This is a genomic window from Kribbella sp. NPDC050820, assembly GCF_040653975.1.
GTDB lineage: Bacteria > Actinomycetota > Actinomycetes > Propionibacteriales > Kribbellaceae > Kribbella.
On the sequence record NZ_JBFAHB010000015.1, the window covers coordinates 54,415 to 109,542 of the forward strand.

At 69.4% G+C, this 55,128-nt stretch carries 54 protein-coding genes and 1 riboswitch (1 of these 55 only partly in view); of the genes, 24 read left to right on the forward strand and 30 right to left on the reverse strand.

Annotated elements, in window-relative coordinates; translation table 11 throughout:
• The 5 genes in view from AB0H36_RS16080 to AB0H36_RS16100 are tightly spaced (each overlapping or abutting the next) and all read right to left on the reverse strand, a layout consistent with a single transcriptional unit that may run on beyond the window.
• A protein-coding gene (locus AB0H36_RS16080; protein ID WP_360522727.1) for an LLM class flavin-dependent oxidoreductase crosses the window boundary here: on the reverse strand, positions 1-996 show its 5' portion. 348 nt of this gene lie to the left of the window's left edge; only the first 996 of its 1,344 coding nucleotides appear in the window; its start codon is at positions 994-996; its stop codon lies beyond the left edge, outside the window.
• Positions 993-1,709, reverse strand: coding sequence for an ABC transporter ATP-binding protein (locus AB0H36_RS16085; protein ID WP_360522730.1), 717 nt, complete (start codon positions 1,707-1,709; stop codon positions 993-995). The genes AB0H36_RS16080 and AB0H36_RS16085 overlap by 4 nt, the downstream gene beginning before the upstream one ends.
• Positions 1,685-2,524 (reverse strand): ABC transporter permease, encoded by an 840-nt coding sequence (locus AB0H36_RS16090; protein WP_360522733.1) that lies wholly within the window; start codon positions 2,522-2,524, stop codon positions 1,685-1,687. The genes AB0H36_RS16085 and AB0H36_RS16090 overlap by 25 nt, the downstream gene beginning before the upstream one ends.
• Positions 2,521-3,579, reverse strand: coding sequence for an ABC transporter substrate-binding protein (locus AB0H36_RS16095; RefSeq protein WP_360522736.1), 1,059 nt, complete (start codon positions 3,577-3,579; stop codon positions 2,521-2,523). The genes AB0H36_RS16090 and AB0H36_RS16095 overlap by 4 nt, the downstream gene beginning before the upstream one ends.
• Entirely contained in the window at positions 3,572-4,132 is a 561-nt protein-coding gene (locus AB0H36_RS16100; protein WP_360522739.1) for a flavin reductase family protein, read from the reverse strand. The genes AB0H36_RS16095 and AB0H36_RS16100 overlap by 8 nt, the downstream gene beginning before the upstream one ends.
• 291 nt (positions 4,133-4,423) lie before the next feature.
• On the opposite strand from AB0H36_RS16100, the gene AB0H36_RS16105 reads away from it, so the two are divergent.
• Together AB0H36_RS16105 and AB0H36_RS16110 are read left to right on the forward strand one after the other, a co-directional pair.
• Entirely contained in the window at positions 4,424-4,918 is a 495-nt protein-coding gene (locus AB0H36_RS16105; protein WP_360522742.1) for a sigma-70 family RNA polymerase sigma factor, read from the forward strand.
• Positions 4,911-5,477 (forward strand): methylated-DNA--[protein]-cysteine S-methyltransferase, encoded by a 567-nt coding sequence (locus AB0H36_RS16110; RefSeq protein ID WP_360522745.1) that lies wholly within the window; start codon positions 4,911-4,913, stop codon positions 5,475-5,477. Before AB0H36_RS16105 ends, AB0H36_RS16110 begins: the two co-directional genes overlap by 8 nt.
• A 135-nt stretch (positions 5,478-5,612) precedes the next feature.
• Here the strand turns inward: AB0H36_RS16110 and AB0H36_RS16115 are convergent, their stop codons facing one another.
• The 6 genes from AB0H36_RS16115 to AB0H36_RS16140 form a co-directional block, all read right to left on the reverse strand.
• Positions 5,613-6,293 carry a methyltransferase domain-containing protein gene (locus tag AB0H36_RS16115; protein WP_360522748.1) on the reverse strand — a complete coding sequence of 227 codons (681 nt, stop codon included), beginning with the start codon at positions 6,291-6,293 and terminating at the stop codon, positions 5,613-5,615.
• Between the two features lie 26 nt (positions 6,294-6,319).
• On the reverse strand, positions 6,320-7,648 hold the full coding sequence (locus AB0H36_RS16120) for a cytosine permease (protein ID WP_360522751.1): 1,329 nt from the start codon (positions 7,646-7,648) through the stop codon (positions 6,320-6,322).
• Positions 7,642-7,753: riboswitch (TPP riboswitch) on the reverse strand. It overlaps the preceding gene by 7 nt.
• 22 nt (positions 7,754-7,775) lie before the next feature.
• Positions 7,776-8,438 (reverse strand): alpha/beta hydrolase, encoded by a 663-nt coding sequence (locus AB0H36_RS16125; protein WP_360522754.1) that lies wholly within the window; start codon positions 8,436-8,438, stop codon positions 7,776-7,778.
• Positions 8,435-9,274, reverse strand: a complete 840-nt coding sequence (locus AB0H36_RS16130) for a hypothetical protein (RefSeq protein WP_360522757.1) — start codon at positions 9,272-9,274, stop codon at positions 8,435-8,437. The genes AB0H36_RS16125 and AB0H36_RS16130 overlap by 4 nt, the downstream gene beginning before the upstream one ends.
• 63 nt (positions 9,275-9,337) lie before the next feature.
• Positions 9,338-10,195 (reverse strand): DUF3152 domain-containing protein, encoded by an 858-nt coding sequence (locus AB0H36_RS16135; RefSeq protein WP_360522760.1) that lies wholly within the window; start codon positions 10,193-10,195, stop codon positions 9,338-9,340.
• A 105-nt stretch (positions 10,196-10,300) separates the two neighbouring features.
• Positions 10,301-11,068, reverse strand: a complete 768-nt coding sequence (locus AB0H36_RS16140) for a dihydrofolate reductase family protein (protein WP_360522763.1) — start codon at positions 11,066-11,068, stop codon at positions 10,301-10,303.
• A gap of 325 nt (positions 11,069-11,393) precedes the next feature.
• Here AB0H36_RS16140 and AB0H36_RS16145 point away from each other — a divergent pair, with 325 nt between their 5' ends.
• Together AB0H36_RS16145 and AB0H36_RS16150 are read left to right on the forward strand one after the other, a co-directional pair.
• On the forward strand, positions 11,394-11,846 hold the full coding sequence (locus AB0H36_RS16145) for a radical SAM protein (RefSeq protein WP_360522980.1): 453 nt from the start codon (positions 11,394-11,396) through the stop codon (positions 11,844-11,846).
• Positions 11,847-11,967: 121 nt separating this feature from the next.
• Entirely contained in the window at positions 11,968-12,900 is a 933-nt protein-coding gene (locus AB0H36_RS16150; protein WP_360522983.1) for an SPASM domain-containing protein, read from the forward strand.
• Here AB0H36_RS16150 and AB0H36_RS16155 read toward each other — a convergent pair.
• Together AB0H36_RS16155 and AB0H36_RS16160 are read right to left on the reverse strand one after the other, a co-directional pair.
• Complete coding sequence (locus tag AB0H36_RS16155; RefSeq protein ID WP_360522766.1) at positions 12,854-13,666, reverse strand: AAA family ATPase; 813 nt, start codon at positions 13,664-13,666, stop codon at positions 12,854-12,856. The genes AB0H36_RS16150 and AB0H36_RS16155 overlap by 47 nt on opposite strands.
• 465 nt (positions 13,667-14,131) lie before the next feature.
• A complete protein-coding gene (locus AB0H36_RS16160) occupies positions 14,132-15,325 on the reverse strand; it encodes an ATP-binding protein (RefSeq protein ID WP_360522769.1) in 1,194 nt (397 codons plus the stop codon).
• 152 nt (positions 15,326-15,477) lie between these two features.
• On the opposite strand from AB0H36_RS16160, the gene AB0H36_RS16165 reads away from it, so the two are divergent.
• The gene (locus AB0H36_RS16165; protein ID WP_360522772.1) at positions 15,478-16,494 is read left to right on the forward strand and encodes a (p)ppGpp synthetase; all 1,017 of its coding nucleotides are present in this window, start codon (positions 15,478-15,480) and stop codon (positions 16,492-16,494) included.
• Here the strand turns inward: AB0H36_RS16165 and AB0H36_RS16170 are convergent.
• Entirely contained in the window at positions 16,481-17,902 is a 1,422-nt protein-coding gene (locus AB0H36_RS16170; protein WP_360522775.1) for an MFS transporter, read from the reverse strand. The genes AB0H36_RS16165 and AB0H36_RS16170 overlap by 14 nt on opposite strands.
• A gap of 146 nt (positions 17,903-18,048) precedes the next feature.
• On the opposite strand from AB0H36_RS16170, the gene AB0H36_RS16175 reads away from it, so the two are divergent.
• Genes AB0H36_RS16175 through AB0H36_RS16185 form a run of 3 tightly spaced genes read left to right on the forward strand, consistent with a single transcriptional unit; the run spans position 18,049 to position 23,427 of the window.
• A complete protein-coding gene (locus tag AB0H36_RS16175; protein ID WP_360522778.1) occupies positions 18,049-19,812 on the forward strand; it encodes an ABC transporter ATP-binding protein in 1,764 nt (587 codons plus the stop codon).
• Positions 19,809-21,587 carry an ABC transporter ATP-binding protein gene (locus AB0H36_RS16180; RefSeq protein WP_360522781.1) on the forward strand — a complete coding sequence of 593 codons (1,779 nt, stop codon included), beginning with the start codon at positions 19,809-19,811 and terminating at the stop codon, positions 21,585-21,587. The genes AB0H36_RS16175 and AB0H36_RS16180 overlap by 4 nt, the downstream gene beginning before the upstream one ends.
• 58 nt (positions 21,588-21,645) lie before the next feature.
• Positions 21,646-23,427 (forward strand): alpha/beta fold hydrolase, encoded by a 1,782-nt coding sequence (locus AB0H36_RS16185; protein ID WP_360522784.1) that lies wholly within the window; start codon positions 21,646-21,648, stop codon positions 23,425-23,427.
• Here AB0H36_RS16185 and AB0H36_RS16190 read toward each other — a convergent pair.
• From AB0H36_RS16190 to AB0H36_RS16210, 5 genes are all read right to left on the reverse strand, one after another.
• Complete coding sequence (locus AB0H36_RS16190; protein ID WP_360522787.1) at positions 23,420-24,325, reverse strand: LD-carboxypeptidase; 906 nt, start codon at positions 24,323-24,325, stop codon at positions 23,420-23,422. The genes AB0H36_RS16185 and AB0H36_RS16190 overlap by 8 nt on opposite strands.
• Positions 24,326-24,334: 9 nt before the next feature.
• A complete protein-coding gene (locus tag AB0H36_RS16195; RefSeq protein ID WP_360522790.1) occupies positions 24,335-27,703 on the reverse strand; it encodes a phosphodiester glycosidase family protein in 3,369 nt (1,122 codons plus the stop codon).
• Between the two features lie 182 nt (positions 27,704-27,885).
• Positions 27,886-28,209: a rhodanese-like domain-containing protein gene (locus AB0H36_RS16200; protein ID WP_360522793.1), complete on the reverse strand. Its 324-nt coding sequence runs from the start codon at positions 28,207-28,209 to the stop codon at positions 27,886-27,888.
• A 45-nt stretch (positions 28,210-28,254) separates the two neighbouring features.
• Entirely contained in the window at positions 28,255-29,130 is an 876-nt protein-coding gene (locus AB0H36_RS16205) for an SDR family oxidoreductase (RefSeq protein WP_360522796.1), read from the reverse strand.
• 24 nt (positions 29,131-29,154) lie between these two features.
• Positions 29,155-30,012, reverse strand: a complete 858-nt coding sequence (locus tag AB0H36_RS16210; protein ID WP_360522799.1) for a DNA-formamidopyrimidine glycosylase family protein — start codon at positions 30,010-30,012, stop codon at positions 29,155-29,157.
• Between the two features lie 133 nt (positions 30,013-30,145).
• Between AB0H36_RS16210 and AB0H36_RS16215 the strand changes: the two genes are divergently transcribed.
• Positions 30,146-30,292 carry a hypothetical protein gene (locus AB0H36_RS16215; protein ID WP_360522802.1) on the forward strand — a complete coding sequence of 49 codons (147 nt, stop codon included), beginning with the start codon at positions 30,146-30,148 and terminating at the stop codon, positions 30,290-30,292.
• A gap of 65 nt (positions 30,293-30,357) precedes the next feature.
• Here the strand turns inward: AB0H36_RS16215 and AB0H36_RS16220 are convergent, their stop codons facing one another.
• Positions 30,358-31,185: a class I SAM-dependent methyltransferase gene (locus tag AB0H36_RS16220; protein WP_360522805.1), complete on the reverse strand. Its 828-nt coding sequence runs from the start codon at positions 31,183-31,185 to the stop codon at positions 30,358-30,360.
• Between the two features lie 118 nt (positions 31,186-31,303).
• Between AB0H36_RS16220 and AB0H36_RS16225 the strand changes: the two genes are divergently transcribed.
• Positions 31,304-32,476: a DUF418 domain-containing protein gene (locus tag AB0H36_RS16225; protein ID WP_360522808.1), complete on the forward strand. Its 1,173-nt coding sequence runs from the start codon at positions 31,304-31,306 to the stop codon at positions 32,474-32,476.
• 23 nt (positions 32,477-32,499) lie between these two features.
• Here the strand turns inward: AB0H36_RS16225 and AB0H36_RS16230 are convergent, their stop codons facing one another.
• Positions 32,500-32,769, reverse strand: coding sequence for a hypothetical protein (locus AB0H36_RS16230; RefSeq protein WP_360522811.1), 270 nt, complete (start codon positions 32,767-32,769; stop codon positions 32,500-32,502).
• 82 nt (positions 32,770-32,851) lie between these two features.
• Here AB0H36_RS16230 and AB0H36_RS16235 point away from each other — a divergent pair, with 82 nt between their 5' ends.
• The 7 genes from AB0H36_RS16235 to AB0H36_RS16265 all read left to right on the forward strand — a co-directional run bounded on the left by AB0H36_RS16235 (position 32,852) and on the right by AB0H36_RS16265 (position 38,489).
• Positions 32,852-33,805 (forward strand): helix-turn-helix domain-containing protein, encoded by a 954-nt coding sequence (locus AB0H36_RS16235; protein WP_360522814.1) that lies wholly within the window; start codon positions 32,852-32,854, stop codon positions 33,803-33,805.
• Positions 33,806-33,990: 185 nt separating this feature from the next.
• Positions 33,991-35,079, forward strand: coding sequence for an acyltransferase (locus AB0H36_RS16240; protein ID WP_360522817.1), 1,089 nt, complete (start codon positions 33,991-33,993; stop codon positions 35,077-35,079).
• A 57-nt stretch (positions 35,080-35,136) separates the two neighbouring features.
• Positions 35,137-35,832 carry a PadR family transcriptional regulator gene (locus AB0H36_RS16245; protein WP_360522820.1) on the forward strand — a complete coding sequence of 232 codons (696 nt, stop codon included), beginning with the start codon at positions 35,137-35,139 and terminating at the stop codon, positions 35,830-35,832.
• Positions 35,833-35,983: 151 nt separating this feature from the next.
• Complete coding sequence (locus AB0H36_RS16250; protein WP_360522823.1) at positions 35,984-36,967, forward strand: ATP-binding cassette domain-containing protein; 984 nt, start codon at positions 35,984-35,986, stop codon at positions 36,965-36,967.
• Positions 36,967-37,749 carry an ABC transporter permease gene (locus tag AB0H36_RS16255; RefSeq protein ID WP_360522826.1) on the forward strand — a complete coding sequence of 261 codons (783 nt, stop codon included), beginning with the start codon at positions 36,967-36,969 and terminating at the stop codon, positions 37,747-37,749. Before AB0H36_RS16250 ends, AB0H36_RS16255 begins: the two co-directional genes overlap by 1 nt.
• Before the next feature lie 66 nt (positions 37,750-37,815).
• Positions 37,816-38,052, forward strand: a complete 237-nt coding sequence (locus AB0H36_RS16260; RefSeq protein WP_360522829.1) for a hypothetical protein — start codon at positions 37,816-37,818, stop codon at positions 38,050-38,052.
• Positions 38,049-38,489 carry a MarR family transcriptional regulator gene (locus AB0H36_RS16265; RefSeq protein ID WP_360522832.1) on the forward strand — a complete coding sequence of 147 codons (441 nt, stop codon included), beginning with the start codon at positions 38,049-38,051 and terminating at the stop codon, positions 38,487-38,489. Before AB0H36_RS16260 ends, AB0H36_RS16265 begins: the two co-directional genes overlap by 4 nt.
• Here the strand turns inward: AB0H36_RS16265 and AB0H36_RS16270 are convergent.
• Complete coding sequence (locus AB0H36_RS16270; RefSeq protein ID WP_360522835.1) at positions 38,478-39,551, reverse strand: adenosine deaminase; 1,074 nt, start codon at positions 39,549-39,551, stop codon at positions 38,478-38,480. The genes AB0H36_RS16265 and AB0H36_RS16270 overlap by 12 nt on opposite strands.
• 34 nt (positions 39,552-39,585) lie before the next feature.
• On the opposite strand from AB0H36_RS16270, the gene AB0H36_RS16275 reads away from it, so the two are divergent.
• Together AB0H36_RS16275 and AB0H36_RS16280 are read left to right on the forward strand one after the other, a co-directional pair.
• Positions 39,586-41,424, forward strand: a complete 1,839-nt coding sequence (locus tag AB0H36_RS16275) for an ABC transporter ATP-binding protein (RefSeq protein ID WP_360522838.1) — start codon at positions 39,586-39,588, stop codon at positions 41,422-41,424.
• Entirely contained in the window at positions 41,411-43,204 is a 1,794-nt protein-coding gene (locus AB0H36_RS16280) for an ABC transporter ATP-binding protein (RefSeq protein WP_360522841.1), read from the forward strand. The genes AB0H36_RS16275 and AB0H36_RS16280 overlap by 14 nt, the downstream gene beginning before the upstream one ends.
• On the opposite strand, the gene AB0H36_RS16285 is transcribed toward AB0H36_RS16280, so the two are convergent.
• On the reverse strand, positions 43,198-43,671 hold the full coding sequence (locus tag AB0H36_RS16285) for a nitroreductase/quinone reductase family protein (protein WP_360522844.1): 474 nt from the start codon (positions 43,669-43,671) through the stop codon (positions 43,198-43,200). The genes AB0H36_RS16280 and AB0H36_RS16285 overlap by 7 nt on opposite strands.
• Positions 43,672-43,783: 112 nt before the next feature.
• Here AB0H36_RS16285 and AB0H36_RS16290 point away from each other — a divergent pair, with 112 nt between their 5' ends.
• Complete coding sequence (locus AB0H36_RS16290; protein WP_360522847.1) at positions 43,784-44,476, forward strand: TetR/AcrR family transcriptional regulator; 693 nt, start codon at positions 43,784-43,786, stop codon at positions 44,474-44,476.
• On the opposite strand, the gene aat is transcribed toward AB0H36_RS16290, so the two are convergent.
• Positions 44,469-45,134, reverse strand: a complete 666-nt coding sequence (gene aat / locus AB0H36_RS16295) for a leucyl/phenylalanyl-tRNA--protein transferase (protein WP_360522850.1) — start codon at positions 45,132-45,134, stop codon at positions 44,469-44,471. The genes AB0H36_RS16290 and aat overlap by 8 nt on opposite strands.
• A 140-nt stretch (positions 45,135-45,274) precedes the next feature.
• Here aat and AB0H36_RS16300 point away from each other — a divergent pair, with 140 nt between their 5' ends.
• Positions 45,275-45,970, forward strand: a complete 696-nt coding sequence (locus AB0H36_RS16300; RefSeq protein WP_360522853.1) for an EcsC family protein — start codon at positions 45,275-45,277, stop codon at positions 45,968-45,970.
• 11 nt (positions 45,971-45,981) lie between these two features.
• Here the strand turns inward: AB0H36_RS16300 and AB0H36_RS16305 are convergent, their stop codons facing one another.
• The 3 genes from AB0H36_RS16305 to AB0H36_RS16315 all read right to left on the reverse strand — a co-directional run bounded on the left by AB0H36_RS16305 (position 45,982) and on the right by AB0H36_RS16315 (position 48,646).
• Positions 45,982-46,473 carry a DUF1269 domain-containing protein gene (locus tag AB0H36_RS16305; RefSeq protein WP_360522856.1) on the reverse strand — a complete coding sequence of 164 codons (492 nt, stop codon included), beginning with the start codon at positions 46,471-46,473 and terminating at the stop codon, positions 45,982-45,984.
• Positions 46,470-47,585 (reverse strand): hypothetical protein, encoded by a 1,116-nt coding sequence (locus AB0H36_RS16310; protein ID WP_360522859.1) that lies wholly within the window; start codon positions 47,583-47,585, stop codon positions 46,470-46,472. The genes AB0H36_RS16305 and AB0H36_RS16310 overlap by 4 nt, the downstream gene beginning before the upstream one ends.
• 110 nt (positions 47,586-47,695) lie before the next feature.
• Positions 47,696-48,646, reverse strand: coding sequence for a hydroxymethylglutaryl-CoA lyase (locus tag AB0H36_RS16315; protein ID WP_360522862.1), 951 nt, complete (start codon positions 48,644-48,646; stop codon positions 47,696-47,698).
• Between the two features lie 41 nt (positions 48,647-48,687).
• Between AB0H36_RS16315 and AB0H36_RS16320 the strand changes: the two genes are divergently transcribed.
• Positions 48,688-49,332 carry a GNAT family N-acetyltransferase gene (locus AB0H36_RS16320; protein ID WP_360522865.1) on the forward strand — a complete coding sequence of 215 codons (645 nt, stop codon included), beginning with the start codon at positions 48,688-48,690 and terminating at the stop codon, positions 49,330-49,332.
• A gap of 83 nt (positions 49,333-49,415) precedes the next feature.
• Here the strand turns inward: AB0H36_RS16320 and AB0H36_RS16325 are convergent, their stop codons facing one another.
• From AB0H36_RS16325 to AB0H36_RS16335, 3 genes are all read right to left on the reverse strand, one after another.
• On the reverse strand, positions 49,416-50,201 hold the full coding sequence (locus AB0H36_RS16325) for a metallophosphoesterase family protein (protein WP_360522868.1): 786 nt from the start codon (positions 50,199-50,201) through the stop codon (positions 49,416-49,418).
• Positions 50,202-50,357: 156 nt separating this feature from the next.
• Positions 50,358-51,647, reverse strand: coding sequence for a hypothetical protein (locus AB0H36_RS16330; protein ID WP_360522871.1), 1,290 nt, complete (start codon positions 51,645-51,647; stop codon positions 50,358-50,360).
• Complete coding sequence (locus AB0H36_RS16335) at positions 51,647-52,447, reverse strand: hypothetical protein (RefSeq protein WP_360522874.1); 801 nt, start codon at positions 52,445-52,447, stop codon at positions 51,647-51,649. Before AB0H36_RS16335 ends, AB0H36_RS16330 begins: the two co-directional genes overlap by 1 nt.
• Positions 52,448-52,630: 183 nt before the next feature.
• Here AB0H36_RS16335 and AB0H36_RS16340 point away from each other — a divergent pair, with 183 nt between their 5' ends.
• Positions 52,631-53,197, forward strand: a complete 567-nt coding sequence (locus AB0H36_RS16340) for a MarR family transcriptional regulator (protein WP_360522877.1) — start codon at positions 52,631-52,633, stop codon at positions 53,195-53,197.
• A 76-nt stretch (positions 53,198-53,273) separates the two neighbouring features.
• Positions 53,274-54,890, forward strand: a complete 1,617-nt coding sequence (locus tag AB0H36_RS16345) for a molybdopterin-dependent oxidoreductase (RefSeq protein ID WP_360522880.1) — start codon at positions 53,274-53,276, stop codon at positions 54,888-54,890.
• Positions 54,891-55,128 lie beyond the last annotated feature (238 nt).

Sequence of the window (55,128 nt, forward strand, 5' to 3'; positions counted from 1 at the left end):
GCTCTTCGCGCCCTCGATCTCGTCCTCGTCCGGCAGGTCGGCCGGCAGTTGCTGGTCGAACGGGAGGTCCTCCGGCTTGACCCGCAACGTCCGGGCCAGCTGCAGCCGCGCGTACTCGGGCCGGATCAGCTCGTCCAGCTCACGTTCGAGCCGCAACGCCTCCTCGACCGTCCCGCCGATCACCGGCACGATCCCCGGCAGGATCTTGATCGTGTCCGGGTCCCGCCCGAGCGCGGCCGTCCGCGCCTTCAGGTCGCGGTAGAAGTCCTGCGCGTCCGCCAGCGTCTGCTGGGCCGTGAAGACCGCCTCGGCGTACCGGGCGGCCAGGCCCTTCCCGTCCTCCGACGAGCCGGCCTGGACGATCAGCGGGTGCCCCTGCGGCGATCGCGGCAGGTTGAGCGGCCCGCGGACCTGGAAGTGCCGGCCGACGTGGTCGATCGGCACCACGCGGTCGTTCAGCGCCCAGACGCCGGCCTCCTTGTCGGCGATCGGAGCGTCGTCCTGCCACGAGTCCCACAGCTTGTAGGCGACCTCGAGGAACTCCGCGGCTCGGTCGTACCGCTCGGCGTGTGCCGGCTGGTCGGCCAGGTTGAAGTTCTTCGCGGCCTCCGGACCCGCCGTGGTGACCACGTTCCAGCCCGCACGCCCGCCACTCACGTGGTCTACGCTCGCGAACCGCCGGGCCAGGTTGAACGGCTCGTTGTACGTCGTCGACGCGGTGGCGATCAGCCCGATGCGTGAGGTGACAGCAGCGATCGTGGTGAGTAGGACCGTCGGCTCCAGCGAGCCCGCCGGACGACGGCCGACGTCCCCGAACAGCACCGGTGAGTCGGCGAAGAAGATCGAGTCGAGCTTCCCGCGCTCGGCGATCTGCGCCAGCTGCTGGTAGTGCGCCACCGACGTGTTCGCGAACGGGTTGCTCTCCGGCAGCCGCCAGGACGCCTCGTGGTGCCCAGTGCTCATGAGAAACGCGTTCAGGTGCAAGCGCTTGCTCACAACGAAACCCCCAATGCATCGAGAAGGCGAGTCCGGACAGCGGCGAACCCGGGGTCGGACGGGCTACGTGGGGTACTCAACGAAATCAGCTCCGAAGCGACGATCTTTCCCTCGTCGAGCACGATGACCCGGTCGGCCAGCACGATCGCTTCGTCGACGTCGTGCGTGACCAGCAGTACGGCGGGCTGGTGCGCGGCGCACAGCTTCCGCAGCAGGACGTGCATCTTCAACCGCGTCAGCGCGTCCAGTGCCCCGAACGGCTCGTCCGCGAGCAGCAGCTCCGGCTCGCGGACCAGCGACCGCGCCAACGCGACCCGCTGCTGCTCACCACCGGACAACTCGTTCGGCCACGCCTTCTCACGTCCGGCGAGCCCGACCTCCGCCAGGCTCTCCCGGCCGCGCTCGTCGGCGGTCCCCAGCCCGAGTACGACGTTGTCCAGCACCCGTGCCCACGGCAACAACCGCGAGTCCTGGAAGACGACGGACACGTTCGTCGGTACGACGAGCTCACCGGACCCGTCGACACCCGAGTCCAGCCCGGCCAGTGCCCGCAGCAGCGTGCTCTTGCCGGAGCCGCTCTTCCCGAGCAGGGCAACGAACTCGCCGGGCGCGATGTCCAGGTCGACACCGTCCAGGACGGCGCGGTCGTCGTACCGCCGTACCAGGTCCCGAACTTGGACGGCAGCGGTCAGGAGTCCAGTGTGCGGCGCCATGAGAGGGCCTTCCTTTGGATCAGGCGGACGGCGCCGTCGGACAGCAGGCCGAGGATGCCGTACAGGACCAGGCCGACGATGATGATGTCGGTCTGCCCGTACGTGCGGGCCAGCTCCATCATGTAGCCGATACCGCTGGTGGAGTTGATCTGCTCGACGACGACCAGCGACAGCCAGGCGCCGGTGACCGCGAACCGCAGGCCGAGCAGGAACCCGGGCAGCGCGCCCGGCAGGACCACCCGGCGGACGAAGTCCCACTGCGACAACCCGACGGTCTGGGCGAGCTCGACGTACCGGGCGTCGATCGTGCGCAGGCCGTTGTGGGTGTGGATGTAGATCGGCACGAAGACGCCGAGCAGGATGGTGACGATCTTCATCGACTCGCCGATGCCGAGCCACAGGATCAGCAGCGGCAGCAGGGCCAGTGACGGGATCGCCCGCTTGATCTGGATCGGCCCGTCCAGGACCGCCTCGCCGAGCCGGGACAGGCCGGAGATCAGCGCGAGTACGACGCCCAGCACGATGCCGAGACCGAGTCCGACGAAGGCCCGCTGGGTGGAGGTCCACAGGTTCGACTGCAGCCGGCCGTCGGCGATCAGGTCGCCGGCGGTGGTGACCACGGTCCAGGGCGCCGAGAGCACCCGTTCGTCGAGCCAGCCGGTCGCCGACCCGATGCTCCAGATCACCAGCAGCAGGACCGGCCCGAGAACAGCGCCGCCCTTGATCGGCTTCCCCGGTCCGAGCCGGCGACGGCCTACGACGGGAGCCCCGGTCACCTCCTTCGGGCGCAGGCCGGGCAGGGTGGTGGCACTCATTTGGCGGCTCCCTTGATCGCGTCGGCGGCGACGGTCTGGAAGCGCAGGTCGTACAGGTCCTTCGCCTGGATCACCGGGTTGCCGGTCTCCTTGGCGAGCAACTCGATCGTCTCCTGCTGACGCTGGATCGCGTCACTCCAGTCGGCGCTGATGTCCGGGTGACCGGCGTTCTCGACCAGCCACTGGCCGTCGGCCTCGGTCAGGCCCTGGTCCTTCACGTAGTACCCCGCGACCCATTCCTTGGGGTGCTTGTCGATCCACTCCTGGGCGGCACCCCAGGCAGCGACGTACGCGCGGATCGCGGCAGCCTTGCCCGAGTCCTCGAGCGACTCGGTAGCCACGTACAGGTGACCGGCGTCGTCGCGCAGCCCGTGCTGGATCGTGGTCGCGCCGTCCTTGCCGTACTTGGTCAGGTACCGCTTGATCTGCACACCGCCGATCGGGGCGACCTCGACCTGCTTGCCGGCCAGCGCCTGCGAGTACACGTCGCCGGTGCTGGGCAGCTCGACCAGCTTGACGTCCTCCTTGGTCAGCCCGGCCTTCTTCAGCACCTTGAGGATGAGCGCGCCCTGCGCTTGACCCGGGCTGTAGGCGATCTTCTTGCCGCGCAGGTCCGCCAGCGTCTTGACCGTGGTGCCCGGGGCGATGCCGAGCTGGTAGATCGGGTGGTCGAGCGCGTCCTGGCGGAACTTGGAGGCGACGATCTTGACGTGCAGACCGGTCCAGGTGGCGTGGATCGGCGGGATCTCCGCGACCGAGCCGACGTCGAGCGCCTTGGCCCGGAACGCCTCGGTGGTCTGCGGACCGCCGCTGAGGTTGGCGAACTGGACGAACTTCGACACCTTGCCGGTCTGGCCGGACAGCTCCAGCGCCTTCTGGGTGGTGGGATCGCCGACGACGATCTTGACGCCGTCCGGGACGGTGGTCGGCAGCGCGGCGTCGAGAGCGAGCTCGGCGCCGCCACCTCCGGCCTGAGCGTCTCCACCGCAGCCGGCGACCAGGGCGACGGTGGCGGCTGCTGCGGCGAGTACGGCGAACTTGCGGGACCTAGACATGGTGGGCCTTCGTGTGCGGAGTGGCGGTGGCGTAGCGGCCGTCGTGGTACAGCAACGGCTCGTGCTCACGCCGTTCGGAGTGAGTGGTCAGGCGGGCGACGACCAGGTAGTGGTCGCCGACGGCGAATCGATGCTCGACCTGGGCGCGCAGGAAGCTCGGCGCCTCGTCCAGCACCGGCTCACCGGTGCGCAGCCGGGACCAGCGGGTCGGCTCGGCGAACCGGTCGATGCCGCTGGTGGCGAACCGGCCGGCGATGGACTGCTGGTCGGCGGACAGGAAGTTGATCACCAGGCCGTCGACCTTGCTGACGGTCGGCCAGCTGGACGCGCTGGTGGCGATGGCGAACGAGACGAGCGGCGGCAGCAGGCTGACCGAGACCAGTGAGGTGGCGGTGAACCCGGCCGGCCCGTGGCCGGCGTCCGCGGTGATCACCACGACACCGGCGGCGTGGCGACGGAAGACGGACCGGTAGACGTCGGCGTCGACGGTCCGCTCCTCCAGGCGGTCGGGTACTACGGCCAGGGCAGGACGGTTCAAGGCAGGTACAGACATGTCTCTCCCTCGGAACGGGGCAGGGACGACCGGCAACAGCCGGACGGGGTGTGGAGGCGGCTTCAGACAGGCCTCGTACGGCGGATGACCGCCGGGGACAACGGGGTGACTAGAGCGTGTAGTCGGTCACCGACAGGTGGCGCTCGCCGTCCGCAGAAGATCGATGACGCGACGGCGGGTGAGCAAGGTCGTCGTCATGTCAGCAATCTTGGCACTAAAGTCTACTGAGTAACTGCACAATCTCGGGATCCGGACTCACACCCCCTGGGGCAGATGCGTTCTACTGGCGTGATGGCTCCGGAGAAGGTCTCGCTGCCGCCGTTCCAGGCGCTCGTCGACGCGCACTGGCAGGACGTGGCACGGCTGGCGCGTGCGCTGGCCGGGCCGGTCGACGGCGACGACGTGGCCCAGCGCGCCTGGGAAAAGGCTTTCGCCGCCTACCCCGGGCTCACCTCGGCGAAGAACCTGCGCAGCTGGCTGCTGACCATCACGGCCCGCTGCGCGACCGACGTACACCGGGCCCGAAGACCACAGAGCCCGCTCGACGAAGCCCCGCCGATCGCAGTGGCCGGCCCGGACGACGCGGACTGGCCGGACCCCGACCTCTGGCACGCCGTCAACCAGCTACCCGAACGCCAACGCTTCGCCGTCACGCTCAAGTACGTCGGCGACCTGGACCACCACGGCGTGGCCGCTGCCCTGGACACCACGCCCGCCGCGTCGCGGCGACTCGTCAGCGACGCGCTCGCGACCTTGCGCACCAAACTCGGAGTGAACGATGACTGATCTCGAGAGCCGGCTGGCCCGGCTCACCGCACCGGACCTCAAACCACCGGTCTTCCCGACCGCGGACGTCGCCTACACCCTGCACGACACCCCGATCGGCACCATGCTGCTCGCAGTCGCCGAAGGTCGCGTCGTGGCCAGTTCGTTCGGCGACGAGGAAACCATGACCAACCGCCTCGCGAAGGCCGTGTCCCCGCGCGTACTACGGCAGCCCCGGGCGCTGGACGACGTACGGCGGCAACTGGACGAGTACCTGTCCGGTCGGCGGCACGCGTTCGACCTGGACGTGGACCTCGCGCTGGCGACGCCGTTCCAGCGGCTCGTGCTGACCGACCTCCCGTCGCACACGAGCTACGGGCGGACGACGACGTACGGCGCGGTTGCCGGCGACATCGACCGGCCGAAGGCGGCCCGCGCGGTCGGTACGGCGCTGGGTGCGAACCCGGTCTGCGTCGTACTGCCGTGCCACCGGGTGATCGGCGCGAACGGAGCCCTCACCGGGTACGCCGGCGGGCTGGACGCGAAACGATTCTTGCTGAATCTCGAAGCAAAAAACTGACTTTTCACGCGCCGGCCAGAAAGCATTTACACTCGAAGAACAAAGGAGCAGATCCCCAGTGTGGAGTGGGGATCTGCTTCTTGTTTTCCCTTGTCTGGAAGAGATCCGGGCGTGGTGGATCAAATTCCTGACGTGTCAGTCATTACCGGGCTGGTGGATCTCCAGGATCAACCGGCGGCGGCCGCCCCAGTCCCGCTTGTACACCTTGTAGTCCTCGATTCCGGCGGCCGCGCACAAGCGCCCGTAGCTGGCCTCGTCGTGGATGAAGTGCACGCTGCTGGTGCCGAAGTGCTCGGTGGTGACGATCCGGTGCTCCGGTCCCTGGCGCATCCCGTTGGCGATCTCGGCCGCCGTCGCCGGGCCCCAGACCGGGCCCTCGATGATGGCCATCCCGCCCGGTTTCAGCACCCGGGAGATCTCGCAGATCGTGGACACCTGCTCGTCCTCGGCGAACAGCTCGTGGAACGCGGTCCACAGGCAGATCACCGCGTCGAACGCGTCCCACTTGTACGGCAGGTCGGTCATCGAGCCGATCGCCCAGTCGATCTGGAGCTCTTCCTCGGCCGCCTTCGCCCGGCCGGCCTCGACCAGGTTCGGCGAGATGTCCAGCGCTCGCACCACCTTCCCGGCCCGGCGCAGCGGCAGTGCGATCCGGCCGTACCCGCAGCACAGGTCGAGCACCGACTCACGGCCCTGGAGCACTTCCTCGACGGCCTTCACGGTCGCCGCGTCCCGCTCGGGCGTGGTACGCGCGGCCAGTCCGTCGGCCCCCAGTTCCGCGTACTCGGCCCGGCTGCGCAGTGCGGAGTTCAGCATTGCGCAAGTATCCCGGTTACGCCGGGTCAGTTGTCCAGCGGTCGGCGACCGATCCGGCCGAGCAGCACTGCGGCCAGCATCGACACGATGATCGAGGTGTACGTCGCGCCGAGCCAGGTCGGCACCGGCTGGTCGTTGAACACCCACTGCTGGACGTCGGTCCAGAACGGCGACCAGCCCTTCACCGTGCCCGGGTTCACCAGCTGGTAGGCGACGAAGCCGATCAGCCAGGCGAGCGCGGGCTGCCAGCGGAAGCGCGCCGTACCGGAGACGTCCCAGTTCATCTTGCTGACCACGAAGAAGTCCGCGATCGCGACCGCGAACAGCGGGACGAAGACCGAGCCGATCAGGTAGAGGAACTGCGTGTAGTTGCCCAGGTCAACCATCAGGGCGAGGCCGGTCGCGAGCACGCCGATCGCGATCGAGATCCAGCGCCGGTCGACGTGGCCGATCAAGTTGTGCGTGGCCATCGTGGTCGAGTAGACGTTCGCGTACGCCTCGTCGACCTCGTCCACCAGCAGCACGAACAGCGCGATCGCACCGGCCGGCAGCGTGACGAGCGCGGTGATCACGTCGGTGCTGTTGGTCCCGAGCGTCGCGACGGCGAACACACCGAGGGAGTAGTACACGATCGCCGCGATGCCGTAGCCGAGCGACGATCCGGCAAAGGCAGCCTTGTTCGTGCGCGAGTGCCGCGTGTAGTCGGCGGCCAGCGGCGCAAACGACACCACGCCGGCGGCAGCCAGGTCGACAGCCGGCCAGAAGCCGAAGACGCCGTCCTGCGGGAGGTCCTGCACCGGCTTGCTGAGCACCTGCACGAACAGGTAGACCGACGAGATCAGCACCAGCCAGACCATGAACTTTCGCAGCACCTTCACGCTGCCGAGCGGCCGGACCGCCATCACCGTCGCGATCACTCCGGCCAGTACGACGAACAACCAGCGCCAGCGTTCACTCGTCACCGCCACCGCGGCCTGCGAGATGACGATGATCTCCATCGTCGCCCAGCCGACGTTCTGCGCGATGTTCAGCACGGTCGGCGCGATCGAACCGCGTCGGCCGAACAGGCCGCGCAGGCAGGCCATCGCCGGCGCACCGGTCTGCGAACCGAACACGGCCGCGCCGCCGAGCACCAGCGCACCGATGCCGCAGCCGACCACGACCGCGAGCAGGCCCTGGGCCAGCGAGCCCGTGTACGCCGCGACCAGCGCACCGGTCACCGGACCGAACAGAGAGATGCCCAGGTTCCCCCACAGGGTGAACTGGTCGAAGAAGCCGAGCGTGCGCGGCGCGTCCGTGGTGAGGACGAGCGGCGCCTCGGTCTGCTTGGCAGGACGAACAGCAGTACTGGTCATGGTGACCCGCTCCCTACGCCGGCATTACCCGGTCAGGTTCAGGCGGTCGGCGACCGGCGTCGCCCTCTCAGCCCGCGCGTCGTGCGAGCTCCCGCATCGGTTTTGCTACCGCGTCAACGATAGCGCTTCAGGCTGGGTTGGGTGCAGCCGCTGCCCGCTGGATGAGAGCGGCCAGCTCCGGGCCGTTGGTCAGCACCGGCATGTGCGAGCCGGTCGACAGGGTGCGGCACTCACAGTGCGTGAGCTCGGCCAGCCGGTCCGTCCACTCGGCCGGGGACAGGTGGTCGTGGCGGCAGCGCACGATCACGATCGGGGCCCGCACCCGGGTGATGATCCCGGCCAGGTCGTGGCGACGGGCCGCCTCGACCGCGCGGGCGATCGTGGCGAACGTCGTACGCGCGTACTGCGGAAACAGCGCCGGGATCAGGCGCGGTGATTCCGGGACGGCCGAGCCCAGCCAGCGGGCGACCAGGTCCGGCCAGCTCGCTGCGCGCACGTCCCCGGTCGGCGCGATCAGGACCAGGGCGTGCACGAGCTCGGGGAAGGCGACCGCGGTCTCGACCACGACCTGGCAGCTGGCCGAGTGCCCGACGAGCACCGACCGCTCCCGGATCTTGTCGGCGACCGCCGTCCCCAGGGCCTGTGGCCGGAGGTCGTCGCCGCGGCCGGCGGGTTCGCCGTACCCGGGCAGGGTGACGATCCGGTACGGCGTGGTGAGGTGCTCGACGGTGGGTGCGTACGACTTGGGCCCGAGGCCGAGACCCGGGACCAGGACGACCGGGATGCTCACTCCCAGGGCGGGCGGGCCGACGCGGCCTGGACGACCGGGTTGGACACGTCCGGCTTCAGCTCGCGGTAACCGAGAAGGAAGCCGGCGGCAAGGATCAGCAGGCCGATCCCGCCCCAGCCGTAGGCCGTGGGCAGCCGGTCGAGCGAGTCGTCGATCGCGCCCATGCCGGTCGACAGCACCATCCCCGCCCAGATCAGGATCGGCACCAGCGAGACCCCGACCAGGAGCAGGCCGCCCAGCTCGGGGGGCTCGATGTCGCGGCCGACCTTGCGGCGGGCGAGCACGTCGCGCGTCCACATCACGATCGCGGCCGCGCCGACCAGGAGCAGCAGCAACTGGCCGATCGTGTCGATGACGTCGGTCCGGAGCGGGTGGTTCAGCGGTGAGCCTGGCGCCTGGGAGATCTCGCGCAGGGCGACCCGCTGGACCGACAGGACGAGCAGGCCGTAGACGGCGGCGATGATCGTGGCGAGCAGTAGGACGCGGGCCGCGCGCGGATCACGGGGTGCGACCGGAAGCTCGCGGCCGTACTGCGGCAGCTCGCGCTGCTGTGGATGCGCGGCGGGGCCGTAGGGGCTGCCGGGGCGGTAGTTCGGCGGCTGCGTGTACCCGCCGGGCGGGGCTTGCGGCGGCGGTGCCTGAGGTGGGGCGCCGTACTGGCCGGGTGGGGTGCCATAAGGCTGCGGCTGCGCGTAGTGGCCCGGCTGCTGCTGGCCGGGAGGCGGGGCGCCGTAGCTGCTGCCGCCGTACGGCGTCGGCGGGGCGTAGTGGTGCTCCTCGGCCGGCTGCTCCGGTTGCTCACCGCGGCCGTACGTCGGGAAATCCTGTGACGACATCGCTGCTGCCTCCCCTCGGGCCCAGCCTCTCACGAACGAGGGTTTCGCTCAGGTCGTACGGCCTCAGGTGGCCTTGATCGTCGGCCAGGCGTTGGGCAGGCAGCCGGCCAGGCCCTTGGTCTGCTGCATCATCACCGGCGCCGGCGTCTTCGCCTTGCTGCAGGTGGAGTGCCCGTGGCCGAGCGCGTGCCCGACCTCGTGGTTGACCAGGTAGTTGCGGTAGAGCGCGACGTTCCCGGAGTACGCCGGGATCGCGTACATCCAGCGCTTCGCGTTCAGCACGACCCGGTCCTCGACCCGGCAGGACACCTCACCGCCGGTGTCGAGCGGCAGGCACAGCTTGTCGGTCAGCGTCGGCGTCGCCAGGATGATCCGCAGGTCGGCGTCCACCTTGTCGGTCCGCTCGAAGTTCACTGGGTGGATCGCCTGCCACCCCCGCGCGTCCGTCAGCGTCTTGTGGATGATCTGCGCGACCGCGGCACCGTTGACCGACAGCCCTTGCTCGATCTCGACCCGGTACGTCAGCTTGTCGCGGACCCCGCTCGCCTTGTCGAAGCCCGGCACGACGGCCAGCTTCCCGCTGGACACCGAGTAGTTCGGCTTCGCCCCCTTCGGCGGCCGCGTCAACGTCGGCGCCGGCCGCTGCGGCGTCGTGAACTTCTGCGTCGGCGTCGCCACCGGCGTAGGCGTCACCACACTCACCGGCATCTCAGTGGCCGAAGCAGCCACCCCCGCCACCACCTCAGCCGCCAGACTCCGCTGGTTAGTAGCGTCCGGATGCGCCACCACCACAGTCCCCAGCACCGCCAAGGCACTCACCGAGAACCACTGCGCCTTGTACGACTTCTTCCGACTATGCCGCCCACCCCGGCGCTTCTGAACAGGCGCATCCCCACGCCGCCCGCTCCGCGCCCTCGTCATGACGATTCACCCTACCCACCCCGCACCACCTCCCGAAACCCCAGTTCCACCCCACCCCCCACAAACGAACCAAAGGCAGAGCCGGAAGGAGACGGGGGACCCGGCCTAGTTTTCGGCTACGGCGTAGTGCAGGCGAACGGAGCCGCCAGTGTCGGTGTGCACCGAGAGCAGCTGCAACCGGGTCGGAGACTCGCCGACGGCAAGCGGCGGCCCGTCCATCACCGACGGGGTGCCGAGTCCGCCGACGAGAGCGGGCGCCAGCGTCAGGTGGAGTTCGTCGATCAGACCTGCCCGCAACAGTGCACCGTTCAGTCCGCCGCCTGCGTTCGACAGCACGCAACTGACGCCGAGCTCGGTGCCCATCGCGGCGATCCCTTGCGCCAGGTCCACGCGCTCCTCGCCGACGACGAGGTAGCAGATGCGTTCGCGGCGGAGATAGCCGAGGTAGTCGGCTGGAGTCGACCGCGCCACCAGGACCAGCACGTCCCAGTCCTCGTGCTTCTCGGTCCAGCGCACGCGTCCGCGGCCGTCGACGACGGTGAACCACATCTGCGGCGGGGACGGTTGTCCGGTGATGTCCGGTGGGAGGAAATGCTGGTAGAGGCCGACGGTGTCACCGTCGAAGGTGGGCAGTTCTTCCGGAGTCTCGTCCTCGGTGACCAGGCTGCCGCTCCCCTCCAGGATCGCGTTGCAGCCGTACTTCTGTCGGAGCACCTCGAGAATGTCGAGCCGCACCGGATCGGCGGCGCGCGGGGTCATCGCGGCCCACAGATCCGCACTCGGCTGGTGCATCAACAGCGCGTCCCGGGCGAGCGCGACCTTCCCGTCGACACTGGCATCCACACTGACCACCACACGCGGTCGCTTCCCCATCACAGCCTCCTCCGACTCGCTGGACGGCGCGCCCCAGATCTACCAGCGCCCACCGACAACCCACCGACCCGCTCGGACAGTTGGTCCCCGGTCCGCGCCGGCGTCGGTCGTCGATCGCGCGCGACGACGCACCCGCTTCGCGGCCGGTCGACCTCCGCCTCGATCTCCGCGGGGTCGGCAGGATCCTCGAGCGCCTGGTACCGCTGCATCGCCTCGGGCGCGATCAACACAGCCGCCGGCTTCGACGCACTCGCAGGCGATGCGAACTGTCGGTGATCGCCGAGACACTAGGAGTGGTGAGGTGCTGACGAAGGGATGGTTCCGTATGTCAGGTGTTTCGTTTGTGTGGTTGGAGATCACGGAGAAGTGCCGGCTGCAGTGTGTGCACTGCTACGCCGAGTCTGGGCCAGCCGGGTCGCACGGAGTGATGGAGCCGGCGGACTGGATCCGCGTGATCGATGAGACTGCTGAGCTGGGGGTGGGGATGGTGCAGTTCATCGGCGGTGAGCCAACCCTGCATCCTGCGTTGCCTCAGCTGCTGGCCCACGCTCTCGCTGCTGGGCTCAAGGTGGAGGGTGTTCTCGAACTTGGTGCATGTGACGCCGGCGTTGTGGGAGTTGTTCTCGCTACCCGGGGTGCGGCTGGCGTGTTCGTACTACTCGGACGAGCCGCGCCAGCACGCGGCGGTGACCGGCACAGCCGGGTCGCATGCGCGGACCCGGGCGAACATCGCCGAGGCGGTACGGCGGGAGGTGCCGGTGCGAGTCGGTGTGATTGATCTGTCCGACGATCAGCGCAGCGAGCAGGCGGTCGCCGAGCTGACCGCGCTGGGGGTGACCGAGGTCGGGATGGACCGACTCCGGGAGGTTGGCCGTGGCACGCGAGGCGCGGGCACGGGCATGGACCAGTTGTGTGGGCAGTGTGCGTCGAAGGTCCTGGCGATCTCCCCGACCGGGGAGGTGTGGCCATGTGTGTTCAGCCGTTGGCTGCCGGTCGGGAACGTGAAGACCAGCTCGCTGGGAGAGGTCGTCAGCGGTTCGGCGTTGCGTGATATCCGGTCGGACTTGGCCGAGGAGTTCGCTCGGCGTGCCGCGTCGACGCAGCCGTGTGTGCCGAACATGTGTGACCCGCAGTGTGGGCCGTCGTGTGGTCCGGCGTGCCGACCGCATTGCTGGCCGACGGGCCAGGGGCCCTGCAAGCCGAAGGGCGGTTGGGGCGAAGATGTTGGCCCAGTGCAGGTCGCCGTGCACGGTCGTCCAGTGCTCGATGTCGACCGGTGCGCCGTACACGCGCGTGGTGCGTTCCCTGGTCCGGTCCGGGTCGATGCCCATTCGGGGGGTCTCGGTGTGTTGCAGCGCCGCGAGCGCGGCGCTGAGGTCGTTCCACCAGGTGTCGGGCAGTTCGGGGTCCTGTTCCAGGTCGTCGGTGGCCGAGACCGGGTGTCCGGGCAGCAGGACGAGGAGCTCGGCCCGCTGGCGCCGCCAGTCGCCGTCTGCCCACTCCACGACGTCGAGCACCCGCGAGCGCGGTACGTCGACCAAGCCGTTGGCGTCGACGTTGCCCGTCCAGGTGTCGCCGCCGGCCCACTCCGGAAACTCCGAGACGACCCGCAGCCAGTAGTAGCCAGCTGGTCCGGTGCACCGGGCGCCGATGGTGCGCAGCCGCCATCCGAAGGCTGGCTCGCCGGCGACGTCGACGCCGAAGTGCTTCGCGGCCTGCTCGAGGTTCACCCGCATCCACTCGGTGAACCGGGCGTCCGCTGCCGCGGTCTCTTCGGCCGCCGGCTCATCGGTGTGCACTGGAGTCCTCGGCGGCGTCGTCAGGTTCGATGACGTGGCGCAGGTAGGCCTGCGGCGACTTGAGGAATCGCGCCCAGTGGTCGACCAGGTCGAGGTCTTCCCAGGCGACCCGGCGGAATCCCCAAGGGCCGACCTCGACGACGTCGGCGCCTGGGGTCGCGGCCAGGATGGGGGAGTGGGTCGCGCACACGATCTGGGCGCCGCTGCGGCCGAGCTGGTGCAGGACCGAGACCAGGTGCAGGCAGGACGAGAAGGAGAGGGCTGCCCCTGGCTCGTCCATCACGTAGAACCCGGGCGCGTTCATCATCGCCTGGATCATCGTGACGAACCCCTCGCCGTGGCTCATCGTGCTGGTGTCTTCGTCCCAGTACCCGGCCACGCCACCGAGGTTCTCGGTCATCGAGAACGCGGTCTCTGCGCGCAGGAAGAAGCCCTTCTTCTTCAGCCGCGGGCCGCCGAGCATTTTCGAGCCGGCAGCGGTCGTGTCGAGACGCAGGACCTTGCCGAGTTCGGTGGTGATCGGCTCGGGGCGGGCCATCTTCCGGCTGGCTCGGCCGCCGTGGGGGTCGAGCTTGAACCCTTCGGCGATCGCCTCGACCAGGGTCGACTTGCCCGACCCGTTGTCGCCCATCAGGAAGGTCACCGGCCGCCGGAAGTCCAGTGCTTCGTCGGCGAGCTGCGTGACGCACGGCACGGTGAAGGGCCACCGGCCCCGCCGGGCGGGGTCGGGCTGGAGATGGTCGGGGATGTAGGCCCGCCGTACGAACAACACCTTGCCTTTCGTCGATCCGGAGATCACTCAGTTTCAGGCTAGCGGGCACCACCGACGCGAGACGTTGCTCATGGGGTCGGACCGGGGCGAGGTGTAGGTCGGCACCGGAAGGACTCGGGTTAGGGGAGGCAGCGCCGTGCCGCGGTGGTGAGGTGTCCGAGCCTGCAAGGCGATCGCGAAGCCAGGCAGAGTTGCCGGGCGAGCTCACGGGACGCGGTTCGGTCCCCGGGTCGGCCCCGGCCCCGTCGTCGAGCGCGTGCGACGGAGGAGCGGCAAGTGCGGGCGGCAGCGCGCAGGTCGGCGCGCGGCAGCGCGCAGGTGGGCGCGCGGCAGCGCGCAGAGTCCGGGCGGTAGCCCGAGAGAGGCGGCGGTAGCACGTAGAGGGCCGGCGGGAGCCTGGCGAGGGTGCACCGGCGGTAGCCGGGGGGTGGGCGGGAGCGGGCGTAGCGGGGGCGACGTAGGAGCCCGTGCGTAGCGCGCGTGGGGATGTCTTCAGGCTGTGCGGGTTCGGAGGAATTTGCCGAAGTGGGGGACGGTGAAGGCTACGGTGCCGCGTTCGGCGGAGAAGACGAGGCCTTTCTTGATGAGGCCGTCGCGGGCGGGGGAGAGGGACTGGGGTTTGCGGTTGAGGGTGCTGGCGACTTCGGCGGTGGGGACGGAGCCGTCGCCGACGCCGATGCCCAGTTCGGCCATGGCGCGCATGTACTCGCGTTCGGCGGGCGTCGCGCGTTCGTAGCGGGAGCCGAAGAAGCCGACGGTGAGCTCGGCGGAGGCTTCGGGAGCGGCGACGGCGACGTCCTTGATGGTGATCGGGGACGTGGGGGCGTGGTCCCAGGTGGCGTGCGCGAAGGCCTGGACGAAGTACGGGTAGCCGTCGGTCTGGGCGTACAGCTCGTCGAGCGCCTCCTCGTCGTACTGGACGCCCTCGCTCTCGGCGGGGATCATCAGCGCGCGGTCGCACGCCTCGCGGGCCAGGCGGTCGACGCGGATGTAGCGGAAGAGCCGCTCGGAGTACGACTTGCTGGCCGACAGTACGGCGGGCAGATGCGGCAGACCGGCTCCGACGACGACCAGCGGCGCGCTCTGCTGGGATATCTCGTGACAGGCAGCGCACAACGCAGATAGGTCGTCGGCGGAGATGTCCTGCATCTCGTCGATGAACAGCCCGACTCCGACGGACAGGTCGCCGGCCAGGTCGGCCGCATCGGAGAACAGTTCGATCAGGTCCATCTCCAGGTCGCCCGAGTCCGCCCGCCCCTTCGCCGCGGCCACCTCGACCGGCGGATGCCAGCGGATCCCCTTCCGGTCCTGAGCTCCGGTCCGCAGCGCGAAGGCCTTCAGTACGGCGCTGAACTCGTCGACCCGCTCGTCGTCGCGGTGCCGGTGGCCGAGCTCGCGCATCGCGGTGTGGATCGCCTGCGCGATCGGCAACCGGATGCTCTGGTCCGGCCGGGCCTCGATCTTCCCGGTGCCCCAGGCGCGCTTGATCGCCTGGCTTCGCAAGGTGTTCAGCAGCACCGTCTTACCCACACCCCGGAGTCCGCTGAGCACCAGGCTCCGCTCCGGCCTGCCTGCCGCGACCCGCTCGAGGACCACCTCGAACTGCCGCACCTCGGTGTCGCGTCCGGCCAGCTCAGGCGGCCGCTGACCGGCGCCGGGCGCATAGGGATTCCGGATCGGATCCATGCATTTCACTGTATGGCCGCGTCTAGCGTTTTCCTTAGATTTCGGTAGCGACCGGGAGAGCGTGTCGGATCAGCGTTCTCTACAGCTTTCTAGTGTCAGGACTAGATTCCGATAGACGCGCCTAGGCCCACCGAGACCACTAGGGTGCGGCCATGGTTGGGGAGTGGGCCCGGCAGGCGGCGGGCCTGTACGAGCGGGTGCATCAGCAGTACGTCGGGGGTGCCCGGAAGCTGGAGTCGCTGATCAACGAGTTGATCGGCGAGGAGGAGGGCATCAACTACCTGAGCGCCACGGCCCGGGCGAAGGACCCGGAGTCGTTCCTGGCGAAGGCGTCGAAACCGCACCCGGACGACCCGGCCCGGCCGAAGTACGACGACCCGCTGAACCAGATCACCGACCTGGTCGCGGCCCGGGTGATCACCTTCCTGGTCGAGGCGGTGGACCGGGTCTGCGAGGTGATCGAGGCGGAGTTCGAGATCGTCGAGCACACCGACATGGGCGCGCACACCCGGGCGCAGGGCGTGTTCGGATACGCGAGCAAGCACTACCTGGTCCGGCTGAACCCGCATCGCCGGGAGCTGCCGGAGTACGCCGTACTGAAGAACCTGACGATGGAGATCCAGGTGCGTACGGCAGTCCAGCACGCGTGGGCCGAGTTCGAGCACGACATCCGGTACAAGCTGGACATCCCGCCGGACCGCAAGCCGGAGTTCGACCGGCGGTTCCTGCTGGCGGCGGCGTTGATGGAGCTGGCGGACAACGAGTTCACCGAGATCGACCGGCTGTACCGCGAGCTGGCGGCGACCCAGCCGGACAAGACGCCGCGTGATCTGACCACCGCGACGCTGACGACGTACCTGACCCGGCGCTACCCGGACGCGCCGCACGCGAAGACCAACCACTACGCCTGGATCCTCAGCGTGCTCGCGCGCCTCGGCGTGACCACCGAGGAGCAACTGACCGACCTGCTCGCCGGCATCGACAGCTCCGCCGTCCAGGCCGCGATGACCCATCGCTTCCCGGCCGGAACGGTACGGCGCCTCGACGACGACCTCCTGGCCGCGAAAGGCACGGCGTACGTCGACCTGTTCCCCGACGAGGAGCGCCGCCAGAAGATCCTCAAAGGACGCCTGAAAGCCCTCGCTCGCGCCGGACTCATCGAGCCCTGACGAGGTCCTCCGCGACAGAAGCAGCGGTACGGCGTGCCCACCGGCCGGTCGTGATCAGGCCGAGCACCAGCACGAGCAACCCGCAGCCGGCGATGATGTACCAGCACAACTGAGCCGCCTCGACGAACCCGCTCTCGAGCGGACCCACCAGCCGCGCAGTCAGTACTGTCCCGGCGATCGCGACGCCCAGCGAGACGCCGACCTGGCGACTGGTCGACGCGATCGCGGCCGCGACACCGGCCTGGGATCGCGGCATCCCGGACACCGCCGCGTTCGTGATCGGCGCGTTCAGCATCCCGAACCCGAGCCCGAAGACGAGATAGGCGCCCAGCAGCATCAGCGTCGGAGTGTCGACGGTCAGCCGCGACAACAGCAGCCCGGAAGCGCCGAGCATGCTCCCGGCAACCACCAGCGGCAGCCGCGGCCCGCGATGCCCGACCAGCCAGCCGGACAGCGGAGCGAACACCACCGTCATCGCCGCCATCGGCAACGTGAGCAACCCGGCGTGCAACGCCGAGAACCCACGCACCGACTGCAGGTACAACGAGTTCAGGAACAGGAACCCGGACAGCGCCGAGAACCCCGCGACCGCGATCAGCGTCGCCCCCGAGAACGGCGCGCTCCGGAAGAACCGCGGCTCCAGCAACGGCTCCTCCCGCCGCCGCTCGTAGGACACCAGCGACACGAGCGACCCGATCGCGAGCACGAAGCACCCGATGATCAGCGGCGACGTCCACCCCGCCCGCTGCCCTTCGATGATCCCGTACGTCACCCCGCCGAGCAGCAGCACGACCAGCACCTGCCCGACCGGATCGATCCGCCGCGGCACCGCAGCCCGCGACTCCGGTACGAACAGCACAGTCAGCAGTACGGCGACCAACGCCACCGGAACGTTGATCCAGAAGATCGACGGCCACCCCGCCGCGTCGACCAGCGCCCCACCGACGACCGGCCCGACGGCCATCGAAAGCCCGACCACCCCACCCCAGATCCCGATCGCCTGCGCGCGCTCACGCGGATCGGTGAACGTGTTGGTGATGATCGACATCGCGACCGGGTTGAGCATGGAACCGCCGACCGCCTGCAGCATCCGGAACGCGATCAGCAGGTCGACGGTCGGCGCGAACGCGCACAACAGCGACCCGATCCCGAACAGCACCAGCCCGGCCTGGAACGTCCGCCGCCGGCCGACCCGGTCCGCGGTCGAGCCGGACACCATCAGCAGGCTCGCCAGCACCAGCGTGTACGCGTCGACGGTCCACTGGAGCTTGGAGACGTCCGCGTCCAGATCGGCCCGGATGGCCGGTAGCGCGAGGTTCACGATGGTGGAGTCCAGCCCGACGATGAAGAGGCTGAAGCAGCAGATGCCGAGGATCAGCAGCCGTCGCCTGCGCGTCAGTTCCTCCACCCGGCTCCCTCTCCATCGTCGTACTTGAAGACTGTACTACCGGCTCGAAAACCCTTTGACGGACTGTCGGCGGGCCCGCCTAGGCTTGATCCATTCGCCTGGTCAGGTGCCTTCTTCAACCCTCCTACGCCTTCTTGTGAGACGTCATGTCGCTGCGCCTCATTCCGTTCGCCGACCCGGGTGTGCCGGACACCCGGTCCGGCCTCCGACTCATTCTCTGGCTGGAGCACCAGCAGCTGCGCGGTCAGGCGATCGCGCTGTTCTGGGGGCTCCTCTACTTCGGCGGCATCGCCGCCGCGCCGATCGCCGTCGGCCTGGCCGTCCAGGCCGTGATCGACCTGTCCTGGCCCAAGCTGTTCCTGGCGGGCGGCCTGTTGCTCGCCTTCGGCGCCGCGAAAGCCGGCGCCGACTCGTTCTTCCACCGCGCCGTGGTCACCAACTGGATCAGTACGGCGTCACGCCTGCAGCAGCTGCTGTTCCGCAAGGCCGCGGAGCTCGGGTCGCTGCTGACCCGCCGGATCGCCGCGGGTGAGGTGGTCGCCGTGAGCAGCGGCGACGTGGAGAAGATCGGCTGGTTCGTCGAGGTGCTCGGCCGGTTCGTGGCCGCGCTGCTGACCTGTTTCGCCGTGGTCATCGGGCTGCTGCTCTACGAGCCGCAGCTCGGTCTGGTGGTGGCCATCGCCGTACCGGTGCTGGCGTTCTCGATCGTGCCGCTGATGGGTCCCGCGGAGCGTCGCGCGGACGCGCAGCGCGCCAAGGGCGGCCGGGCCACCGAGCTGGCCGCCGACACAGTCGCCGGTCTGCGCGTACTGCGTGGCATCGGTGGCGAGCAGCTGTTCCTGGACCGCTACCGCTCGGCCTCGCAGGAGTACCGGGCCAGTGCGGTCCGCAGTGCGCGGATGTGGTCGCTGATCGCGGCTCTGCAGGTGCTGATGTTCGGGCTGTTCCTGGTCATCGTCGTGTGGCTGGGTGTCCGGCTGGTGCTGTCGAACCAGATCTCGGTCGGTGAGCTCGTCACGACGTACGGGTTCATCACCTTCATGCTGGTGCCGCTGCACACATTCGAGGAGACGGCGAGCGCGTTCATCTTCTCGAAGGTGTCGGCGCGCCGGGCCGCTCGAGTGCTGGCACTCCAGCGGACCGACGAGACCAAGGGCACGGCCGAGGCGCAGCTGCCGGAGGGTGACGTGCTCGACCCGGTCTCCGGGCTGCACGTGCCGGCCGGGAGCTTCACTGCGGTCGTCTGCGGTGACCCGGACGCGGGTGGTCGCCTGGCCGACCGGCTGGGTGGACACAGCCCGGCCGCCGAGGACGACGAGGCGTCGGTGCTCCTCGACGGTGTCGCATTGGACGACATTCCGCTGGAGTCGGCGCGGAGCGTCGTACTGGTGCAGGACAAGGATCCGGTGCTGCTGTCCGGGACCGTGCGCGAGCTGTTCGACGTGCCGGCGAGCGGTGCGGTGTCACCGGAGACAGCGCTCGACGCGGCGCAGTGCGCGGACATTCTCGACGTACTGCGGCAGACGCTGCCGGCCGGTGAGTCGGACGCGATGCAGGCCGTGCTGACCGAGCGCGGACGGTCCCTGTCCGGTGGGCAGCGGCAGCGAGTGGCCTTGGCCCGTTCGCTGTACGTCGACCCGCAGGTGCTGGTGCTGGACGAGCCGACCAGTGCGGTCGACGCGCACACCGAGGCGCGGATCGCAGACGGCCTGCGGCTGCTGCGAGCCGGCCGGACCACTGTGGTGTTCACCTCCAGCCCGCTGATGCTGGACCGCGCGGAGCGGGTCGTGTTCGTGCCGGACGGCCGGGTCGATGCCGTCGGCACCCACCACGAGCTGGTGCACACCAACCCGCGCTACCGCGCGGTCGTCACCCGTGAAGACGAGACAACCCTCGAGGAGATGGCGTGAAGCGCCCTCACTACGACCCGGCAGCGCCGCAGGAGGCGGCGCGACTGCCGGTAGCAGGTAGTGCCACCGTGCGCGCCTACCTGAAGACGCTGTTCCGCCGGCACCGCCGTGCGTTCGCCTGGCTGACCCTGGTGAACGCGGCGGCGGCGCTGAGCGGCATGGTCGGGCCCTGGCTGCTCGGCAACGTGGTGGAGAAGCTGTCCCGCGGCGAGCGCGACGTCGACCTGCCGTATGTCGTGATCGGCTTCGTCATCGCGCTCGCGGTGCAGACGGTGTTCGTCCGGCTGACCCGGCTGCGCGGCGCCGTACTGGGTGAGGAGATGCTCGCGGACCTGCGTGAGGACTTCCTGATCCGGGCGGTCGGCCTGCCGCCGGGTGTGCTGGAGCGGGCCGGGACGGGTGACCTGCTGTCCCGGATCACCACCGACGTCGACCGGCTCTCGCACGCGATGCGGGACGCCGTGCCGCAGCTGACCATCGCGATCATCTGGGCGTCGCTGCTGATCGGCGCGTTGATCGTGACCGCGCCGGAGCTGGCGGTGGCCGTGGTGATCGCGGCGCCGATCCTGATCATCGGCGGCCGCTGGTACTTCCGCCGGGCGCCGGCGGCGTACCGGTCGGAGGCCGCCGGGTACGCCGCGGTGGCCTCGGCGCTGGCCGAGACCGTCGACGCCGGCCGGACCGTCGAGTCGCACCGGCTGGGCGGTCGCCGGATCAAGCTGGGCGACACCCGGATCGGCCAGTGGGTGGCGTGGGAGCGGTACACGCTCTACCTGCGGATGGTGCTGTTCCCGGTGATCAACATGACCCACACGATCGCGCTGGCGGCGGTGCTGGTGATCGGTGGCGGCTTCGCCATCCAGGGCTGGCTGACCGTCGGCGCGCTCACCACGGGCGCGCTGTACATCCAAATGCTGGTCGAGCCGGTCAACATGATGATCCGTTGGTACGACGAGCTCCAGGTCGCGCAGGTGTCACTGGCGCGACTGGTCGGGGTGCGTGAGGTCGAGGAGGCCGAGTCCGCTGAGCAGAGCGAGCCGGAAGGCCGAACCGTCCTCGCGGACGACGTGCGGTTCGGCTACCTGGAAGGCCGGGACGTGCTGCACGGTGTCACGCTGACTGTGCAGCCAGGTGCCCGGGTTGCGCTCGTAGGCCCTTCTGGCGCAGGGAAATCGACGCTGGGCCGGTTGCTGGCCGGCATCTACTCGCCGCGGGTCGGTGACATCACCTTGGGTGGCGCGGCCCTCGACAAGATGTCGGCAGAGCAGGTCCGGAGCCACGTTGCCCTGGTCAACCAGGAGCACCACGTGTTCGTGGGCAGCGTCCGGGACAACCTGCGGCTGGCGCGGCCGGACGCGGCGGACGCCGACCTGTGGGCGGCGTTGCGCTCGGTCGACGCTGACGGCTGGGTCGCCGGATTCGACAACGGGCTCGACACCGAGGTGGGCTCCGGCGGGGTCTCGCTGACGCCTGCACAGGCCCAGCAGGTCGCGCTGGCCCGGCTGGTGCTGGCGGACCCGCACACGCTGGTCCTGGACGAGGCGACCTCGTTGATGGACCCGCGGGCAGCTCGTCACCTGGAGCGGTCGCTGGCCGGCGTGCTGGAGGGCCGGACCGTGGTGGCGATCGCCCACCGCCTGCACACCGCGCACGACGCGGACGTGATCGCAGTGGTCGAGGACGGCAAGATCGTCGAGCTGGGCGGCCACGACGAGCTGGTCGGCGCCCAGGGACCCTACGCCGCGCTCTGGCACTCCTGGCACGGCGACCGCTGACACACGGTGGGGCAGACTCGAGAGGTCTGCCCCACCAAGTCATGTGAGGATGCAGGGTGTGCTGCTGACGACGCTGCTCGCGCTGCCCACCGCTCTCGCCCTCGACGTGAACGACGAGGGCGGTCTGCTGGTTCTCTACGACGAGACCGGCACCCGTGAGGTCAACGAGGTGACCCCCGACGGCACCTGGCGGGCTCTCACCGACCTGGGCGAGACCTGCCGGAACGCGCGCTTCGTCCTCGGCAGCCGCCAAGTGGTCGTCCAGCACGACAGCGGCGGCGACGAACGCGGACAGCTGTCCCTCGTCGACCTGGACGACCGGACCCTGACGCCACTCGTCCACGACCCGGCGTTCAAGCACAACCTGGTCCAGGCGACCGGCGGTCGCGTGCTGTTCACTACCAACCGACGCAACGGCGTCGACTTCGACCTGGTCTCCCACGACCTCGCGACCGGCGAGGAGTCCGTGCTGTACGACGGCGGCGGCTGGGCGATGGCGGTCGACGCCTCCCCGGACGGCAAGTGGGTCGTGCTGTCCCTGGCCAGCGCCCCGGCCAACTCGATGCAGCTGCTGCTCGTCGACACGACGACCCGAGCAGTCACCGCGCTGACGGCGCCAGACGCGCACAACGATCAGAAGGTCGTGTCCTGGCTGCCGAGCTCGTCCGGGTTCGTCGTAGCGAGCGATGCCGACCGAGACCGGATGGCGATCCGGCAGTACGACGTGAGCGACGGGACCTGGTCGGACCTGATGGTCGACGACGAGCACGACCTGGCCGGCTGGGTCTGTCCCGACGGAGAGCATCTGCTCGTCGCGACGATCGACGACGGCCTGGTGCCGCTGGCGCTGCACAAGCTGGAGGACGGTGCGCTGGTCGCACCGCTCGACCTGCCCCCGCTCGGCTGTGGAGCGCAGGCGGTCATGCTGCCGGACCCGGTCTGGTCTCCCGACGGCACGTACGCCCTGATCACCTACCACTCACCGATCGAACCGCCCACGGTCTACCGCTACACCCTGGCGACCAGGGAGATCGTCCCGATGCGTCCGCCGGCGACGCCCGAGGTCCCTGCCGAGGTGGCACATCCCGAGAGCCATCGCGTGCCGTCGTTCGACGGTGAGCAGGTCCCGGTCTTCGTCTACCGTCCGACCGGACCCGACCTCGGCTCGACGGTCATCCACGTCCACGGTGGTCCCGAGGGCGCAGCCATGCGGGGCTGGGTCCCGGTGGTCTCCGGACTCGCAGCGGCCGGCCACACGGTCGTCGTACCGAACGTGCGGGGCTCGGCGGCGTACGGGAAGCGCTGGTACTCGCTGGACGATCGCGAGCTGCGGCTGGACTCGGTGAAGGATCTGGCCGCGATCCACGCCTGGCTGCCGTCGATCGGCTGCGATCCGACCCGGGCAGCCCTGTGGGGTGGGTCGTACGGCGGCTACATGGTGCTGGCCGGGTTGGCCTTCCAGCCGTCGTTGTGGGCGGCCGGTGTGGACATCGTAGGGATCGCTTCGCTGGTGACGTTCCTGGAGAACACGTCCGACTACCGGCGGGCGACGCGGGAGCGGGAGTACGGCTACCTGGCGACCGACCGGGAGTTCCTGCAGTCGGCGAGTCCGTTGAGCCGCGTCGACGACCTGCGAGCGCCGCTGCTGGTCATCCACGGCGCCAACGACCCGCGCGTACCGCTGTCGGAGGCCGAGCAGATCACCGACGCGCTGACGGCTCGCGGCGTACCCTGCCAGCTCCTCGTCTACCCCGACGAGGGCCATGGCCTGGCCAAGCTGACCGACAAGCTCGACGCCTATCCACAAGCCCTGGCGTTCCTCGCCGAACACCTCAGCTGAGTCGCTCGAGCGTCCCCGCGGTCGCGTCCAGCCGCACCGGCAGTCCCAGTGGTACGGCGAGGTTCAGGTCCTCATGCCCGATCGCAGCGCCCTCCACCATCGGCAGACCCAGCGGGTCGAGCCGATCGTGGACCACGGCGCTGACCAGTCCGGAGTCGTCGGCGCCGCTGAAGTCGCCGACGACTACTCCAGTGACCTCTGCGAACCAGTTGGCCCGCAGCAACTGAGTCAGCAGCCGGTCCACCCGGTACGCGTCCTCGCTGACGTCCTCCATCACGACGATCCCGGTCGGCGGCGCGTAGGTCGGCGTACCGACGCTTGCTGCAAGCATTGCCAGGTTGCCGCCACGCAGCGGGCCCTCAGCAACGCCACCGACCACAGTCCGCGCGCCTGCTGGTGCGAGTAGATCCGTGACGCTGTCCGGCTCGAACAGCAGGTCGCGCAGCCGCTGCCGCCCTACCTCCGACCCGAGCTGCTCGACCGCAGCAGCCATCGGCCCGTGCATGGTGACCAGACCGCGTGCGTTGAGCGGCTCGTGCAGCGCAGTGATGTCACTGAACCCGATGAACCACTTCGGTACGGCGGCCAGCTCGTCGAAGTCGACGTACTCGAGCATGCGCTGCACGCCGTACCCACCACGTGCACAGAACACGGCCGCGAAGGTGGAGTCCAGCCACGCGTTCCGCAGGTCCTCGGCCCGAGCCTTGTCGTCCGCAGCCAGGTAGTTAAGCCGTTCGTGCCCAGCAAGCACCGACGGCAGCACCTCGACCTCGAGCCCCCACGCCTTCAGGTGCTCGATCCCAGTCGCCAGCCGCTCCGCCCGCACCGGTCCCGACGGCGCAACCACCGCCACCCGATCCCCAACCGACAACCGCTCCGGCACCTTCACGTCAGTCACTCCGTGACGCTACCAATCCACCGTGATCGTCGCGCTCTTGGAGGTGCCGTTGACGGTCACGCCCAGCTGAGCCGTGCCCGGACGCAGCCCGGTGAGTTGACCGGTCGCCGGGTCGTACGACGCCACCGCCCAGAACGGCGCGGTCTGCGCCGGACCGATGTGCAGGGCGCGCGAACCCCACCAGTCGGCCGACACCGGGAACGCCACCGGCACCCGCCGGCTCTCCTGTACGACGGTCGCCCCCGCACTACCCGTCTCACCACGACGCAACGCTGCCGGCGCGGTCAGCTCGAGCGAGTCGACGTGCGGCCGGAACTCGACCTTGAGCCAGGACCGCTCCGGCGCCGACCACTTGCGCTCACCGGCGGCCGCCGCCTGCGCGTTGGGGTCGACACCGACCATCGCCCAGCCGGTGAATCCACCGTCGTTCGGCGCGGACGACGGACCCTTGCCGGAGTTGCCGGTCAGCGGCAGCAGGACGCCGTCGGTGCGGGAGGCCGCGAAGGTCCCGGCGTGGGCAGCCATGTACGCGGCGCCCTTCCCGGTCGACGCCCGGAACCCGGCCAGCCAGTCGACGATCATCCGGGCCTCCTTCCGGTCACCCAGCTGCGAGTTGGCGGTCGGCGACGGGTCGTCGATCGGGTGGTGCGCCATCACCACCACGTTGCGGATCGACTTGTTCGTGGCCGCGTCGTCCAGCTGCGCGCGAAGGTCGAGGATCTGCGCGAACCCGCCCGCCCGCAGCGAGCCGAGCGACGAGTCCCGAAGGATGAAGCGCGTCCCCTTGTGGTCGAACGTGCTGCTCGGCGGCCCGAACACCTTGGACCACTCGGACAGGTCACCCGGGCCGTAGCTCTCGTGGTTGCCCGGCACGTAGTGCACCGGCACCTGGCCGGCGACCTCCTCGTCGATGATCTGCTTCGCCAACGCGATGTCCTGAGCGAAGCCCCGGTCGACGAAGTCGCCGTTGATCACCAGGAAGTCCGGGTGCTGCGCGAGCGCCTCGCGGATCGTCCGCCGGGCCTGCTTGACGAAGTCGGAGTTCGGGTCGTCGGCGGTGAACTGCGCGTCCGACATCACCGCGAACCGCCACCGGCCGTCGGTCGCCACGGTCCCGTCGGTGACCACCAGCGGGTCGACCACCTTCGCCGGCGGCGCCATGTCCACCGGCGGCGCACCGCGCAGGGTCAGGTCGTCGACGATGATCCGGCCCGAGTACTGCCGGGTCGGCACGGTCTCGACGACGTAGATCCGCCAGAACCGCAGCGGCATCGCCAGCCCCGGCGGGATGTCCGCCTCGACGTACTTCCAGCCGACCCAGTCCACCGCGGCCGCGACGTTCAGCGTCTGCGGCGATCCACCGGCCGCGGTGTAGGCGTTCGCCCGCAACCACGCGCCCTTGCCGTCGCCGTACACCCACGCGCCGAGCTTCTGCGGCTGCCCGGGCAACGTCAGCTGCGGCGTCACCGAGAGGTACGCCGCTCGCGTCGCCGTCGTGCCAGTGAGGGAGTAGTCGAGCGCGATCGCCTGCCCGCCGTCATGGCCCTCGGCCTCCGACCGCGCCGCCGTCGCTGCACCGGCTGGTACGGCGTTCGCCGCCCAGCGGGACAGGTCGTCGACCTCGTCGATCACGGTGCTGCTCAGGCCGGACGTGACACTGAGCTGCGTGGTCAGGGTGCCGGCCTTCGCGGTGATCACGGTCGACACCGCGTCGTCGCTGAGCGCGTTCACCTCGAACCCATTGCCTTTGGCAACCACCTTGACGAGAGTGGCATCGTACGACAGCTCGAGGTTACGCGGCTCGATCCAGGTGCCGAAGCCGTCTGCGTCGTACCCGTCGATCTCGAAGAAGCCCTTGGAGGTCGAGTCGGTCAGCGACACCTGCCGGGTCGACGGCGCGAGCCGGGTCGGCGCGCCGAGGACGGTCAGCTGGATGCGGCCGTGCGCCTTGCCGCGGGCCGCGGTGACGATCGCGTCACCGGCCTTCCGACCGGTCACCACACCCTTTTGGTCGACGCGAACATTGCCCCCGGCGAACCAGTACGGCGTACCTGTGGCCGGAGCGTAGGTCTCGTCGTGTCCGGTCGCGGTCAGGACCCGGCTGAGGCCGGTCAGGACCCGGGAGCTGCGGGAGACATCGGTGTCCGCGTCCTCGGCCGCGGTGCCCTGGGCCTCGACGCGGTAGCCGGTCAGCTGGCCGGAACCCTTGACCGGTAGCAGGCCGAGGCCATTGGGGATCACGCGCTCGCCGCCGTCGGACGGGTCGTTCACCACCTGCGGCGCTGCCTCACCGGGCGATCGCGCGAGCATCGTCGACGAGCCGCCGCCGTCCAGGTTCAGCGCGTCGTCGGCGCCCAGGCCGATCATCAGCTCGCCCATCTCCTTCAGCGACAGCCCGCGGGAGCCGGTCGCGCGACCGTCGACGGTGAGCAGCAGCATCCGGCTGCCGTCCGCGTCGAACCCGATCGCGGTCCGGGGCGCCAGGTCCGCGTCCGGGACGTCGGCCGGGACCTGACCGTCCTTGGCGAGCTGGTGGTTGCCGCTGATGCCGACGGCGACGTCGGCCGCGTCGGGGCGCAGGCCGTACTGCACGTCGACCTTGTCGCCGGCCTCGAAGGCGGCGAGCGCGGCCGCACCGGCTTCGCGGCCGATCAGCGCCTGCTCGTTCGCGGCCAGCGGAGTGGTGCCCGGAGTGGCGGCGGACGAGACGACCACGCCGTCGCGAAGGATCGCTTCGCGCACGGTCGGCAGGCCGTCGACGGTCCTGGTGCGGGCCGCGTCGCCCCACTCCGGTGTGTAAAGGCCGATTCCGCCGGAGTTGACGGTCGGCGAGTTGAGGTTGGTCAGCTCGAGCTTGGTGGCGTCGTCGTCGGTCGCGCTGCCCTGCAGGAACAGCTCCGCGATCCGGCCGAGGCCGTCCTTGCCGATCACGGCGGTGTCGTTGTGCCCGGCCGCGGGCGCGTTGACCAGCCGGCCGCTCTCGACGCCGACGCCCAGCGGCGCGGTGGTGTCGTTGATGTCGAAGAAGTCGCCGTTGACGCCGGCGATCGCGCCCTTCCGGGCCAGCTGCTGGCTGAGCGGCGTGCCGCCGGAGACCTTGCCGGTGTTGACGTAGTCGACCGTCACCCCGTGCTTGTCCAGGTCGGCCGCGAGGATGTCACCGCGGAGCCAGCCCTTCGGGTCGAGACGCTCGAACGACGTGTAGTTCACGCCCGGCGCGACCGGGCTGTCCTCGCGCGTCGTCAGCACACCGTCGCCGGCGATCGCGGAGTCCGGGATGCCACCGGGGGCGGGCTGCGCGACAGCCGGCACGACGACGGCGCCGGCCAGCAGGCCGCCCATGCCGAGCGCTGCGGTCAAGGGACGGAAGAGCGACACAGGAGCCTCCCCAACGTGGACGGACGCGGCCATCCGACGTGGTGCGCTCTACCGCCACATGAGGCACAGGTGTACGCCGGTCAACCGACCGGTGACAAAGTAACGTCTCCAGAGCCCGACCGGAAGGTTTTCTCCTCGGCAGGAATCGGTCAGCCCGGCGTCGACTGGTCGGCGGGACTGTGTCAGCCGACGGCTACCGGGCGGCCGGAGGTCTGCCAGGCGTGCATGCCGCCGTCCAGGTTGATCGCCTCGCGGCCGAGCTGGTTCAGGAACTGGGTGGCCATCCCGGACCGGCCGCCGACCGCGCACACGCACAGCACCTTCTGGTCCATCGGCACCTCGCCCACGCGCTCCTGCAACTCACCGAGCGGGATGTGGTTCGCCCCCTCGATGTGCCCGCGGTCCCACTCGTCCGGCTCACGCACATCCAAAACGAACGCCTCGGCCAGCAAAGCGTCGTCCAACTCGGCCACCACGACCGAGGGAATCTCCTGGTTCTGGAACATGCTCTCGATCATCTCAGGCCACTGGTCGACACGCGTCTTCCGCCTCTAGGGCAGTGGACGGCCTCCGGTGGCGCCGATGCGTTCGCCGGTGATGTAGGTCGAGTCGTCCGAGGCGAGGAAGACGTACGCGGGTGCCATCTCGGCCGGTTGCCCCGGTCGGCCGAGCGGAGTGTCCGCGCCGAACTCGTCCACCTTCTCGGGCGGGAGCGTCGCCGGGATCAACGGCGTCCACACCGGACCCGGTGCGACCGCGTTCACCCGGATGCCTTTCGGAGCCAGCTCCTGCGCGAGCGCCTTGGTGAAGTTCAGGATCGCCGCCTTGCTGGTCGCGTAGTCGAGCAGCTGCGGCGACGGCTGGTACGCCTGGATCGAGGTCGTGTTGATGATCGCCGACCCGGGTCTCATCACGGGTACGGCGGCCTTGCACAACCAGAACATGGCGTACACGTTGGTCTTCATCACCTGGTCGAACTGCTCGGTGCTGATCCCGGCGATCCCCTCCTGCGACATCTGGTACGCCGCGTTGTTCACGAGGACGTCGAGGCCGCCGAGGTCGGACACGCACTGGTTGACCAGCTTGCGGCAGTGGTTCTCCTCCTGGATGTCACCAGGCACCGCGACGGCCCTGCAGCCCGCCTCCTCGACCAGCCGGCAGGTCTCGCGGGCGTCCTTCTCCTCGCTCTCGAGGTAGGACACGAGTACGTCGGCTCCCTCGCGGGCGAACGCCAACGCGACGGCGCGCCCGATCCCGGAGTCCCCGCCGGTGATCAGCGCCCGCTTCCCGTTGAGCTTGCCGCTGCCCTTGTACGTGTCCTCGCCGTAGTCGGGCTGCCGCTCCATGTCCGCGCTGCGGCCGGGGTGCTCGAGTTGCTCCGGACCTTGGGCCTCCGCGCCCGCGTACCGCTCGGTGGGGTCTGCCATGGTTCCGCAGTACCCGTGGGGAAACTACTTGAGCAGTTTGGAGAGGCGGCGGTCGGCCAGCGGTTTGCCGCCGGTCTGGCAGGTGGCGCAGTACTGCAGGGAGGAGTCGTGGAAGCTGACCTCGCGGACGATGTCGCCGCAGACCGGGCACTTCTGGCCCTTGCGGCCGTGCACGCGCAGGCCCGACTTCTTCTCCGACTTCAGATCCTGTACGGCGAGGCCGGCCGAGCGGTCGACCGCGTCCTGGAGGGTCTCGAGCATGGCGTCATACAGCAGCTTGAGCTCGTCCTCGGTCAGGTTCGACGCGGGTTTGAAGGGGCTCATCTTCGCGACGTGCAGGATCTCGTCGGAGTAGGCGTTGCCGATACCGGCGATCACCGACTGGTTGCGCAGCACACCCTTCAGCTGCACCCGGCCCTCGCGTTTCAGGATCGCGCCGAAGTCGTCGAGGGACAGCGTGAACGGATCCGGCCCGAGCCGGGCGATCCCGGGCACCTCGGCCGGGTCTCGGACGACGTACACCGCGAGCTTCTTCTGGGTGCCGGCCTCGGTCAGGTCGAAGCCGGAGCCGTCGTCGAACACCGTCCGCAACGCGATCGGGCCCTTGCCGGGCCGCACCAGCGCGGTGGACTGCTCATCCTTCCACCGCAGCCAGCCCGCGCGGGCCAAGTGGATGACCAGGTGCACGCCCTGGGCCTCGATATCGAGGAACTTCCCGTGCCTCCGGACGTCGTCGATCAGCAGCCCGACCAGGCTCGTGATCGGCGGGTCGTAGGTCTTCAGCGCGCTGATCGCGGTGATGTCGGCGCGCACGAACGCGTGGCCGACGGCGCGCTCGCGCAGGAACGCCGCCAGCGACTCGACCTCCGGCAACTCAGGCACCGTCCCAGTGTGCCTTACGGCGGGGACAGTTTGCCGGGTTCAGGGTGGGAACAGGGGATCGGTGGGGTGAACCCGCAAGAGTTTGTTGGCCAAGGACGGTAGCGTCTTAGGGCAAGAGAGTAGGGAGGCCCTGATGGGGTTTGTGAAGACGTTGGTCAAGGGTGCGGTCGTCGCCAAGCTGGCGCAGATCGCGCAGCGCGAGCTCAGCAAGCCTGAGAACCAGCGCAAGCTGAAGGATGCGTTCACCAAGGTGCAGCAGCGCCGCGGCGGCGCCCACTAAGCCATTCTGACTTCGGCCCGGCTGCTTGTGCACGACTTGTGCACAGCCGGGCCTGAAGTATGCGCTCAGGCGGGTTTGTGCGCCTGCAGCGTGTACGTGGCAGGCAGCCGGTGCGGGTTGTCGGTCAGCCGCCACTCGCCGGACGCGTCCTCGGTCATCAGCCCGGGCAGGGCGTTCCAGGGCGCGCTGTCGTGCTCGGCGAGCGAGTCGAAGACCAGGCCGGCCTGCTGAAGCGCGGTGATGATCTCGGACAGGCCGTGGTTCCACTCGTGCGTGACGGTGTGCGAGAACTCCACGTCGGTCTCGACGTACGTCCCGCCCTCGTCCCACACGATCGGCTCGGCGGTCTCGAAGTACGGGTACCGCAGCACCGGACTCGTGTCCCCGGGCTCGGCGTCGAGCGCCCACAGCATCGGGTGACCCTCGCGGATGAACAGCCGCCCAGCTGGCTTCAGCAGTCCCGCGACCGTGTCTGCCCACCGCGTGATGCTCGGCAGCCAGCCCAGCGCGCCGATCCCGGTGAAGACCAGGTCGTACGACGATGCGCCGAGCACGTCGACCGCGTCGTACACATCCGAGACATGGAAGTCCGCCTCCAAGCCGAGCCGGTCGGCCAGCGCCTGCGCGTGCTCGACCGCGGGCGCAGAGAAGTCCAGTCCGCTCATCCGGGCGCCGAGCCGTGCAAGGGACACCGTGTCGGTGCCGATATGGCACTGCAGATGCACCCCGCGCAGCCCGGAGATGTCACCGAGCCGCGGCAAGTCGAACCGGACCACTTCACTGAGGTACTGCGGATCCGCCTCGAAATGCGCCACGTTGTACCCCGGCGACGCGGCGTGCGCCGGCACCCGCTCGTCCCAGTTGGCCCGATTCACATCCCGGTAGTCGCTCACGCCGCGACCATGCCACATGGCCGACGGACGCGTCACAACAATTAGTGGAGATAAGTCCACCTTCATGGGAGGTTCAGGCCGACTGTGTGACGTACGGCGCACTGGTGTGCTGGAGGTCATGAGCCAGGTACTGAGCCGGACCCGCATCCAGGACGTCGATGCGTTGCGTGGATTCGCCCTGCTGGGCATCGTGGTCGTGAACATCACCTTCGCCGCCTCGGGGTTCCCGATTCATCTGGCGGAGGATCCGGCGTACCAGTCGTGGCTCGACCAGGCCGTGCACTGGATGTCCTCGACGTTCGTGGACATGAAGTTCTACCTGCTGTTCTCGTTCCTGTTCGGGTACAGCTTCCAGTTGCAGATCGAGGCGGCGCAGCGCGCGGGCGCGGCGTTCAAGCCGCGGATGCTGCGCCGGCTGGCTGGTCTCTTCGCGATCGGCGCGCTGCACGCGATCTTCCTGATCACCGGCGACATCCTCAGCGTCTACGCGCTGATCGGCCTGATCCTGCTGGCGATGCGGCGGGTGAAGGAACGGACCGCACTGATCGTGGTGGTCGCGATCTACGCCTACCTCTTCGTCTCACTGGGCTCGACCGCGCTCTTCTTGGACACCTTGGCGTTCCTCGACCCGGCCGGCGCGGTCGCCGCGGCTCAGCAGACGACCGCGAACGTCGGCGGCTCGTTCGGCGACATCATCGGCGAGCACGTCGCGGCGCTACCGACGTACGGCCTGTCTCTGCTCACTGTGCAAGGACCGACGACGCTCGCCGCCTTCCTGCTCGGCCTAGTCGCCGGCCGACGTCGACTGCTCGCGAACCTCAACGGTCAAGAGGCTGTACTGCGGCTGATCCAGCTGGTCGGGTTCGTCGTCGGCATCACCGGCGGCATGATGTACGCGGCCGGCGGGAACGGCGACACCGGTTCCGTCCTGGCCAGCGTGCTCACCGCACCATTCCTCGCTGCGGCGTACGTCGCGACGCTGCTGCGGATCATGCACTCCGACAAGGGGCGGGACGTGCGGCGCGTGCTCGCACCGGCCGGGCAGATGGCGTTGTCGAACTACCTGGGCCAGTCGGTCGCGACGATGCTGATCTTCACCGGGATCGGGTTCGGCCTGGTCGGCCAGGTGTCTCCGCTGCAGACGATGGGGATCGCCGTCGCGATCTTCGCGGTACAGGTCGTGCTGAGCCACGTCTGGATGAGCCGCTACGGCTACGGGCCGGTGGAAGGTGTGCTGCGGGCCGTCACCAACGCGACCGCTCCCACCTGGCAGCGCAAAACCGCCGGGTGAGATCCCGGCGGTCTGCGGTGGTGTCAGGCCGCGTGGTGGCCGTGGTGGGTGAGGATGCGGGCCCGGCGGATGCTGTGCACGGTGCCTGCGGTCGTTGCGGGCTTGTGGTTGAAGGGCTCGGCCGCGCCACCGAGGGCGAGCAGGTCGAGTTTGGTCCGGGCCTGGTCACGGTCGTCAGTCACCCAGGAGCCGTTCGGACCGGTGGTGAGACCGGTCGAGTGACGCCTGTTGCTGATCTCCAGAGCCGCGATCACGGCCAGCGCGAGTACTGCGAGAAGAATGATTCCGGTCATGGCATAGATTTTGCTACCTACTAGATTCTGCCACCACTGGCACTATTGACATAGTTCCACAAATTCCTGCCATACTGGCGGCATGCTCCAGAAGATCGCTGTCGTCCTCATGGAGGACGTCGCCATGTTCGAGTTCGGCGTGGTGTCCGAGGTGTTCGGGATCGACCGGACCGACGACGGTGTGCCCGCATTCGACTTCAAGGTGTGCTCGACCCGGCCGGGCGAGCCCCTGCGCAGCAGCAGCCACTCCGCGGTGATCGCGCCGTACGGGCTGGAGGAGCTCGAGGACGCCGACCTGGTCGCGCTCCCGGCGACGACCTGGCGGGAGGCGTACGACGAGCGGATCCTGGACGCGCTGCGCCGGGCCGAGGCCCGCGGGGCGATCCTGCTGACGGTCTGCTCGGGCGCCTTCGTGCTCGGCAAGGCCGGGCTGCTGGACGGCCGGCCGTGCACCACGCACTGGCGCTACGAGAAGCTCTTCCAGGAGACGTTCCCGCTGGCCAAGCTGGACGCCGACGTGCTGTTCGTTGACGACGGCAACATCATCACCAGCGCCGGCACCGCGGCCGGGATCGACGCCTGCCTGCACCTGGTCCGGCGTGAGCTCGGCAGCGCGGTCGCCACCCGGATCGCGCGCCGGATGGTCGTCCCGCCGCAGCGCGACGGCGGTCAGCGGCAGTACGTCGAAGTACCCGTGCCGGAGTCGTCGGGCGAGAGCCTGCAGCCGGTGCTCGACTGGATGGTCGACAACCTCACGATCGAGCACACCGTGCCGGCGCTGGCCCGGCGGGCGCAGATGTCGGAGCGTACGTTCGCGCGGCGGTTCGTCGCGGAGACCGGGACGACACCGCTGAAGTGGGTCACCACCCAGCGCGTGCTGCGGGCACGCACGCTGCTCGAGCAGACCCGGATGGGCATCGAGCAGATCGCCGCCGAGTCAGGCTTCGGCACGGCCGCCCTCCTGCGGCACCACTTCCGCAGGGTCGTAGGCGTGCCACCCCAGGACTACCGCCGAACCTTCCGCACCGCCAACTGACGGTCTTCGGCTACGCTGCGCATTCCGGCTGATCGCATTGAGTGAGGCCGCTCTGCCCTGCGCGGGCAGCGTGAGACCGCCCACAGAATTTGCGGTGCCCCCACCTGGGCCTTCTAGGATCCTTCGAGTGTCACAGGGGGGTAACGGCCGAACAGATCGGCGAGCCGAGAGAAGTTGGAGCGACTGTGGCAACGCCGGACCCGTCCCGGGCCAGCACCTCCCGACGTCTGAGCTGGGACGTCGTCCGTGTCCTCGCCGTCCTCGCAGTGGTCTTCACCCACACGACGTACCAAGGCCCGGTGCTGCACCCCGAGCTCGGTGCGCCGCTGGGCAAGTACCCGTTCCAGGTCGGTGCCAGCGTCCTGCTGGTGATCAGCGCGTACTTCGTCTGTGTGACGATCCGGAAGGGTCCGACGGCGCGGTGGTTGTGGCGCCGGGTCTGCCGGGTGCTGCCGCCGTACCTGGCCGCCGTGATGGTCACCTACACGGCATTGATCCTGCTCGGGCCTGACAACTGGAAGCTGCCCACGCCGCACGACCTGTGGGGCAACCTGACGCTCGTCGCCTCGTTCGACCCGTCGGTGCACCTCATCGACGGCTCCTACTGGACGCTGCCGCTGCAGCTGATGGCGTTCGCCGCCGCTGCACTGCTCTGGCCGCGCGGCATGGGGTCGGCCGGGCGCATCACCGGACTGCTCTGGGTGATGATCCTGGCGCCGGTGATCCTGGACTGGAACGACCGGATCGTGCACAGCCCGTTCTGGGTCCAGCAGGCCTGGAACGGACTCGGGCTGCATCGGCTGCAGCTGTTCGCGATCGGTATCGCGATCTGGCTCTGGGCCCAGCGCCGGATCAACGTGATGCACCTGGGCGCGCTGCTCGTCGCGACCGTCTTCGCTCAGCACGCGCACACGGCCGACCTGCCGTCGTCGCTCGGCATCGGCGTCCTGCTGGTGGTCGTGGCGATGGCCGCGCGGGGCCCGGACTGGCGGGTCTTCGCTCCGATCCGGCGGCCGATCCAATTCCTGGCGCGGATCTCGTTCGCGATCTACCTCCTCAACCAGGAGCTCGGGTACCTGATCGCCTACCACCTGATGTCGATCGGCGCGGGACGCCTGGCGCAGATCGCCGGCGCGGTTGCCGGGGTGATCGCGCTGGCTTGGCTGTTGACGACGTACGTCGAACGACCCGTGTACCGCGCACTGGCCAACACCCCGATCCGGCCGCCACTGCGCCGCCTGGGGTTCCGCGCGCTGGTCTGGCTGACTACTTGACGCCGGATACCCGGAGCGTGATACTCGATTTCGAGTAATCGAGCTCGAGGGGGCGTGATGGCGCGACGGAAGGTCGGCAACCCGCTCGCGTTCGCCATCCTCGGCAGCCTGGCCGAGCGCCCGATGCACCCGTACGAGATCTCGACGATCCTGCGGGCCCGAGGCAAGGACCAGAGCATCAAGCTCAACTACGGCTCGCTGTACTCCGTCGTCACGGCCCTGGAGAAGAACGGCTTCGTCGAAGCCCGGGAGACGATCCGCGAGGGCAACCGGCCGGAGCGCACCGTCTACCAGATCACCGAGGCCGGCCAGGAGGAGTTCCGCGACTGGCTGACCGAGTTGCTCGGCACGCCGAGTCGCGAGTTCCACCCGCTCGAGGCCGGCCTCGCGTACCTGCCCGGCCTGCCACCCGGCCGGGTCGCCGAGCTCCTGGAGCAGCGGGCGAAGGCGATCGACGCGGAGATCGAGCAGGTCGTCGCCGCCCACGAACAGATGGCGTCGATGGAGTTCCCGCGCTTGTTCTGGGTCGAGTCGGAGTTCCGGCTGGCGCTGCTCAGGGCCGAGTCGGCGTACGTTCACGAGCTCACAGAGGCGATCCGGAGCGACACCCTCGACGGGTCGGCGTTCTGGCACAAGGCCTGGAAACTGTTCGAAGAGGAGGGCATCAGCCCGGTCGACCAACTGAAGGACCCCGTCAAGTACTTCGGCGCCGACTTCGCCTGGCTGCAGGCGATGCCGCCGGAGGCCAAGTAGCAAGCAGGACGGCCCCCGACCGAGGTGCGGCAACACCACAGGTCGAGGGCCGCAGTTCCTCGAGCCGGTCCGAAGACCTGGTCCCAAGGCGCACTCATCAGGATAGCCAGCAGCGGACCGGCTCCCCTCACCACAAGGGAGTCACCACCTCATGGCTACGCATGCCCTGGAAGCGATCGACCTGGTCAAGACGTACCCGGCCGGGCGCAAGAACCCACCGTTGCGCGCGCTCGACGGTCTCACCTTCAGCGTTCCGGAAGGCGTCGTACTGGGCCTGCTCGGCCCGAACGGCGCCGGCAAGTCCACCACGGTCAAGATCCTCACCACCCTGTCCCGCGCCGACTCCGGCGCGGCCCGCGTGGCCGGGTACGACGTCGACGCCGAGCAGGACCAGGTACGGCGGGCGATCGGCTACGTACCGCAGAAGTCCAGCTCCGCCCCACAGGCCACCGGGGTCGAGAACCTCGTCCTGGGCGGCCGGATCTACGGCCTGACCCGTGCGGAGGCGGTACGCCGAGCAACGGAACTGCTGGCGCGGTTCGGCCTGACCGAGGCGGGTGGCCGCCAGGTCAGGACGTACTCCGGCGGCATGCAGCGCAAGCTCGACGTCGCCCTCGGGTTGGTCCACCGGCCGCAGGTGCTGTTCCTGGACGAACCGACGACAGGTCTCGATCCTGAAGCGCGGGCCGACCTGTGGGACGAGGTCGGCCGGCTGTCGGACCAGGAAGGGCTGACCGTGCTGCTCACCACGCACTACCTCGAGGAGGCGGACCGGCTGGCCGACCAGCTCGCCATCGTCGACCACGGCAAGATCGTTGCCTCCGGCACCCCGGAGGCGTTGAAGGCCGAGCTCCGGGGCGACTCCGTCAACGTCGAGCTGCTGGCTCCGGACAGCTCACTGAGCGTGCGGGCGCTGCTCGGGGAGTTGCCGGGGGTCGGGGAGATTGTTGTCGAGGGCAACACGTTGCGGCTCCGGGTCGACCACGGCGCGACCGCTGTTCCCGCCGTACTGGGAACCCTTGAGGACAAGGCGATTCCGGTGACCGCGGTGACGGTGTCGCGGCCGTCGCTGGACGACGTCTATCTGCGCTACACCGGGCGGTCGTTCCGCTCCGGCGAGGGCGAGGCGGCGTGATGAGCACCGTCGAGTTTCTCGGGCACACCCGGTTCATCACGGGTCGCTGGCTGCGGGCGCAGTACCGGCAGCCGGCGCTGATCGCGTTCACGTTGATCCAGCCGGCGATCTGGCTGCTGCTGTTCGGGCAGTTGTTCCAGGGGGTCGTGAACCTCCCCGGCTTCGACGACTCGTCGTACATCGCCTTCCTCACGCCGGGAATCGTGATGATGACCGCGCTGATGAACAGCGGCTGGAACGGCACCACGTTCATCGCGGACATGGAACGCGGGGTGATGGACCGGCTGCTCGCGTCGCCGGTCAGCCGCGGCGGCCTGATGGCCGGGCAACTCGTCAGCAACGCGACCACGACATTCCTCCAGACCGTGCTGGTGTTCGCGATCGGCCTGGCAGCCGGCGCCCGGTACGACGGCAGCGTCGCAGGCTACGCGGTCACGGCCGGCGCCGCGATCCTCGTCGGCACCGCCTTCGGCTCGCTGTCCAACGCCGTCGCCTTGCTGACCCGCCAGCAGGAGGCGCTGATCGCCATCTTCCAGTTCGTGTCGCTCCCCCTGACCTTCATGTCCTCGATCATGATCGACCCCGACGTCGCCCCCCACTGGCTCACCGTCGCCGCCCGCTACAACCCCGTCGACTGGGCGGCCACCGCAGCCCGCGAAGCCCTCTCCGCCACCCCGGACTGGCCCTCGGTAGCCCGTTACAGCGCCTACCTACTCGCCTTCACCCTCCTGGTCGCCTGGCTCTCCACCCGAGCCTTCCGCACGTACCAACGGTCGGTCTGAGACCTTGCATTCCATAGCTTGCTATGTAAAACTCATAGCAAGCTATGGAATTGAGGTGAGGTCGTCATGACTGTCATCACCGCCCGCCGGGTCGGCGGGGGTAAGAAGGTTCGCGATCGGCAGCGGCTGGCTCATCTGGTCGCCGGGATCGCGGTGGTCGCCTACGTCTACGCACCGGGCGCGCCCGCGCTCGAAGCCGCGGTTCGCTGGGTGATCCTGCCGCTCCTGGCTGCGTCCGGCGTGCTGATGTGGCAGTGGCCGAAGGTGCGGCGGCTGGCTCGCAAGCTGAGGACTCAGGCGTGACGGACGGGCTGTTTCGCGGGGAGTCGCTTGGTTACCAGGTCAACCACCTTGCTCGGTTGCTTGCGCAGACGCTGGCGGCTCGGATCGCGCCGTACGGCGTTGTGCCTGGGCAGTTCGCGCAGTTGCTCGTGCTGTTCGAGGAGGACGGGCTGACGCAACGCGAGCTGTGTGACCGGGTGCGGATCGAGCAGGCCACGATGGCGAAGACCTTGCAGCGCATGCAGCGCGACGGTCTGGTTCGCTGCGATCCCGACCCTGCCGACAAGCGCCGGATCCGGGTCTACCTGACCGATCACGCGCGGGAACTCCAGCCTGACCTCGTCGCCGCGGCACAGTCGGTGAACGCCTTGGCCGTCGAGGGGCTGACCGAGGCCGAGGCCGCCGGCTACCTGGAGGTCACCGCCCGGCTGATCGGCAACCTGGAGTCAGCGCGCTAGGGCGTCGGCGTACCAGGGTTTGATGGTGTTGTCGATGATGGTGAGGCGTTCGTCGAAGGGGATGAAGGCGGACTTCATCGCGTTGATGGCGAACCAGCGGAAGTCGGCGAGGTCGTAGTCGAAGGCTTCGGCGAGCAGGGTGAGCTCGCGGCTCATCGACGTACCGCTCATCAGGCGGTTGTCGGTGTTGACGGTGACCCGGAAGCGGAGCTTGGCGAGCAGGCCGATCGGGTGGTCGGCGATCGACTCGGCGGCGCCGGTCTGCAGGTTGGAGCTCGGGCACATCTCCAGCGGGATCCGCCGGTCCCGGACGTACGCCGCGAGCCGCCCGAGCTCGGCCTTGTCGCCGGCCGGGTCGTAGTCGATGTCGTCGATGATCCGGACGCCGTGCCCGAGCCGGTCCGCGCCGCACCACTGGATCGCCTGCCAGATCGACGGCAGCCCGAACGCCTCGCCGGCGTGGATGGTGAAGTGCGCGTTCTCCCGCTGCAGATACTCGAACGCGTCCAGGTGCCGGGTGGGCGGGTAGCCGGCCTCCGCGCCGGCGATGTCGAACCCGACCACCCCGGCGTCGCGGTACGCGACCGCCAGCTCGGCGATCTCCATCGACCGCGCCTTGTGCCGCATCGCGGTCAGCAACTGCCGGGCGACGATCGGCCGCTCCGCGGTCGCCATCCCGTGCTCGAACCCCTCGCGGACGGCGTCCACGACCTGCTCGAGCGTCAATCCCCGGGTCAAGTGCTGCTCGGGCGCGTACCGGACCTCGGCGTACACCACGCCGTCCGCGGCCAGATCCTGCACGCACTCACTGGCCACCCGCTTGATCGCCTCAGCGTTCTGCATCACCGCGACGGTGTGGTCGAACGTCTCCAGGTACCGCTCCAGCGACCCCGAGTCCGCCGACTCGACGAACCACGCGCCCAGCTCCTCGGCGTCGTTCCGCGGCACCTGGTGCCCGATCTCCCGAGCCAGCTCCAGCACCGTCCCCGGCCGCAGCCCGCCGTCCAGATGGTCGTGCAACAGAACCTTCGGCGCCGCGTTCAACTGCTCGGGGGTGATCATGGCGCCATCCTGCCAGCCGCCCCGGATCCGGCAAATGTTCAAGAATTCCGTCGGCGCCGCGTGTCATGGTGAGGAAATGGTGAGCCGGCTGCGTGGTCGCCCCGAATGGCAGTTCTTCGCCGTTCTGCCCCGGGCAGATCCGGTGCTGGCCACCCTCTGGTGGGTCCTGCTGCTGGTGCGCGGCGCGCTGCCGGCGCTGTTCGCGATCTCGATGGGCCGGCTGATCGGCGCGGTCCAGAACGGGTCCGAGCTGGCCGGGCCGCTGAGCCTGATGGGAATCACGTTCGTGCTACTGCAGGTGCTGGCCCCTGTGCATCAGGCAGTCAGCGCCAATCTCGGCAGCCGCGTGGCCGCCTGGCTGAACGACGTACTCACCAGGACCTGTGTGGAGCCGCCGGGGATCGGTCACCTCGAGGATCCGGAGCTCAGTGAGGACCTGACCGTGGCCCGCGAGTTCGACCGCGGCCAGACCGGCCCGCCGATGTACCTGAACGTCGACTTCGTCGCGGGCAGCCTCGTCGAGCTCGTCGGCGGCATCGCGTCCGCCGTGGTGCTGTTCGGATTCAGCTGGTGGGCGCCGCTGGTGCTCGTCGTCGCCTGGACGGCGACGCACTGGCTGCTCCGGGAGAGCGGTGTCTGGAAGGACCGGAACACGGCCGAGGTCCGGTCGGCGCAGCGGCACGCGGACTACGCCTACCAGCTCGCGGTCGAGCCGGAAGCCGCGAAGGAGCTGCGGCTGTTCGGCCTGGCCGGCTGGACCGTGCAGCGGTTCACCGATCGGCGCCGGCGGCTGTTCGAGCTGCAGTACGCCGCCACGCGGCTGCGCGAGCGTCCGATGGTCTGGAGCCTGGTGATCGTGGTCGTGGCCAACGGTCTGGTCTTCTGGGCGCTCGGAGCGGCTGCGATCGACGGTCGGCTGGAGCTCGATCGGCTGGTGACGTTCGCCCAGGTCGCGGTCGGGGTCAGCATGATCGCGTTCGGCGGGCTGAACTGGGCGCTCGACGGTGCGTCGGCGCCGGTGGCCGCCGTACATCGACTGAAGCCCGCGATGGAGCCGGCCGGCGCCTTGACGTCCGGCCGGCGGATGCCGCGTCCGCGCGGCGCTGTCGCGATCGAGATCCGGGATCTGCGGTTCCGGTATCCACAGGCTGCGGAGCCGGTGTTCGACGGCCTCGACCTGACCATTCCGGCCGGCTCGTCGCTGGCCGTCGTCGGTCAGAACGGCGCCGGCAAGACGACGCTGGCCAAGCTGCTGTGCCGGTTGTACGACGCCGACGCCGGATCGATCCGAGTCGACGGGACCGACCTGCACGACCTCGACGTCGACGCGTGGCGGACCCGGGTCGCTGCCGTCTTCCAGGACTTCCTGCGACTCGAGCTTCCGTTGCGGGACAACGTGGCCCCGGCCGGTGCCCCGGACGCGGACATCCTCGCCGCGCTCGCGGACGCCGGCGCCAACGACCTGGCGAGCCTCGACACCCGCTTGGCGACCGGGTACGGCGACGGCACCGACCTGTCCGGTGGTCAGTGGCAACGTGTCGCGCTGGCGCGGGCGTTGTGCGCCGTACGGCAGGGTGCCGGGTTGGTGCTGCTCGACGAGCCGACGGCGCAGCTGGACGTCCGTGGTGAGGCGGCGATCTTCGACCGGATCCTGACCGCGACCCGCGATGTCACCACGATCCTGATCTCGCATCGCTTCTCCACGGTCCGGCACGCCGACCGGATCTGTGTGCTCGAGCACGGCCGGGTCGTCGAGCTCGGCAGCCACGACGAGCTGATGGCGCTCGGCGGGCGGTACCGGACGATGTTCGACCTGCAGGCCGAGCGGTTCGCGGAGGTCGACGAGGAAGGAGTCAGCTATGACACGCTCTGACGTCGACGACCTGCCCAGGGCGTTGCCGGCGATGTGGCGGCTGTGCAAGCTCGGTTATCAGCACGAGCCGCGACTGCTGGTCTTCGCCTTCGCGATGACGCTGCTGGCCGCGCTGCCGGACGCGCTGCTCGCGTTGTGGCTCAAGGTCCTTGCCGACGGCGTGCTGGAGAACGACGGGCGCGCCGTACTGCTCGCTGCGGGCGGCCTCGCGCTGTCTGTCACAGCGACCTGGTTCCTGCGCACGGTGTCGACCCGGATCACCCGGCGGTTCCGGGATCGCGTGACGATCATGCTCGAGGCGCACGTCGCCCAGCTGCAGGCGTCGGTCGCGACCATCGAGCACCAGGAACGACGCGACTTCCTGGACCGGTTGTCCGTGCTGCGCAAGCAGGTGTTCGTGCTCGACCACATGTACATGTCGCTGTTCTCGACCTGCGGCTGGCTGCTGCGGCTCGGGGTGACTGTCGCGCTGCTGATGTCGATCGATCCGGCGCTGATCCTGCTACTGGTGTTCGCCCTTCCGACCGTCGTCAGCTCCAGCTGGCGCCCGGGCGTCGAGCGTGCTGTCGAGGAGCAGTACGCCGCCCACAGCCGGCTGGCCGACCATCTCTTCCGGACCGCCACCACCGCCGCGCCCGGCAAGGAGGTCCGCGTTGTCGGCATCGGCCAGGATCTCGTGGTGAACCGCCGCCGCGAGTGGGAGAAGTGGTACGGCGCCATCGCAAGCGCCCGGTGGACGAGCGCGGGGTGGCATGCGGTTGCTTGGGCGATCTTCGGCGCGGCGTACGTCGGCGCCGTACTGTTCGTCGTCTCCGGGCCGAACGACTCGGTCGGCAACGTGCTGCTGATTCTGGCCGCGGGTGCGCGGCTGTCGGCGTACATCGGAGCGACGGTCGGCGAGATCGGGTTCCTGCGGGGGATCTGGCTGGACGGGTCGCGGCGGTTGGTCTGGCTGGAGAACTACGCGGCGTCGTTCGACGACTCCGCGGATCTCCCGGCGCCCGAGCGTCTCACCGACGGCATCCGGCTGGAGCACGTTTCCTTCACCTACGCCGGAGCGTCGCGGCCGGCACTGGAGGATGTGGAGCTGCACCTGCCGGCCGGGCGGGTGGTCGCGGTCGTCGGCGAGAACGGCGCGGGCAAGTCGACCCTGGTGAAGCTGATCTGCAAGCTCTACGAGCCGACCGGCGGACGGATCCTGGTCGACGGGCAGCCACTGGACCGGATCCCGGCCGAGGCGTGGCGGCTCACGACCGCCGGCGCGTTCCAGGACTTCTTCCGGTTCGAGTTCCGGGCTGGCCACAGCGTCGGGCTCGGGGACCTGCCACGACTGGACGACGAGCCGGCCGTCACCACCGCGGTCGGACGGGCCGGCGCCGAGGACGTCGTCGAGCGGCTCGAGGCCGGGCTGGACACCCAGCTCGGCGCCACCTGGCCGAGCGGGGCGGAGATCAGCTTCGGGCAGTGGCAGAAGCTGGCGCTGGCCCGCGGCTTCATGCGGAACCGGCCGTTGCTGCTGGTCCTCGACGAGCCGACCGCCGCACTGGACGCCGAGACCGAGCACGCCCTGTTCGAGCGGTACGCGGCCGCGGCCAGGGACAGCGCGGACGGGCGGATCACGATCCTGGTCTCACACCGGTTCTCGACGGTCCGGATGGCCGATCTGATCGTGGTGCTGGACGGCTCCCGGGTGGTGGAGACCGGGACGCACGACGAGCTGATGGCGAGCGACGGACACTACGCCGAGCTCTACCGGATCCAGGCCGCCGCGTATCACTGAGCGTGGATCTTGAAGACCGGGACGCCCGGGGCGATGTGGCGAAGCACCTCGTCGGGCGAGTTCTTGTCGACGTCACCGCTGAAGAAGGTGCCGACCTCCCAGGCCCACTTCTTCAGGTACAGGCGCAGCATCGGCGTCTTGTCGGCGTCGGCGATCTCCTCGGCCCGGAAGGTCTGGATCTTCCGGCCGAGCTGGAGCCGGCCCTCGGGGTTCACCCGCAGGTTGCGCACCCACTGGGTGTGACCGCGCGGGGCGACCAGGTACTGCTGGCCGTCGACGACCAGTAGGTTGACCGGCGTGCTCCGCCAGTCGCCGGTCTTCCGGCCGCGGACCGAGAGCACCCGGCTGCCCATCAGGCTCAGGCCGAGCTTGGTCAGGCGGGCGACGATCCGGTTGAAGACCCGCATGCTGCCCTCGGCGGCGGTGATCACGCGCTTGCTGTCGTAGGTCTGGTTGTACTGCGGCATCGTCGTACCTCTCCTGGTTTGCGAGAGCGGTGCTCTCTGTTGTGATCAGTGAACACGAAAGCAGTGCTCACTGTCAAGAGCAGTGCTCTCGGTTTTGTGGCAGACTGCTGTCATGAACGCCGGACGCACCGCACGTGAGAGAGCCAGGGCCGAGCTGACCGAGGAGATCAAGACGATCGCCCGCCGGCAGCTGGCGACCGACGGCGCCGCCGACCTGTCGCTGCGCGCCATCTCGCGTGAGCTCGGCATGGTGTCGTCCGCGATCTACCGCTACTTCCCGAGCCGGGACGACCTGCTGACCGCGCTGATCATCGACGCGTACGACGCCCTCGGCGAGGCAGCCGAGGCCGCGGTCGAACCGGACTACGACCGGCCGCTCGACGCCTGGCTCGCGGTCTGCGCAGCGGTCCGGGACTGGGCGCGGGCCAATCCGCACGAGTACGCGCTGATCTACGGGTCGCCGATTAGCGGGTACCAGGCGCCGCAGACGACAGTGCAGCCGGCCAGCCGGGTCCCGATCCTCCTGCTCGGCCTGCTCGACCGCGCCCAGGCCGACGGGCAGCTCGTCGTACCAGGGGATGCTCCGGAGCCGGACGGCGTACTGGCGGAGCAGGTGCAGGTGCTGGTGGCGTTGGCGCCTGGGGTTCCGCCGCCGGTGCTGGTGCGGACGGTGATCGTGTGGACGCAGCTGTTCGGGATGATCAGCTTCGAGCTGTTCGGTCAACTGGTCGGGTCGATGGATCCGGCGGACGCGTTCTTCGACTCGACGACGCGGCAGATGGCCGCGTTCGTCGGCCTCAGCTGAAGGCCTTCGGAAGCGGCAGGTGCACGGCGGCCGACACTCGGCGGACGTAGGTCTCGCGGGGGATGGAGACGGCTCCGAGCGTCGCCAGGTGGTCGGTGACCCACTGGATGTCGAGCACCCGCTGGTCGGCGTACTCGTCGTCGAGCAGCTCGATCAGGCCGGCCACAGCTGCCTTCGAGCCGTCGGTCTTGTGGTGGAACATCGACTCGCCGGCGAACAGTCCGCCGATCGCGACGCCGTACAGGCCGCCGGCCAGCTCGTCGCCGTCCCACGCCTCGACCGAGTGCACCCAGCCGAGACGGTGCAGCTCGGTGTACGACGCGATGATCCCGCGGTCGATCCAGGACCCGGGCCGGCGCGGGTCGGCGCACGCGCGGATGACCTGGTCGAAGGCGGTGTTCACCCTGATCTCGAACTTGTTCCGCGCCCGCCGTACCGACCGTGACGGCCGGTAACCCGCGACCTCGATCACGCCGCGGTCGACCGGCGACCACCACAGCAGCGATCCGCGGTGGTCCGGCATCGGGAACAGCCCCCGCCGGTACGCCGCCAGCACGGTCCCCGGCTGCAGATCCGCCCCACCGGCGACGATGTCACTCGCCCCGGCAACCGCCACCGGCGGAAAGTCCCACACAGAAGCAGCAGGCTCGACAGGCACACCCCAATCCTGGACCACCCGCGCACCCGCCGCGGGGTCGGGGGACACCGGGGGTTTCTCCCGAGTGGCGGGAGTCGTGAGGGCACGTAGAGTTGAAGCACGCCCAGGACTCGGACGCGGGGAGGGCGGGAAGGAGCACCGTGGCCGGAGTAGCCAGGTTCGTCGCCAGCAGTCTCGCGCCCGCCGCGCAGCGATTCGCACCTCAGGCAGCGGCGGGTGTGCTGCGCCAGATCCTCGAGGTCGCGATCGACGGGTACCAACGGTTCCCGGGCGCCGAGGCGATCGCCGACGCGAAACTGTCCAGGACCGGCGGTGACGCGCAACTGGCGATCGACGCGGTGATCGACCAGCACATCCGGCTGGCCGGGTTCCAGGGGTTCGTCACCAGCATCGGCGGGCTCGTCACCCTCCCGGTCGCGCTACCCGCCAACCTGACCGGCCTGGCGATCGTGCAGGCCCGGATGGTGGCCGCGATCGCGCACCTGCGCGGGTACGACCTGGACGATCCGCGGGTTCGTACGGCGGTGATCACGTGCATGCTCGGCGAGGACGGCGTACTGGACCGGCTGAAGAAGTCGAGCCTGCCGACGTCCCCGCTGGCGATCGCGACCGCGCCGGTGTTCGACCCGGAGCTGGACCGCCAGGTCGCGGGTGAGGTGGTCGCCGAGCTGATCGCCCGGATCAGCGGCAAGCGGATGGCGCTCACCGTGACCCGCCGGATCCCGCTGCTCGGTGGCGCGGTCGGGGCCGGTGTCGACGGGTTCGCGACGTGGCGAATCGCCGAGTACGCCGACAAGAGCCTGGTCCGCCGCATCCGCCGCCCGATCGAGCCCTGACACCGCCTGGTTCAGGAGTGGTCCGAGAGGGCGGCGATGAGTCGGCGCTCCTGCTCGTCGGACCAGGTGGTGCGGAGGACCTGCGGTGACAGGGGTTTGAGCTGGTCGATCGCCTTGTCGCCGTCGACCACGTTCCGGACGACCAGGAGCAGGGCCGCGCGGCCGGGCTCGAGGGTCTGCCGGAGGCCGCGGACGAACTGTGCGTTGAGGATGCCTGCCGACACTGTGCCGCCGACTGCACCCGCTGCGGCGCCCACCGCGGCCGAGAGCAGTGGGACGAGCAGCATCAGACCGATCAGCCCACCGCCGGCCGCGCCGGCGACGGCTCCGGTGGCGGTCAGCCGGAGCGGCTGGACGAGCTCGACCTCGCCGTCCTCGTGGCGGCAGGCGACCGCGAGGCCGCTGAGCTCGAGGGCCTCGGTCGCCTCCAGCTCGGTGAGCCGCTGCCGGGCCTCCTCGGCGAGGTCACGGCTCGGGAATCCGAGGACGATCAGGTCGGTCATGGTTCCTCTCCCTCCGGTTGTCGAGCGGTCACCGCGGCCTGGACGCGGTAGTCGTTGATCGGGCGGTAGCGGTCGTAGAGCATCGTCAGGATGCTGAACAGGAAGATGAAGAACAGCGTGGTGACCAGCGGCAGGCCCTCGTCGTCCCGGCCCAGCACCAGGTCGCCGATCGTGACCAGTACGACGTTCGTCGCGAACACGACCGCGAACGACATCGTCGCGGACTCCCACGACCGGCCCCGCCGGGCCGACCACAGCCCGAGCGCGGAGTTGATCACCGCGAAGATCGCGATGCTGATGAAGATCTCCATGCTGCTCGCCTGCACGGCCGGCAGCACGTTGCCGAAGATCACACTGATCAGCCCGATCAGGAAGATCTTCTCCACGGCCTCCCAGTCGAAGACCTTGCGGTGCGCGGCCTGGAACGCGGCACGCTCGCTGGCCTCGTCGATCGCGGTCGGCAGCGGGTCGGCCTCGAGCTTCCAGGTCCAGTCGGGCTGCGGCAACCGCGGGCGGACGACCAGGAGCAGCACCGCGACCAGCCCGAGTACGGCGACCAGCAGCAACGGACCGAACCAGCTCGTGTCCGCGATCAGGTCGGTGACGTCCAGTTGCGCGATGTGGATCCAGTACTCCTGCGGCAGCTTGACGAACACCCAGATGCCGCCGGCGACCAGCGCCCAGAACCGGAACCCGAACTTCGCCGGATTCCACCGGGACCGGATCGCCTCGTAGGCGATGAAGAAGTACTCGAACGTGTTCGGGAACAGCAGCAGCAGGGCCCGCAGACCGGTCAGCTCGAACGCGACCACGCCGACCTGCCGGAAGAAGAACAGGAACCGGCTGATGCCGACCGCCGCCTGACTGGTCCAGTTCCGCAGGCTCGCCAGGTACGCCACCGACAGGTAGAAGACGTCCATCGCCTTGTCGTAGCTCTGGTAGAACGGCGGGTCGTACCCGAACGCCTGGAAGATCGTCTGGTCGACCCCGTCGAGCACCAGACACCCCACGATGGCGGGCAACGGATACCGCGGAATCAACAACGGCAACCCGAACCGCGCCAGCACCACCGCCCAAAAAACCACGTCAGCGCCCATAGAACCCCCGCCCATCTCCCCGACCGTAGCCCACACCCGCACCCCAGGTCTGTGGATAACTTCAGGTCGGTTACGGCTCTCGCCGATAGACTCGAAGCGGAAGGACAGCAGGCGAGGGGTGGGGGTCAGCCAGCCAGGGCTTGGACGGCTCGGCTGGGGGACGGCTTGCCTAGTTGGGCGGACATCCAGGTGCTGGTGGCGACCAGCTTTTGCAGGTCTACGCCGGTGTGGATGCCCAGGCCGTCCAGTTGCCAGAGGAGGTCTTCGGTGGCGAGGTTGCCGGTGGCGCTTTCGGCGTACGGGCAGCCGCCGAGGCCGCCGGCGGAGCTGTCGACGGTGGTGACGCCTTCGCGGAGGGCGGTGAGGGTGTTGGCGAGCGCCTGGCCGTAGGTGTCGTGGAAGTGGACGGCGAGCTTGTCCACGCCGACGCCGGCTGCGGCGAAGGCGGCGAGCAGCGCGCTCACCTGGCCGGGAGTCGCGACCCCGATCGTGTCGCCGAGGGAGAGCTCGTGGCAGCCGAGGTCGATCAGCCGCGCGCCGACCTTCACCACCTGGTCGATCGGTACGTCGCCCTCCCACGGGTCGCCGTAACACATCGACACGTACCCGCGCACCGAGAGCCCTTCGGCCAGCGCCCGCTGCACCGTCGGCGTGAACATCGCGAACTGCTCGTCCAGCGTCGAGTTCAGGTTCTTCGCGGCGAACGTCTCGGTCGCACTCGCGAAGATCGCGATCTCCCGGACGCCCGCGGCCAGCGCGCGGTCGAGGCCGCGTTCGTTCGGCACCAGGACCGGCGCCCGTACGGCGTCCGGCAGGTCCAACGACTCCAGGAGCTCGGCGGCGTCGGCGAGCTGCGGGACCCACTTCGGGTGCACGAAGCTGGTCGTCTCGACCGTGGTCAGGCCGGCGTCGACCAGCCGGCGGATGAACTCGGCCTTGACCGCGACGTCGACGATCGCCGACTCGTTCTGCAGTCCGTCCCGCGGGCCGACCTCGTAGATCGTCACCCGGTCGGGCAGTCCGTCCGCTCGCACCAGTTGCGGCTTCCGCATGTGTGTCGCCTCCGTCGCGTCCATGGATCGAGCCTGGGGAGGGGTCTCCTCCACAATGGCTCGTGATGACATCTCTGGCTGACATTCTGCGCGGCATCGAACGCGGCGTCTTCCCCACCCCGGACCTCGGCATCACCGTCGTACCGGCGCCCTCGCCGCGCGAAGCCGCCGTGGTCGCCTTCACCGGGCACATCGTGATCGCCGCGGACGTCGACCCGGCCTGGGTGGCCGATCGGATCCCGCCGGGCGATCTGGCGGCGCCGACCAACCCGCCGTTCCTGTCCGCGCTCGAGGAAGCGACCGGCCGCCGGGTCAACGCGATCGACGGGATGCTGCTGGCGCCGGCGCTGACCGACCCCACCGACCGCTCTGTGGCCGTCGAGGGTCTGACGGAGCTCACCGACCACGCCCACCCGCGCGTCGAGCGGGCTTGGCGGTATCGGGACGACGTCCGGGTGTACGGCGACGCGTACGGCGGACTGGTGCTGACGGGCCGCGGTCTGGCGGGTCGGATCGAGTGTGCGATCGAAGTCCCCGAAGGTGATCGGGGGAAGGGGCACGGGCGTCGGCTGGCGCGGGCCGCCCGGGCGCTGATCCCAGTGGACGCGCACATCTGGGCCCAGGTGACCCCGGGCAACGCGGCTTCTCTCCGCACCTTCCTCGCGGCCGGTTACAAGCCGGTCGGCTCCGAAGCTCTGCTGGTCCGCTGAAAGCTCGTTGCTTCCGGCATCTAGTTCGCCGGTGGCTGCGGGAACAACTTCCACAGTTGTGGAAAACCTGGGGATAGTTGCCTCTAGCCCCGAACTCGGCGGTGGTAGGTGTGCGGTTCGCCGGCGTAGTGGTTGCCGCGGTAGAGGCCGTGGATGATCTCGGCCTCGTAGCCGTCGAGCTGCGGCATGCCGAGCCGGCGGGCGATCTCGAGCTCGCCGCGGGCGTCGTACGGGACCCGGACGAACTGGATCGAGAACGGGGCCGGATCGCGGGTGTCCGGGACGCCTTCGAGGATGACGTACACCGGGGTCGGGTCGTTCAGGCTGTTGCCGACCGAGCCGATGTTGAACAGGGTGCGGCCGAGGTCGACCTCGTAGAACGGATCGTGGGTGTCGGCGTACCCGACGACGGTCGGGATCGGGCCGTCGCCGGTGGCCTCGGTGTTCTCGAACATGCCGAGGTACTCCGCTTCGTCGTGGTCGAACCGCACCCGCCGGTGCACGCTCGTCGACGACGCGTGGAACAGCCGGATCTGCCGCCCGCTGAACAGGAAGTCGTGGCAGAACGGGAGCCCGCGCAACCACGCCAACTGGTCCTCGCGGAGCTCCTTCTTCCACCAGCGCAGGGCGTCGCTGTCGTGCTCGCGGTCCGGGTCCGGCAGGAAGTCGTCCCAGTTGCCGAGGATGTTCACCTCGCACACCTGCCGGCACAGGTCGACCGCCGCCTGGCCGCGCGGCCCCTTCCCGACGTAGTCGCCCAGGTTGAAGATCCGCTCGATCCCCCGCCCCGCGATATCCGCCAGCACCGCCTCCAGCGCGGTCAGATTCCCGTGCACGTCCGAGATCAACGCAATCCGTTCCAACCCCATACCCGCCATGCTTTCATCTCCCACCGACAACAGGTTTCCCACCACCCGCTGGTGGTTCCGGCGAACCCGGGAAGGGTGAGGTGGGGACGGGACGGGCTGGGGCCGGGACCGGGTGGGACCGGGACCGGGTGGGACCGGGACCGGGTGGGGGTTCGGTTAGCGGCTGCCGGTTGGGCCGGTGGGTTCGGGGGTGCGTTGATGGGCGGTGGTGGATTTGGGGGTGGACTGGCGTGGGGGGCGGCGGGCTATCGGGCCGACGGATGCGGTTGGGGTCACGGAGCCGCCTCCTGACTCGCCGGCTGAATGGGCCGCGGCGCCGGCGACCCCGCCGGCGACCTTGCGTGCGCCGTTGACGGCAGCTCCGGCGGCAACCAGTCCGGCGCTGGCCGCGGCACCAACACCGACGGCACCCGACGCTCCACCACCCGAGCCACCGCCCGAACCACCACCGGAGCCGCCAGAACCGCCGGAGCCGCGGCCCATGAACGACCGGCCGACGTTGATGGCGCCGGTGGCCGCGCCACCCGGGTCTGCCACCGAGCTGCCCATGCCAGCGCTCCCGCCGGCAACCGCGGCCGTCACCGGGACCATGAACCGGAGTAGGGCGGGCAACGCGAAGATGGCCAGGAACAACATCATCAGACCGGTCGTGGTCTGCACGAAGCTGTTGGCGGACTGGCCCACACCGAGCTCGTTCATCTTCATCGCGGCGGCGTAGATCAGGGCAGCAGCCGGCTTGTACGCGATGAAGGCCAAGGCCCAGCCGCAGTACTTCTTGAACCAGGTCCGCCCCAGCTCCGTGTTCGTCGCCGCAGCGGCCAGCGGGAACGTCCCGGCCAGCAGGATCAGCATCGCCGAACGGATGACCATCAGCACGACCTGGATCAGCGCAGCCATGATCACTGCCACGCCGGCGAACATCATGATGAGGCTCGCGGCGTGGTCGCCGCTCATCATTCCAAGGCTTCCCTGCATCACCAGCGCGCCGAGAGCGCTCGACAGGGTGGACTCGTCCGGATGCGCCGACCGGATGATGGCGAGGGACACTTCGTCCGACCACTCGACGAGCAGCTGCATGGTCGCCGTACCCGCGGCACTCACCGCGACGAAGGTCAGCATCGCCTTCAGCAGGTCCTGGAGCGGTTGGGCGCGCTGTTCCCAGGCGAGCCGCATGCCGGCGATCAGTACGGCGACGGTGAAGACGGCCGCCGAGATCCACAGGACGTTGCCCTGCAGGAAGTCGACCATCGCACTGTTCTGCGGCGACCCGTCACCGGCGCCGACCACCAGCGTCGGGCTGGGCTCCTTGATCCAGAACGTCGCGATGGCGTGGATCCCCTCCATCGCGGCGTCGCCGATGCTCTCGCTCACCTGTTTGAGGGCGTTGTTGGTCGCAGCCTCGAAGCCGCCGGTGACGTGGCAGGTGACGTCCGTGGGTCCGCACATCAGATACCGGTCCAGGCGACGAAATCGGAGAGGTTCTGGTGCTGGGCGAACGGGATGCCTACGGGATCGCCGGGTGGGGGTGGTTGGAGGCGCCAGTCGTCGTCGTGCCAGACGAGGGTGAGAGTGATGCTCATGTACGCCGACTCGACGGGGAGCGCGAGCATGATCGTGGCGCGGTCCTGGTCGGCGTCGAGGACCCGGTAGCCGGCTGGTTGGCTGACGTTCGGATTGGCGGGCGGCCGCTCGGTGCTGAGCTCGCGGATCAGCGCTTGGGTGTTGGGGCCGGGGAGCATGAGTTTGCGGACCGTGGGGATGGATTGGCGCTGGTCGGCGAGGGCTGCGACGACGTTGTAGGCCGCGAAGACGGCGCCGGTCGGGGAGTGGGCGAAGCACCGGCGGAAGCCGTCGGGGTCGGTCTTGACCGGACCGGCCGCAGTCGATCGAGGTACGACGACGCGGCGGCTGACATCCCACCCGTCGACGGCCGGCGGTTTGAGGGGAATGGCCTGGTCGCCGGCGGGCAGCGCGCAGCCGGAGCCGGGATGCGCCGGCGCCGGAGTGCTAGCGCCAGGCTGGGCCGGAGTGCTGGCGCCAGGCTGGGCCGGAGTCTCGGTGCCGGGTTGGGTCGAGCTGTCGGCGGTGGATGCGGCCGGGGTGGACTGGACCGGATTGCTTGCGGTCGCGGGGTTCGCCGTACTGCGGGGGCCCGAGATCAGGAGGAGGGCGCCGCAGAGGAGGACTGCGGCGACGACGATGCAGGCGGCGATGAAGCCGCGGCCGTAGGGTGATTTCTCGTTCATCGCACTCCCCGATCCGGTGGTGAGAACCTCGCGGACCAAGGCTGGCAAAAATCGGCCGACCGCCGCGGAAGTTATCCACAGGCACCGGGGTTACGCTACGTATCCTTACGGTTGTGGGTCGATCTGTAGCCGAAGGGTCACCCCGTGTAGCGAAGTGACCTAGTCAGCTAATAGAGTCCGCGCATGACCATCGCGCCTTCGCTTTGCTCGCCCCTAGCGCTCGCCGATGCAGAACCCACTCGTGCCGTCGAACCCTGGGAAAGCGACGTGATCACCGCGTACGGCCTGCTGCGTGAAGCAGCGGCCGAGCTCGATCACCTGATGCGCCATTCCCTCAAGCGCAGTGGTCTGCAAATGGCAATGTTCGAACTGTTGCTGCGGCTCGCCCGCAGCCACGGTGAGAAGCAGCGTCTCACGTCCCTCGCCCGGGAGCTGACCGTCACCACCGGCGGCATCACCCGGCTGGTCGACCGCGCCGAGAACCTCGGTCTGGTACGCCGGGAGCCCTGTCCCGACGATGCCCGCGGTTCGTTCGCGGTCCTCACCGAGGAGGGGAAGCGGCGGCTGCGCGAAGCACTGCCGGACCACCTCCTGGAGATCGACAGCCTGTGGATGTCGCAGCTGTCCGACGAGCGGGAGGTCGTGCTCGGCAAGCTTCGCCGGGTCCGCGACAACGCTCGCCGCTGGCCGAACGGACGGCCGAACCTGGGGCCGATCACTCCCGACCGGATCCGCACAACCGACAACTGAACACCTTGCATTACCCGCGACTAACGGATGGGGCGCTCGACTGGTGTCGAGCGCCCCGCCGCGTAATCGTTGAGAGGTGAACCAAGGCGACCAGGGGACCACGCGCAGCCGAACCGAAGCTCGCGGGTACGACGCTGTCGGACAGCCCTACGGCGTTGACCCCGGCAAGCGCGCGGGCGGGGACAGCAGCCGGGGCGAGAGCTGGTGGCGGGGCGCGGTCGGCGGAGTGCTTGCCGCCCTGGCCGGCTTGGCGGCAGGGAGCGTGGTCGCCGGGTTGCTCGGCACTCAGCTGACGCCGGTAGTGGCGATCGGGTCCGCGTTCATCGACAGGGTGCCGCCGTGGCTGAAGGACCTCGCGATCGCGTGGTTCGGGACCAACGACAAGACCGCGCTCCAAGTCGGCATCCTGATCGTCCTGCTGGTCCTCGCCGCACTGGGAGGCGTCCTCGCAGTACGGCGCTACTGGGTCGGCGCGACCGTGGTCGTCGTACTGGTCGGACTGGCTGTGATCGCGGCCGCGACCAGGCCGGACAGCGGGCAGACCGGATTCGTGCCGTCCGTGGTCGCCGGTGTCACCGCCTTGTTCGTCCTCAGACTGTTCTCCCGGCGACTTGAGCCACTGCTCGATGCACCCGACGACAGCGTCAGCCGCCGCGGCTTCCTGCAGCTGTCGGCCGGCGTGGCGATCGGCTCAGCTGCAATCGCTGCGCTCGGACGAGTCCTCGGCGGCAACCGCGCCGCCGTCGCCGAAGCCCGCGAGGGCCTCAACCTGCCGAAGCCACCCACTGTGGACGCTCCCGCCGGTGTCCAGGCCGACGGCGCGACGTCCTGGGTGACCTCGAACGCGGATTTCTACCGCATCGACACCGCCCTCTCGGTGCCGCAGATCCTGCCGGCGGACTGGAAGCTGCGCATCCACGGCATGGTCGATCGCGAGCTGAACCTGACGTTCGACGACCTGCTGAAGCGCGAGGTCGTGCACAAGTGGGTCACCCTCACGTGCGTCAGCAACGAGGTCGGCGGCGACCTGATCGGCAATGCGCTGTGGTCCGGCGTACTCCTCAAGGACCTGCTGCAGGAGGCGGGGCCGGCCAAAGACGCGGACGCGATCCAGTCGACGTCGAAGGACGGGTTCACCGCCGGTACGCCGCTCAGCACCCTGCTCGACGACCGGCAGTCGATGCTCGCGTTCGCGATGAACGGTGAGCCGTTGCCGGTGGAGCACGGGTTCCCGGTGCGGATCGTCGTACCCGGGTTGTACGGGTATGTGTCGGCGACCAAGTGGCTGACGGATATCGAGGTGACCCGGTTCGACCGGTTCGAGGCGTACTGGACGCCGCGCGGGTGGTCGGAGCTCGGGCCGATCAAGTTGTCGTCGCGGATCGACGTGCCGCGGTCGAAGGCGGAACCGGGTCAGGTCACCGTGGCCGGGGTGGCGTGGGACCAGCACGTCGGGGTGTCGAAGGTCGAGGTCCGCGTCGATGGGGGCCCTTGGCAACAAGCGACGCTGGCGGCGGACGCGTCGATCGACACCTGGCGGCAGTGGCACTGGACCTGGGACGCGCCGCGCGGCAACCACGTCCTGCAGGTACGGGCGTTCGACGCCAAGGGCAACCCGCAGATCGAGGCGTCCGCACCGCCGGCGCCGAACGGCTCGACCGGCCTGCACACCGTGGACGTGAAGGTCGGCTAACGCGTCACGGCCTCGAGGACCATCGGCAGGAACGTGTGCTCCAGCGACCCGGCCGGAACCTTGCGAGGCTCCAGCAGGCTCTGTGACCGGGCACTCTCGTGCAGCGCCATCACCATCCGGACGAAACTGCTCGGCCGGCACGCTGAACTCCAGCCCGTTGGTCTCGGCGATCTCCTCGACCAGTTGAGTCAGCCGCGACCGGAACATCTCCCGCTGCTCGTTCAGCGCCCGCGCGGCC

What these genes read in the sequence shown, in the direction of transcription:
- AB0H36_RS16085 (WP_360522730.1), bottom strand. Translation starts at nt 1,709, where the DNA reads ATGGCGCCGCACACTGGACTCCTGACCGCTGCCGTCCAAGTTCGGGAC.
- AB0H36_RS16090 (WP_360522733.1), bottom strand. Translation starts at nt 2,524, where the DNA reads ATGAGTGCCACCACCCTGCCCGGCCTGCGCCCGAAGGAGGTGACCGGG.
- AB0H36_RS16095 (WP_360522736.1), bottom strand. Translation starts at nt 3,579, where the DNA reads ATGTCTAGGTCCCGCAAGTTCGCCGTACTCGCCGCAGCAGCCGCCACC.
- AB0H36_RS16100 (WP_360522739.1), bottom strand. Translation starts at nt 4,132, where the DNA reads ATGTCTGTACCTGCCTTGAACCGTCCTGCCCTGGCCGTAGTACCCGAC.
- AB0H36_RS16105 (WP_360522742.1), top strand. Translation starts at nt 4,424, where the DNA reads ATGGCTCCGGAGAAGGTCTCGCTGCCGCCGTTCCAGGCGCTCGTCGAC.
- AB0H36_RS16110 (WP_360522745.1), top strand. Translation starts at nt 4,911, where the DNA reads ATGACTGATCTCGAGAGCCGGCTGGCCCGGCTCACCGCACCGGACCTC.
- AB0H36_RS16115 (WP_360522748.1), bottom strand. Translation starts at nt 6,293, where the DNA reads ATGCTGAACTCCGCACTGCGCAGCCGGGCCGAGTACGCGGAACTGGGG.
- AB0H36_RS16120 (WP_360522751.1), bottom strand. Translation starts at nt 7,648, where the DNA reads ATGACCAGTACTGCTGTTCGTCCTGCCAAGCAGACCGAGGCGCCGCTC.
- AB0H36_RS16130 (WP_360522757.1), bottom strand. Translation starts at nt 9,274, where the DNA reads ATGTCGTCACAGGATTTCCCGACGTACGGCCGCGGTGAGCAACCGGAG.
- AB0H36_RS16135 (WP_360522760.1), bottom strand. Translation starts at nt 10,195, where the DNA reads ATGACGAGGGCGCGGAGCGGGCGGCGTGGGGATGCGCCTGTTCAGAAG.
- AB0H36_RS16140 (WP_360522763.1), bottom strand. Translation starts at nt 11,068, where the DNA reads ATGGGGAAGCGACCGCGTGTGGTGGTCAGTGTGGATGCCAGTGTCGAC.
- AB0H36_RS16145 (WP_360522980.1), top strand. Translation starts at nt 11,394, where the DNA reads ATGTCAGGTGTTTCGTTTGTGTGGTTGGAGATCACGGAGAAGTGCCGG.
- AB0H36_RS16150 (WP_360522983.1), top strand. Translation starts at nt 11,968, where the DNA reads ATGGACCAGTTGTGTGGGCAGTGTGCGTCGAAGGTCCTGGCGATCTCC.
- AB0H36_RS16160 (WP_360522769.1), bottom strand. Translation starts at nt 15,325, where the DNA reads ATGGATCCGATCCGGAATCCCTATGCGCCCGGCGCCGGTCAGCGGCCG.
- AB0H36_RS16165 (WP_360522772.1), top strand. Translation starts at nt 15,478, where the DNA reads ATGGTTGGGGAGTGGGCCCGGCAGGCGGCGGGCCTGTACGAGCGGGTG.
- AB0H36_RS16175 (WP_360522778.1), top strand. Translation starts at nt 18,049, where the DNA reads ATGTCGCTGCGCCTCATTCCGTTCGCCGACCCGGGTGTGCCGGACACC.
- AB0H36_RS16200 (WP_360522793.1), bottom strand. Translation starts at nt 28,209, where the DNA reads ATGTTCCAGAACCAGGAGATTCCCTCGGTCGTGGTGGCCGAGTTGGAC.
- AB0H36_RS16205 (WP_360522796.1), bottom strand. Translation starts at nt 29,130, where the DNA reads ATGGCAGACCCCACCGAGCGGTACGCGGGCGCGGAGGCCCAAGGTCCG.
- AB0H36_RS16215 (WP_360522802.1), top strand. Translation starts at nt 30,146, where the DNA reads ATGGGGTTTGTGAAGACGTTGGTCAAGGGTGCGGTCGTCGCCAAGCTG.
- AB0H36_RS16225 (WP_360522808.1), top strand. Translation starts at nt 31,304, where the DNA reads ATGAGCCAGGTACTGAGCCGGACCCGCATCCAGGACGTCGATGCGTTG.
- AB0H36_RS16230 (WP_360522811.1), bottom strand. Translation starts at nt 32,769, where the DNA reads ATGACCGGAATCATTCTTCTCGCAGTACTCGCGCTGGCCGTGATCGCG.
- AB0H36_RS16235 (WP_360522814.1), top strand. Translation starts at nt 32,852, where the DNA reads ATGCTCCAGAAGATCGCTGTCGTCCTCATGGAGGACGTCGCCATGTTC.
- AB0H36_RS16245 (WP_360522820.1), top strand. Translation starts at nt 35,137, where the DNA reads ATGGCGCGACGGAAGGTCGGCAACCCGCTCGCGTTCGCCATCCTCGGC.
- AB0H36_RS16250 (WP_360522823.1), top strand. Translation starts at nt 35,984, where the DNA reads ATGGCTACGCATGCCCTGGAAGCGATCGACCTGGTCAAGACGTACCCG.
- AB0H36_RS16255 (WP_360522826.1), top strand. Translation starts at nt 36,967, where the DNA reads ATGAGCACCGTCGAGTTTCTCGGGCACACCCGGTTCATCACGGGTCGC.
- AB0H36_RS16260 (WP_360522829.1), top strand. Translation starts at nt 37,816, where the DNA reads ATGACTGTCATCACCGCCCGCCGGGTCGGCGGGGGTAAGAAGGTTCGC.
- AB0H36_RS16270 (WP_360522835.1), bottom strand. Translation starts at nt 39,551, where the DNA reads ATGATCACCCCCGAGCAGTTGAACGCGGCGCCGAAGGTTCTGTTGCAC.
- AB0H36_RS16275 (WP_360522838.1), top strand. Translation starts at nt 39,586, where the DNA reads ATGTTCAAGAATTCCGTCGGCGCCGCGTGTCATGGTGAGGAAATGGTG.
- AB0H36_RS16280 (WP_360522841.1), top strand. Translation starts at nt 41,411, where the DNA reads ATGACACGCTCTGACGTCGACGACCTGCCCAGGGCGTTGCCGGCGATG.
- AB0H36_RS16285 (WP_360522844.1), bottom strand. Translation starts at nt 43,671, where the DNA reads ATGCCGCAGTACAACCAGACCTACGACAGCAAGCGCGTGATCACCGCC.
- AB0H36_RS16290 (WP_360522847.1), top strand. Translation starts at nt 43,784, where the DNA reads ATGAACGCCGGACGCACCGCACGTGAGAGAGCCAGGGCCGAGCTGACC.
- AB0H36_RS16305 (WP_360522856.1), bottom strand. Translation starts at nt 46,473, where the DNA reads ATGACCGACCTGATCGTCCTCGGATTCCCGAGCCGTGACCTCGCCGAG.
- AB0H36_RS16310 (WP_360522859.1), bottom strand. Translation starts at nt 47,585, where the DNA reads ATGGGCGGGGGTTCTATGGGCGCTGACGTGGTTTTTTGGGCGGTGGTG.
- AB0H36_RS16315 (WP_360522862.1), bottom strand. Translation starts at nt 48,646, where the DNA reads ATGGACGCGACGGAGGCGACACACATGCGGAAGCCGCAACTGGTGCGA.
- AB0H36_RS16320 (WP_360522865.1), top strand. Translation starts at nt 48,688, where the DNA reads ATGACATCTCTGGCTGACATTCTGCGCGGCATCGAACGCGGCGTCTTC.
- AB0H36_RS16325 (WP_360522868.1), bottom strand. Translation starts at nt 50,201, where the DNA reads ATGGGGTTGGAACGGATTGCGTTGATCTCGGACGTGCACGGGAATCTG.
- AB0H36_RS16330 (WP_360522871.1), bottom strand. Translation starts at nt 51,647, where the DNA reads ATGTGCGGACCCACGGACGTCACCTGCCACGTCACCGGCGGCTTCGAG.
- AB0H36_RS16335 (WP_360522874.1), bottom strand. Translation starts at nt 52,447, where the DNA reads ATGAACGAGAAATCACCCTACGGCCGCGGCTTCATCGCCGCCTGCATC.
- AB0H36_RS16340 (WP_360522877.1), top strand. Translation starts at nt 52,631, where the DNA reads ATGACCATCGCGCCTTCGCTTTGCTCGCCCCTAGCGCTCGCCGATGCA.